The sequence below is a fragment of the Mesorhizobium sp. KR9-304 genome (assembly GCF_040049215.1).
Taxonomy (GTDB): domain Bacteria; phylum Pseudomonadota; class Alphaproteobacteria; order Rhizobiales; family Rhizobiaceae; genus Mesorhizobium_K.
The window spans coordinates 114126-169105 of sequence record NZ_JBDZDN010000003.1 but is presented as its reverse complement, the minus strand read 5'-3'; the positions used below and the strand labels follow the sequence as shown (position 1 = coordinate 169105).

Here is a 54980-nt window from a genome sequence, read left to right as displayed (position 1 = left end):
TTCGTCGCGGTGCTCATTCCAATGGCGCTTGGCGGCGACCAGGGTGAAAGGACGCTCCCGATCGCTGTCGGCCTGGTGTCCAATGCGGTGATCCTTGCGGTCGTTCTAGCTGCCAAAGCCGCTTTAGGCCGACTGCCGCGGCCAAAGCCATAAAACCCAGCGACCGGCCGAACACTCCGCCCTTGCCCTCGGCTCCAACCCGTGGAACGATGCGGGCCGGGCAGGTGGCAGAAGACCCCGCCCCGCGACGGCCGAAGGCCGGCCGCCGCTTCTTGGGAAACGTCTGCGACGGCCGAAGGCCGGCCGCCGCTCATGGAAACGCCAGAGTGGAGGCCAGCATCATGGGAAGTCGCGCCGGAGGAAGACGCACGGGACCGAAATGCATCGCCATTGTCGGTCCCTTCGCCAGTGGAAAAACCACCCTTCTTGAAGCAATTCTGGCCCGAACGGGCGCCATACCCCGACAAAATCCAGTCTCTTCCGGCAACACCGTTTCCGACCATTCGCCCGAGGCCAGAGCCCACGCCATGAGCGTCGAGGCTTCCGTCGCCACGATCGACTTCATGGGCGAGAGCCTGACCTTCGTCGACTGCCCCGGCTCCGTCGAATTCGCCTTCGAGGCCGATGCCGTGCTTGCCGCATCCGATATCGCGGTGGTGGTCGCCGAGGCCGACGAGAAGAAGATCCCCGCCCTCCAGCTCATCATGCGCAAGCTCGACGATCTCGGCGTGCCGCGCATCCTGTTCCTCAACAAGATCGACAAGACGGCAGCCGGCGTGCGCGACACGCTGAAGATGTTGCAGCCGGCGAGCTCGGCGCCGCTGCTGCTGCGCCAGATCCCGCTGCGCAAGGACGGCGCGGTCATCGGTTCGATCGACCTGGCGCTGGAGCGCGCCTACATCTGGCGCGAATTCGCCGAGAGCGAAATCGCCGAGATTCCTGGAGACGAGAAGGCGCGCGAGATCGAGGCGCGCTTCTCGATGCTCGAAACGCTGGCCGACCATGACGATTTGTTGATGGAGCAATTGCTGGAGGAAAAGGAGCCGCCGCGCGACGAGGTGTTCGACGATCTTTCGGCCGACCTGCGCGACGGTTCGGTGACCCCCGTGCTGATCGGCACCGCGGAAAAAGGCAACGGGGTGATGCGGCTGCTCAAGACAATCCGCCACGATGCGCCTGATGTCGAGGCCACCCGCAAACGCCTCGGCGCACCCGACACCAGCGCCGCGGTCGTCCAGGTGATGAAGACGATCCACACCGCCCATGGCGGCAAGCTGTCGGTCTCGCGCATCCTTTCCGGCACGGTCGCCGACGGCTCCGAGCTTTGGCTGTCGGCAAGCGAGACGGCCAAGGTGTCGGGCATCTACCGGATGCTCGGCAAGGATCAGGCGAAACTCACGACGGCGAAGGCCGGCGACACGGTCGCGCTGGGCAAGCTCGATGCGGTCAAGACCGGGCAGACGCTGACCTCGGCCAAGGGCGGCATGAAGCCGCTGGTGGCGCTCGAGCCGCCGCAGCCGGTCTACGCCTTCTCGCTGCGGCCCAAGGAGCGCAAGGACGAGGTGAAGATGTCGGCGGCGATCCAGCGCCTTGCGGAGGAAGACCCGTCACTGTCGCTGCGCCACAATCAGGATTCGGGCGAAACGGTATTGTCCGGGCACGGCGAGATGCACCTGCGCGTCACCGTGGAGCGGTTGGAAGGCAAGAACCAGATCCCGATCGAGGTGCACCCGCCGGCAGTCCCCTATCGCGAGACGATCCGCAAGAGCGCAACTCAGCGCGGCCGCCACAAGAAGCAGTCCGGCGGTCACGGCCAGTTCGGCGATGTCGTCATCGACATCAAGCCGCTGCCGCGCGGCTCCGGCTTCAAGTTCACCGATACGATCACCGGCGGCGTGGTGCCCAAGCAATATATCCAGTCGGTCGAGACAGGTGTGCGCGAGTACCTGAAATCCGGCCCGCTCGGCTTCCCGGTCGTCGACATCGCCGTGAACCTGTCGGACGGCTCCTATCATGCCGTCGATTCCTCCGACATGGCGTTCCAGATGGCGGCGCGCGTCGGCATGAAGGAAGGCATGGCTCAGTGCTCGCCGGTGCTGCTCGAACCGATCATGAAGGTGGAGATCGCCACACCTTCGGAAACGACGCCGAAGATCACGGCGCTGGTGCCGCAGCGGCGCGGCCAGATCCTCGGCTTCGACGCCCGCCCCGGCTGGCCCGGATGGGACGTCGTCGAGGCGACCATGCCGCAATCCGAGATCGGCGACCTGATCATAGAGTTGCGCTCGGCGACGGCGGGCGTCGCGAGCTACAAGGCGACGTTCGACCACATGGCCGAACTCACCGGCCGGCTGGCCGACCAGGTGATGAGCGCCAGCGCGGGCAAGGCCGCCTGAAACAAAATCGGCTCGCTGGACGTAACAATCCTGCGGCGGCACGCGAACGTGATGTGAGGCGGGTTGATGCCGCCTCATTCGCATTCGATGTTGCCGCCAAGGAGCAAAACCCATGGTATCTGTTCATCGCCGCCCTTCGTGGGAGATCGCGGAACGGTTCGCCACGCCCGAGCCCGTCTTTCTCAACCGCCGGTCGATCCTCAAGGGTTTCGGCCTCGGCATGTTCGCGGCCGCTTCGCTCGCCGCCACCGCCGGGGCCCCCGCCGCGCAGGAGGCAGACCCGACCGCCGATCTGTACCCGGCGAAAAAGAACGAGGCCTACAAGCTCGACCGTCCCATCACCCCGGAAGAGATCAACGGAAACTACAACAATTTTTACGAGTTCGGGTCGAGCAAGAGCATTGCCGCAAATGCCCAGAACCTCGTCATCCGGCCGTGGGAGATCGCCGTCGACGGCCTCGTCGAAAAGCCCTTCACGATCGCCTTCGACGATCTGGTGCGCAAGTTCCCGCTGGAAACCCGTCTCTATCGCCACCGCTGCGTCGAAGCCTGGTCGATGACCGTTCCGTGGGCCGGCTTTCCGCTGAAGTCGCTGGTCGGCCTAGCAAAGCCGCTGGCGTCGGCCAAGTATGTCCGCTTCGAGACCTTTCTCGACCCCGACATGGCGAGCGGCCAGAACAGCTTCCTGTACCCCTGGCCCTACATCGAAGGCGTGACGATCGCGGAGGCCGCCAACGAACTCGCGTTCATCGTCACCGGCGCCTACGACAAGCCCGTCGCCAAGCAGCACGGCGCGCCGCTCAGGCTGCATCTACCGTGGAAATACGGCTTCAAGTCGATCAAGTCGATCCGCAGGATATCCTTCGTCGAGGAGCGCCCGGTCGGCCTGTGGGAGGCGCTTCTGCCATCGGAATACGGCTTCTGGGCGAATGTGAACCCCGAGGTGTCGCATCCGCGCTGGAGCCAGGCCACGGAGCGCGTGCTCGCCACGGGAGAGATCGTCCCCACCCTGCTTTTCAACGGCTACGGCGATCAGGTGGCGCAACTCTATGCGGGCATGGATCCTTCCACGCTCTACATGTGAGGCTGCTCACAGATTGAGCAGGGCGGCTGCCTGACCTAAATTTGGGCAATCCCTGCCGCAACCACGCGGCGCGGGCCGACAACAAGGAGATCAAGAAACAAAAAAGCCGGATCAAGAAGATCCGGCCAAGTTTGGTTGGAGTTGCCAGTAAAGGCTAAACCTCCAGAGGGGAACACTCCCAGGCGCTAATGGGAGGAGAACGCGCCCGAGAGATGATCGTTATATGTGCTCTCCCTGCCCATTAAACAAGCATGGAAGACGCAAGGCTCCCATGCAAAAAGCACAGGCCTGTGGTCCAGCAGACAAATGTTCAGTAGGACCAGCTACGCGCCTTGGCGATGACGAAGTCGCGGAAAGCGTGCAGTTTTGCCTGTTCCTTCATCGCCTCCGGATAGGCGAAGTAGGTATCGAAGGACGGCACTTCGGTCTCAGGCAGGAGTTGCACCAGCCCGGAATCCTTCTCGATCAGGTAGTCGGGCAGCATGGCGATGCCGACGCCCGTCTGCACGGCCCGGCGAATCGACAGCAGGTCGTTGATCTGCAGCGTCGGCACCCGCTGGCCGCCCTCGAAATCGCCGACCGTCTCCAGCCAGTTGAGTTCGCTCAGATGCGTCGGCACGGGCAGGCCAAAAGTCACGATGCGGTGGTTCTTCAGATCGTTGATGCTTTCCGGCTTGCCGTGCTTCACCAGATAGGACGGCGAGGCGTAGAGGTGGAAATGCACGGTGAACAGCCGCCGCTGGATCAGGTCCGGCTGCTGCGGCTGGCGCAGGCGGATGGCGCAGTCGGCCTGGCGCATGGTGAGGTCAAGCTCCTCGTTGGCAAGGATGAGCTGCAGGCTGATCTCGGGATAGAGTTCGGTGAACTCGTGCAGGCGCTGGGTCAGCCAGCCGGCGCCCAGCCCCACCGTCGTCGTCACCCTGAGCACGCCGGAAGGCCGGTCCTTGGCCTCCGTCAGCCGGGTCTTGATGGCTTCCAGCTTCATCAGCACGTCGTGCGCCGTGCGAAACAGCATCTCGCCCTGCTCGGTCAGGACGAGGCCGCGCGCGTGGCGATGGAAGAGCGGCACGCCGACATCGTGCTCCAGCGCGCTGACCTGGCGTGAAATCGCCGACTGGGACAGGTGCAGAGTCTCGGCGGCATGGGTGAAAGACCCAGCCTCCGCCGCGGCGTGAAACACGCGTAGCTTGTCCCAGTCCAGACTCATCACTTCCCCTCGGTCAGCCGGCTTGCACGCCGGTCTGCATGCTTTTCGTCTTATTCGGCGGCTTCGCGATGGGCTTCGATGCCGGCGAGATATTTTTCGGCCTCGAGCGCCGCCATGCATCCCAGGCCCGCCGCCGTCACCGCCTGCCGGTAGACGTCGTCCGCCACGTCGCCGGCGGCGAACACGCCCGGCACGTCAGCACGGGTGGAGCCCGGCTCTGTCCACAGGTAACCATTGGGCTTCTGCTTCAACTTTCCGGCAAACAGCTCGACCGCGGGCGCATGACCGATGGCGACGAACACGCCGTCGACCGGCAGCCGCGAAACCGCGCCGGTGCGCGTGTTGCGCAGCACCAGCCCGTTGGCCGAAGGCGGCAGCGGCGCCTTGCCCGGGGTGCCGGTGATCTCGTCGACCGCCGTGTCCCAGACGACCTTGACGTTCTCCTTCTTGAACAGCCGTTCCTGAAGGATGCGTTCGGCGCGGAAGGCGTCGCGGCGGTGGATGACCGTCACCGTCCTGGCGATGTTCGACAGATAGAGCGCTTCCTCGACCGCCGAATTGCCGCCGCCGATCACCGCGACGTCCTTGTTGCGGTAGAAGAAGCCGTCGCAGGTGGCGCAGGCCGAGACGCCGAAGCCCTGGTAGATGCGCTCGCTGGGGATGCCCAGCCACTTCGCCTGCGCGCCGGTGGCGATAATCAGCGCGTCGGCCGTGTATTCCGTGCCGGAATCGCCCTTGGCGCGGAACGGGCGGACGTCGAGGTTCACCTCGGTGACGATGTCGTTGACGATCTCGGCGCCGACATGCTCGGCCTGCTTCAGCATCTGCTCCATGAGCCACGGACCCTGGATGGGATCGGCGAAACCGGGATAATTCTCGACGTCGGTGGTGATCATCAGCTGGCCGCCCTGCTGCAGGCCGGCGACGAGCACCGGCTTCAGCATGGCGCGCGCGGCGTAGATCGCCGCCGTATAGCCGGCCGGGCCGGAACCGATGATGAGGACTGGCGCGTGCTTGAAGGTCATCGGACTGCTTTCGGAACGTGCGGAATCGAATGCCCGCACCGTGTTGGCGGGATCGCTGCTAATTTAGGTGCTGCAACCGCGCCCAGCAAGCAGGGGTTGCCCTTCTCCCCGGAAACTATGGGCTCCCCGGAAACTGCGGCCGCACGCTGCGCGAAAAAGGGCTGGCCGTCGGGATAAAGTAGTTTAATTGCAGGACTACGACAGATTCTTGCGCAGAAAGCCGCCATGCCCCTCAAGGCCGATCTCGATTCCATCGACTGGAAGATCCTGCGCGAGCTGCAGCGCGAAGGCCGCATCACCAATGTGGAGCTGTCGAGCCGCGTCGGAATCTCCGCCCCGCCGTGTCTGAGGCGCGTCAGGCGGCTGGAGGAGGCCGGCATCATCCGCGGCTATCGCGCGCTGCTCAACGCCCCTGCCCTTGGCCTCGACGTGGTCGCCTTCTGCCTGATTGGCCTGCACCACCAGTCGGAGGCGGAACTGAAGGCCTTCGCCGACCGCACCCGCAACTGGCCGATCGTGCGCGCCGCCTGGATGGTCTCGGGCGAATCCGACTTTTTGCTGCATTGCGTGGCGAGCGACCTCGCGACGTTCCAGACCTTCGTCATCGAGGAACTGACCTCTTCGCCCAATGTCGACACGGTGCGCACCGCGCTGACCATCCGCCAGGTCAAGGACGAGGGGGTCGTGGCGATCGGGTAAGGCCAGGCGCAATGTGCCTCGCTAGGCACAGGCCATCTCCCGAGTTCGAATATTTAGCAGTTTAAGATCAGGATAGGTATATATGAAGCAATCCGACGTTCTTATATGCGTTTTCTCTTTCAACATGGGAAGTACGTTGGACAACTGCCTAAGTTCTACGGAAGCGCTTTGCGGCGGCATTGATGTCGTCATTATGGATGATAATAGCGTCGAACCCCGCACCGTGAAAGTTATTGAAAAATGGAAGGATCGCTTCAAAGTCTTCGTTAACACCGATCCCAAAGAGGGGCGCAAGCACGGGAATCTCTATCGCAACATCCAAAAGATGTTCGATTACGCTCGAGAGCGAGGCTACCGATACCTCTTCATGGTTCAGGACGACATGCAGTTCGTCCGTCCGCTTACCGGCGAGATTTTGGCGCAGTACGGTAGACTGTTCGATGCTGATCCGAAGCGACTACAGGTCGATCCCCGTTTTCTGAAGCGGGGGCAACGGGTCGAGATCGTGAAGGACGGCTACGTCAAGAACGACCGCGCTTCCTACGTAGATGTGGGGATAGTTCACCTCGATCGACTTACTGAAAGCGGATGGCAAATGGTGGAGGGCGAGCGGCAAAACAAGCGAGCCCTGGCCGCTATGGGCTACATTCGTGTGCTCGCGCGCACGCCGGTCCTTATGCATGTACCATTTCCGCCGCGCTACCGGAATGGAAGCCTTAAGCGCTCCATGCTACTGCGCAGGGGTAGCTACAGCTACTATCCAATGACGGCTTCACAGATCGAGCACATGGATTCACGCGATCCGTCGAGCTTGCCGACCTATCGCCGGTTTCTATCCGTGCGCAACATGACGCCGATTGGTCTGCTTGCTTATTGGTTCCGGAAAGACCTACGCATTTTCGCGTAACCGCTGCTCAAACAATCAACTTTCCGTGGCACTTCCAAAGAGCGGAATGCCGCTCTCGGAAGAAAACAACGGGTCGCTGGTATATATCCGCGCGCCTCGTGCCAAGGCTTCCGCCAGAACCATGTTGTCAGCATCGACGTGGTTTCGAACTCGGCCCTTGTCATTGTAGGCATGGCCGGCTTGCGTCAGCGAAAAGCCAGTCATCACTACAATGGAGCTGCCCATATGAAGGCAGAGCAGCGCCAGGAGTATGCCGTTGGAGGGCCGCTCGGCATGCGTTACTCGGCGACCAACCGCGCTCGAAACTATTTCGATGCGACGAGCCTCGTCCAAGACGCTGATGCGGGAGTATGAATAGCCGAGCATGGCGAGGCGGATTCGCAGGTGGGTTCTGCGGGTCTGCCATATCACCGTGCCCGTGCTCAATCCTCTGAGCACGCTTTGTGCTTCCCGGTTGACGGGCCGCTTCTGCAGCACCGCGTTGCCAAACAGCGTCAGGTCAGGCGATCCGCAGCCCATCGACGACGCGACGACTTGGGAGGCGTTCACGGTTGCAATCGTCCAAGCATCATTGAAGCCGTCAGGGAGTTTCGCTCCCGGGCCGGAGCCAATCACAAGGGCGGGACCTTGCAACGCAGGAAGCTTCGGCTCGGGCCTCAGCAGAAGGGACGATATTGATTTCGCGTTCAGCATGGCAACTAAGCGCTGGCCTTGGACTTCTTGTGCACCTGCCAATCGGATGCGGAGACTTTGAAGTCAGGCGCCAGGAAGTCCACCATTTGCTCTATCGGATCGCGATCGATGCGGAAATGAATAAAGCGAGGGTTGCCGGCAAAGTGACCGAGCACCTTGGCTGTGTGCTCGGCATGCTGGCGGCGCCAGATATCAAGGACACCATCTTTGTCGGTGGCGTGGTAGGCCATGGCCCTTTGAAGGAAAGTGCCCTTGGAATGCTGCACTCGCGACCGTAGCCAGGCTTCCACATCGCGGTCGTTCAAGACGAAATATGCTCGCGGGAATGCTTCATGAAGGGCCGGAAAAAAACTGTTGCCCTCGACGAAGCGCGTCTCTGACGCGGAGATCATATCGCTGAACGCTGTCCACGGGGAAAGGTATTCGCGCAGAGCTTCGAGGTCGCCGAGCCGGGCTTCAATGCCGTCGGTTATGTTTTCCTTCTGAGGGCTCAACCAATGAACGGAGCGTATGCCCGATCCCGTCATCAATTGATGAAAGGAGTTGGTGCCGCATCGGTTGAACCCGATAAAGAATATCTTGACGTCCGGCGATTTGCGCTGCCGCAACTTGTTCGACAGATAGGCGACCAAGCTCCCCAATGCACCCTCCCAATGATCCTGTTCGACGGCTAGCCTACCTGGTGACCAGGGGGAAGTCCTTGCTGTAGCGCAGGTCCTGAAAGTCCTTGGAATAGAGATCGGCCACCATCCTTATCGTCTCAGGCGTGTAAAATTCTCCAAGACGACTATCGGACGACGTCTGCTTGCCGACATCGGACGGGTATAGGCCCTCCAATCTCCCGTCGGGAGGCTGGAGACCAACGCTTTTCAACAATGAAAGCATCTCCGATTTGAAGTTCTCGAACCGCACGACCGTGTCATATTTGTCGAGCGGCAGGAACATCACTTTGGTCTGCAGGTCCCAATGAGCGTCCCTATCCAGCCCGCCATCACTGAGGTAGCTGACAAAGTTCGTGAAGCCGGAGCGTGTCAGGTCGAACGCGCCGTGAAGGTTCCTGTAGTGCTCATCTTTGAATCTGAAAAGAAACGCTGAGAGCACCCGAGAGTAAGGATTTCTGGTGACGACAAAGAAGCGTGTATTCCGAAGGTTCGCGATTTCGGAAGGAGACAGATCGAGAAGTTTGCGGGAATTGCGTTTTGCAAGCGCCCGGCTTTCACCAACACCGGACTCCATCTCTCTCAGGAGCATGACTACGGTCGTGTTGGCGTTCTTCTTTATGCGATTGTAGGCAAGGCCGAGGCTTGGATAGACGGCGATCTTTTTCCAAGCTTTATGATTGACGTGCGTGACTCCGAAACGGCCCCAAAGAACCGATGCGGCAAGCGCGGCTTTTGCGATTCTGGCCGGCTGCATCACACGTCGGGTTTCAAGCAGAGCCACGTTGGCTGTTGCGCATATACGTTCTCCTTAACCTGCGGCTCAATCAGATAAACAGACAACTGATGAGATGCCGAAAAGTCGTTAACAGCCTTCATAACCAAAGGATATTTCGGGGAGTAATCGTCCCCAGAGAAGAGTCCACCCGGCTTAAGCTTTGGCCACCAGTCCTCAAGGGTTTTCCCACCGTCTTGCCCGGTTCCTGCGTAGCCATCGATGTAGACGAAGTCGAAGAAGCTATCCGGGAAAATCGGCAAGGCCTCGTCGAAGCGTAGCCTAATTACCGAGTTTCGCGTGCGGTGCTTGTCCAAACGCTGAATAGCTTCCCGGTATTGTTCGACAGTGTGGCTTCGATCGCCTGCCCACATATCGACTGAATAGAGATAACCCAGGTCAGAATTTTCGAGCAGTGCGCTAGAGAATTCGCCCTTGGCGACACCCAGTTCAACACCTATGCCGCCCGGCCGTATCAATCTTCCGATATCGCTACGGCGTTCAAACTTGCCACCAAAAAACTCCGACGCATTGGGGGGACGCGCGCCTGAGAACTGGACAGGCTGCCACGCTTTTTTCTCCTTACGCAAACCCAGCCGGGTACGAAGCGCACGTAAAAGAGCCATTCCTATTCGTTCTCCCGCGACCCGCCGGACTTCTGTCTTTCCTTCTCTCCATAGCGGCAGATGCAAGGAAGCGGTTCTTCGACGGCAGCATCGATGTCGCGTTCGTCCAGTTGGGCGCGCAGTTCAGTGTTTCGGCTTTGAATCATCGCGGGTCTATAGCGCCTGCACTGCCGCACCACAATCGCGGACCGAGGTCACTGCTTCAACGCGCGCTCGATGCGAGCCGTCAGATCAGTCGTGATGCGCGACTTGGTTGCTGAAATATCAACCAGCTGAGGCAGGTTCGCGACTTTCCCTGCGAATATCTTGTTCCAGAAACTCGGCTTGTTCAGCCGCGGAATCCCGACTTCATCGATTATCCGGGTGCGATAGTTGTCGGGACCGACAAAGGCTGTCGGGATGCCCATCGCCACGCAAGGCATGGCACAATGTATTCTTGAGGTGACAACGTACTTGGCCAAACGTCCATAGGTCTCGACTACGCCCTTCGCGTAGGACAGTCTATTTTCCCAGGGAACGTCGATGAATCGATGGCTTACGTTCTTAATCTTGAGCCCTTTCGAACTCTTGATGTCACCGAACGGGCCTGAATTCGCTTCGACGAAGTAGATCGAATCCGGGTTCCGTTGCGCCGGAGCGTTGAACGTGAGCGTGGCGCAGTAAGACAAGTACGCGTCGACACCGAGCGAGCGAATGAACTCGGTCGTGCCAGGGTCACGGCATCCGATCGGTTCATGACGCTTGAGATACTCGGCATGCCTTGCAACGTTTGCGCGGGCACGCTTTTGCACGTGAAAACCGAAGAATATTGGCTTGATGCGATCGCTTGGTGGCCAGTTCTCGGTCTCGTCGAGAAACCAACCGTTCAAAACCAAAAGCGTCTCTGGACCGTCATAAGTGTTGAGGTGATCGCGGTGGATGAAAACGTCTATCGGTGGCAAATGCTGGATGACGGCGGCGGTCTGGATATCGTCCCCAATGTTGTTACCCGACCAAGACAATGCGCCAATTTTCATGAAGTCCTCATTGCAATTTTTCGATCTCCCAGGAACCGACGCCGGGCAGCCAAGCAAACGCTACACCAAGTTCCATCCGCGCTCTTGGGTGAGAGCCAAGGCGAATTGACGTTCAGCGGACCAATCATGATGCCCCTTCTTATCGCGCTTCCTGTAGAAAGTTGTCGAACTTTTAAAATCGAACCCGAATATGCGCACATCCGTTTGGCCAGCGAACATCGCAACCATATCAAGTGCCATTGCACCGACTGACGGCGGTGCATGCAGAATGTCGGCGAGTTGGCGCCAGCGCCATTCCGGATAGAACAGCTGCTCGGGATCTTCACATAAATCGCGATTCTCGGGGTGCATCCAGATGCGCAGAGCGTTGTGAAACGAGCCGGCATTCCGCCACCTCAACCAGCGCCCCTTCGCACTGCCAAGGTTCATTTGAAGGGCAGGCATCGTACTAAAGCAATGAATGTCGGTCCGGCGCCCCTGGGCCTTGCGATTAATCGGTATGCCGGCGTTCATCCGCAGCACACAACCACTGTCGATCAACGCGCCATGAGTGCTGGCGAGAAGCGAAGTTGCATTGCCCACGATCGACAGCGGCCGACCTGCCACGACGCGACCCAGTTCAAGTCTCAGCCGATCTTCGTCACTCATGAACGCTTCCTTTTCCTCCCCCAACGTAGTCGTGGAGAGGCGATCCGATCACTGGTTGTTGCTTCGGCAGCAGGCGGCTGATGCGCTCAAAGCAGTCGTGTCGCTCAAGCATCTCGTTCGCGAACGCCTGCGTTTTCAGAATCGAACTGGGTGCTATCCAGGAACTGTATCATGGCAAGGTCTTCTGCCTGATCCTTCTCGATACTCTCAAGGGCGATCGTGAGCCTCGTCTTGCGCTTCTCCCAAAGTGTCGGCGAAACCCCGCCGCGCTCGATCTTCCGCGCGAACTCCTCTTCGGAGCGCGTGTAATAGTGGTTGAGCTGGAGATGGCGCGCCGAATAAAAACCGGGCGACTTGCGCTTGTCGAGCGGAACCACCTGCCCCACGTCGTTCGCGGTACGGTCGCCGAACTCCCTGGTGTGAAAGTGATGCACGCTGACCTCCGACACCGCGCAGGGGTCGACGATGCACTTGAAGTTCATCGCGTTCTCCAGGCGGCTCATCGGGTCCGCCGCACGCAAGGTGTAGCTGCGCGTCACCGGGCCGGCCGGACGCGTCTTGTGGCCGCTCGTCCCGAACATGTGCCATGGCAGCGAGATGTTCGGGAAGCCATTGGCCCCGGCCAGCGCCTCCTCGATGGTGCGTCCCGTTTTCGGCAGGATGAATTCGTCCACGTCAATGAAAGACATCCAGCGAAAGTCGGCCCCGAAGTTGAGAATCGCATGAGCGAAGGCGAGCACCTGGCGATTGAGCGGCAGGCCCATCCTGACGTCGCGCATCCCGAACCGCCACGGCAGTATCGTCAGTTCCTCCCTAGGCAACAGATCGCGCAAGATAGCCAGGGTGTGGTCGGTCGATCCGTCGTCGTATATAAAGAAATGGCGCACGCCCACCGCCCGGTGGAACGAGGCCCATTCGGCGATATAGTGCTCCTCGTCGCGCAGAACCGTCGCAATCGCCACGCCGCTTCGATCCGCCCCGGCCTGGGGCGGCTCGATTTCTATGCGTTTCGTGAACGGAGCTTTTCTATTGAATAGTCGCATGAACTCGCTCGCGCTCAGGGCTCCAGCCTTGCCACATACGGGATGCCGATCTCGGCAAGCCGCGAGGCCGGCGAATAGTTCTCCAGCACGATGGCTTGCCGGGCGCACTCATCCCTGAATATGCGCAGCGCCGCAAGTATTCTTGCTCTCGCCGCGCCGAGCCGCGACATCGCCTGGTCCCCGTCCGTTTCGTAGAATCTCGGCTTTCCCGCGTTCGTCAGGTCGATGCCCGCCAGGCCGATGCGCGACGGTCCGAAGGACAGCGCGAGCTGGGCGGCGGTGGCCGCCACGCTGCCCGCAGGCATCAGGCCCTTTTGGGGGGCGAGCGATATCGCGGATTTCCCGTCGTTCGACCAGCGCAGGAACGGCAGCCTGCGCAACTCGGCCGTATCCGGCCTTCGCCTGCCGTACGGCCGGTGCAGGAAGTCGAGATGATGCACCTGTTGCGACGCCAGCCAATCCGGCGCCGTCTCGCAGAGCGAGCGGATCACGCTTGTCGAGAGGTAGCAATGCGTACCCGGCGGCACCGTGGCCGCGAGAAGCCGCCAGTGCCGCCACACGAAGCGCTCGTCCTCGACGACCACGCCGAGCGGTCTCGGCGCGCCCTCTGCGATCAGGTGGATCGCCCCGTTGAGCAGCAGGGCAGATGCGATCGGGATGCGCTCCCTCGCCTGCCTGGCGAGCGACGGCCCCGACCCGACGACGACGATCTCGGCGATCCCGCCCGCCGCCGGATACGGCAATAGCGGCGCGACAAGCCTGCCGCGATGGAGAATGGCGCCGTCGCCGGCGGCGCCCGGCCGCGTCAGCTCGAGGTCCGGCCACCATTCCTCCGCATGGGCGTTGGCCCAGCCGTAGCGCAACAGGCAGTAGAGCCTTGCGAGATAGCGTCGCGGCGGACGGTTGGGCCGCGGGCCGAGCATCACCGCCCCTCCGCGCCGAGCCGCCGGTAGATCGCAATCAGGCTGTCCGCCTCCTGCTGGAGCCGGAACCGCCGCTCGACGTGGTCGCGCGCGGCCTGCCCTTGCTTCTCTGCCAGCGACGGGTCGGCGAGATAGGGCCGTATTGCCTCAATCAGCGCCCTGCCGTCGCCCGCAGGCGCCACGGCGCCGGTCTCGCCCGCCACGACCATCTCGGCATAGGCGCCGGCGTCGCTCGCCACCACCGGCGTCGCGGAGGCCATCGCCTCCAGCGGCGTCAGTCCGAAACCTTCGTTGCGCGACGGCGCGACGTAGAGCGAGAGCCGGCGGAACCACAGCTTTATGTCCGGCACCTCGCCGAGGAAGACGATGCGGTCGGCCAGGCCGGCCTTGGCGATCCTGGCCTTGAGCGCCTGCGCGAAACCGAAATTCTCGGCCGTCACGCGCCCGGCAATGACGGCCGTCCAGTCGGGAAAGCGCGGCAGCAGCTCGATCATGGCGTCGACGAAGAGGTCGGTACCCTTCTGCTGCCTGATCCGGCCGAAGCAGCCGACCGCGAAGCGGCCGGGCAGGCCGGATGCGGCGAACGCGTCGTCGCCGCCGCGCGGCGGGTGGAAGACGTCGAGGTCGATGCCATGCATGACCACCTCGTGCGGCACATCGAGATAGGAGCCCGACCGCGCGCTGGTGGCGATCACCGCATCCATTCGCCGCATCAGCCATCTGGTCAGCGGCTGGTGGTAGCGCTGCGCGGCGGAGGTGAAGAGCAGACGGAGCGGCGCGCCGAAAACCCGCCGCAAGAGCAGTCCGGCGACCATCTCGGTGTTGCGCCTGGCGTGCCAGACGCGCTTGCGCCCCGAGGCCGGCCGGGACAGCAGCGCGGGCAGCTGCCACCAGCGCATCCTGGGCAGGCTGTCGGGCAGGCCCGGTCCGATCGTCGCTATGCCGATGGTGCGCGCCTGCACGGGCACGAGCTGGACGATCGTGCTGGTGACGCCCGAGAGCCTGAACTTCAGGTTCGGCGCGACGACCTCAATCCGGGACATGTCGAGCGTTTGCGACTGTGAGGTTGCCCGGTCTGGTTGCCCCGGAACGGATGCCAACCTTGCCACTCCTCAACAGACCCTAGATATATTTGACCTTGAGGACCTCGTAGCCGCGCGCGCCACCCGGCGCGTTCACTTCGATGGCGTCGCCGACTTCCTTGCCGATCAGCGCGCGTGCGATCGGCGACGAGATCGAGATGCGGCCCGACTTCACGTCGGCTTCCTGGTCGCCGACGATCTGGTAGGTCTTCTTCTCCTCGGTGTCCTCATCGATGAGCACGACGGTCGCGCCAAACTTCACCTTCTCGCCCGACAGCTTCGAGACGTCGATCACCTCGGCGCGCGCGATCAGATCCTCGAGCTCGTTGATGCGGCCCTCGTTCAGGCTCTGCGCCTCCTTGGCGGCGTGATATTCGGCGTTTTCCGACAGGTCGCCATGCGAGCGCGCCTCGGAGATCGCCTCGATGATGCGCGGCCGCTCTCCCTGCTGGCGCCAGCGCAGCTCTTCCTTGAGCGTATCGAAGCCGGGGGCGGTCATCGGGACCTTGTTCATTTCACTCGACCTTTCCTGCCACCGGCCTTCGCGCGATCCTGTTTGAGGCAGGCGGGGCATAAAAATAAAAGCGGCCCGGCAGCGTCGGCTAACGGAACCACTTCAACTCAACGACACGAACTATAGCGATCCCGCGCGGATTTTCACGCAAAAAAAGCGCATCCAGCGTCTTTCAAAAGAGAATTCGCCCGCAAATTCGCCGAAAGGCCTCGCTCAACTGGTTGTGAAGCCTCGTGAAGCGGCTGGATCGCAACCTTGCATTGCCCTTTGCCCGCAAAAGCCTACCTCAATCCCATGAACAGGTTTTCCTCCTTCCTAGCCGCCATCGCGCTGATGCCTTGTCCGGCTCTTGCGCAATCGACCGTGCTCCAGACCGAGGCCGTGCCCATAGAGACCGAGGTTATCGCCGAAGGGCTGCGCAATCCCTGGGGCCTCGACTTCCTGCCGGACGGCGATGCGATCGTCACAGAGCGGCCCGGCCGCATCCGGATCCTGTCTCGCGGGGCGTTGTCGAAGCCTGTCGCCGGCGTGCCTGAAGTGGCTGCTCGCGGCCAGGGCGGCCTGCTCGACATCGTCGCCGCGCCCGACTTCGCCAGTTCGAATCTCGTATTCTTCAGCTTCTCCGAACCCGGGCGCGGCGGCGCGGGCACCGCGGTGGCGCGCGCCAAGCTGGTCCGTGACGGCGCTTCGGCGCGCCTCGAGGACGTGACGGTCATCTTCTCGATGGCGAAGAAGACGACGGTGACGCGCCATTTCGGCTCGCGGCTGGTCTTCGCCCCTGATGGTACGCTGTTCGTCACCACCGGCGACCGCGGCGAGCGAGACCGCGCGCAGGACATGCAGGACCATGCCGGCTCGATCATCCGCATCAATGTCGACGGCTCGATTCCGGCCGACAACCCCTCGCCGGACGGATCGAAACATCTGCCGGAAATCTGGTCCAAGGGTCACCGCAACGCGCAGGGCGCGGCATACGATCCGGTGCTCGGCGGGCTGCTCACCGTCGAACACGGCGACAAGGGCGGCGACGAAGTCAACCAGCCTCAGGCAGGCAAAAACTACGGCTGGCCGGTGATCAGCTATGGCGTGAGCTATGCCGGCAGGAAAATCGGCGTCGGCTCAGAGGCGCCAGGCTACGAGCAGCCGCTGTTCTACTGGGATCCCTCGATCGCGCCGTCGGGCCTCGCCGTCTATCAGGGCGACATGTTCCCCGAATGGAAAGGCGATCTGATCGTCGGCTCGCTGAAATTCGCGCTTGTCTCACGGCTCGACCGCGACGAATCCGGCAAGATCCTGGGCGAGGAGCGCATGCTCCAAGGTGCGTTCGGACGCATCCGCGACATCAACGTCGCGCCGGACGGTTCGATCTGGCTGCTCACCGACGAGCGGGATGGCCGGATCATCCGGCTGAGCCGGGCGGATTGATTGCGGGCGTCCGCCTACAAAGTCGGAACTTTTGCGGCGAAAAGGCATTCCTTCTCCAGTCACCTTTCAGGTGATGTCGGGCTCTGGCCCGCGCAAAGCCCGCCGCGATGTCAGCAGCGGGCTTTCGCTTCAATCGAAAAGGAGAACAGTAATGGATTGGAACCGCGTCGAAGGAAACTGGAAGCAGTTCAAGGGCAAGGTCAAGGAACAGTGGGGCAAGCTCACGGATGACGACCTCGACCGGATCGCCGGCAAGCGCGACCAGCTCGAAGGCAAGATCCAGGAACGCTACGGGATCGCGAAGGACCGCGTTCGCCGCGACGTAGACGACTGGTACGGCCGGCAGAGCTGGTAGTTGATCCGGCGGGGCTGCTCAGCAGCCCCGCCACTTCTTGGCAGCCGAGGACGCCTCAGCCCTTGAGGTAGGCGTCGATCTGCTGGGCGAGCAGCGCATATTCCTGACAGCCCTTGCCGCAGCGCTTCTCGATCTCGGTCAGCTGTTCCTTCGCCGCCTCGACATTGCCCTGCTGCAGGTAGGCTTCGCCCATATATTCGCGCACCAGCGTGTAGTCGGGGTTGTGTCGCAGCGCCTCCTGATAGTAGCCGAGGCCGACGGTGACGCGGCCCGCCTTGCGGTGCGAATAGCCGAGATAGTTGAGGATGCGCGGATCGGTCTTATCGGCGGCGAGGCTGAGGATGGTGATCGCCTCGCCGTAGCGGCCCTGCTCGGCGAGATAGCGGCCAGCAAGGTACAAGCTGTCATCGTCGACAGCGCCACGCTGAGCATCGACGCATTTCTTCGTCTTCTTGTCCCAAACCTGGCCGTTCTTGCACTGGTCCTGGCCGCCGTCACTGCCGCTACTGCCCCCACTATCTCCACCGCCACCGCCGGCCGTCAATGCGGGGGCAGCCAGCAGCGGCAGAACCAGAAACGCTGCCGCGGCAAGTTTCGTCATACGGATTTGCATGGAATGACCTCCTGAAATGCACCTATCATGATACTAACGTATCGAGGCGACGATTTCATCCACATGCCGCTGAGGCTATCTGGTGCAACGAGCGGGTAACCGCGAACGACTACCCTCCAGCCCTTGCCGGGCGGCCCGCAAACATCGACCAGGTGTAGAGCGCGAGAGCGGTCCAGATCAGCGCGAAGGCAATCATTTTCCAGACGCCGAACGGTTCCCTGAAAACGAAAACGGCGATCAGGAACACCATGGTCGGCGCCATGTATTGCATGATGCCGATGGTCGAGAAGCGCAGCAGCTTGGCGCCGAAGCCGTAGAGCATCAGCGGCACGGCGGTCGCCGGTCCGCAGAGCACGAGGAGCAGCATGTTTTCCGGCTGCGAGAAGACGAAGTGCCCCTCCCCGCGCGCGGCGAGCCAGGCGACATAGGCCAGCGAGGGCACGCTAAGGATGATCACTTCAAGGAAGAAGCCCTGGCTCGGACCGATGGGCAGCGTCTTGCGCAGATAGCCGTAGATGGCGAAGGACGTCGCCAGCGCCAGCGATATCCACGGCAGGCCGCCGGCTTCGAACGTCAGGATAGCCACCGCGACCACCGCGAGGGCGACCGCCGCCATCTGCAGGCGGGTCAGCTTCTCACCCAGGAAGACTGCCCCCATCGCCACAGTCATCAGCGGGTTGATGTAGTAGCCGAGCGCGGTCTCGACTGTGCGGTCTACCGCGATCGCCCACACATAGATGCCCCAGTTGAGCGTGATCAGAGAAGCGGTGAGTGCGGCGAGCGCCAGCGTGCGGGGCGAGCGGAGCGCCGCCTTGATGTCGGCGGTGCGCCCCATCGCCAGGAGCACGAGGCCGGCGATCGGCACCGACCAGATGATGCGGTGCGCCACCACCTCGACGGTCGGAATATGCTCGACCAACTTCAGGAAAAGCGGCAGCACGCCCCACAGCGTGTAGGCCGAGAAGGCGAACAGGAAACCGCGCGTCGCCGCCTTGTCGGCGTCGGCCCGGGCGGAGGATGCAGTTTCGGACTCTACGGCCATGGCGCCGATATGGTGCCCGCCGGCCGCGATGACCATCTCAAAATTCTGATGGATCAAACACTTCCGGCTGATGGATCAGTCGGCGATTCAACCTGAAGAACGGTGGACCGGAGCCTATTCGGCGGCGACCAGCCCCGCCATCTCGCGGTTTTTCATCAGCTTGTAGACGATGGAATCCATCAGCGCCTGGAAGGAGGCGTCGATGATGTTGTCCGACACGCCGACCGTCCACCAGCGCGCGCCGGAAGCATCGCGCGACTCGATCAGGACGCGGGTGATGGCCTCGGTGCCGCCGTTGAGGATACGCACCTTGAAGTCCGACAGTTCGAGGTCGCCGATCTCGTTCTGGTATTTGCCGAGATCCTTGCGCAGCGCGATGTCCAGCGCGTTGACCGGACCGTGGCCCTCGGCCACCGACATGCGTTCCTCGCCGTCGATCTCCACCTTCACGATCGCCTCCGACACCGTCTTCAGATTGCCGACCGCGTCGAAGCGGCGCTCGACCATGCAGCGGAAGGAATTGACGCGGAAGAATTCGGGCACGGCGTGGAGGGTCCGGCGCGCAAGCAGTTCGAAGCTCGCGTCGGCGCCTTCATAGGCATAGCCCTGGGCCTCGTGCTCCTTGACGATCGAGATCAGCGTGTCGAGCCGGCTGCCGTCGGCCGGCACCTCGATGCCGCGCCGCTTCAGCTCGGAGATGAAGTTCGCCCTGCCGCCCTGGTCCGACACCATCACCCGGCGGCGGTTGCCGACCGTTTCCGGCGGCACGTGCTCGTAGGTCGCCGGCTCCTTGGCCAGCGCCGAAGCGTGGATGCCGGCCTTGGTGGCGAAGGCCGACTGCCCCACATAGGGCGCCTGCGCTTCCGGTGCGCGGTTCAAGAGCTCGTCGAAATTGCGCGACAGCCGCGATATGCCCGAGAGCGACTCGGCTGTAATGCCGGTCTCGAATTTTTCCGCGAAAGCCGGCTTCAGGAGCAGCGTCGGGATGATCGAGATCAGATTGGCGTTGCCGCAGCGCTCGCCTATGCCGTTCAGCGTGCCCTGGATCTGGCGCACGCCGGCCTCGACCGCCGCCAGCGAATTGGCGACCGCCTGGCCGGTGTCGTCATGCGCGTGGATGCCGAGGCTATCGCCCGGAACGCCCGACGCGATGACGGCCTCGACGATGGCGCGCACCTCCGAAGGCTGAGTGCCGCCATTGGTGTCGCACAGAACCACCCAGCGCGCGCCGGCGTCATGGGCGGCATTGGCGCAGGCCAGCGCGTAGTCGGGGTTGGCCTTGTAGCCGTCGAAGAAGTGCTCGCAGTCGACCATCGCCTCCTTGGCCGAAGCGCGCGCGGCCTCCACCGAGGCGCGGATGGCGTCGAGGTTCTCCTCGTTGGTGCAGCCGAGCGCGACGCGCACGTGATAATCCCAGCTCTTCGCCACGAAGCAGATCGCGTCCGACTTCGCCTGCACGAGCGCGGCCAGCCCCGGATCGTTGGAGGCCGACACGCCGGCGCGCTTGGTCATGCCGAAGGCGACGAATTTCGCGCGGGACGTGCGCTTCTCGGCGAAGAACGCCGTGTCGGTCGGGTTGGCGCCGGGATAGCCGCCCTCGACATAGTCCAGCCCGAACTCATCGAGCATGCGCGCGATCGCGATCTTGTCCTCGACCGAAAAGTCGATGCCCGGCGTCTGCTGACCGTCGCGCAACGTCGTGTCGAAGAGGTAGAGGCGCTCGCGTTTCATTTCTTCCCCGCGAACCTGTCGGTCGCCCGGATGAGCTGGTCGAGGATGCCGGGTTCCGAGAAGGCGTGCCCTGCCCCTTCGATCAGGTGGAACTCCGCCTCCGGCCAGGCCTTGTGCAGCGCCCAGGCGTATTTGGCCGGGCACGGCATGTCGTAGCGGCCGTGCACGATGACTCCAGGAATACCGTGAAGCTTGTGCGCGTCGCGGATGAGCTGCCCCTCCTCCAGCCAGCCGGCATGGACGAAATAGTGGTTCTCGATACGCGCGAAGGCGAGCGCGAACTCGTCCTCGCCGAACTTGCCTGAGGTCTCGGGGTCGGGCAGCAGCGTGATCGTCTCGCCTTCCCAGATGCTCCACGCGCGGGCGGCCTCGATCTGCGCCTTGCGGTCGGTACCGGTGAGCCGCTTGCGATAGGCGGCCATCATGTCGCCGCGCTCGGCTTCAGGAATCGGCGCAACAAACCGCTCCCATTTGTCGGGGAACATCTCCGACACGCCGGCCTGATAGTACCAGTCGAGTTCGCCTTTGGTCAGCGTGTAGATGCCGCGCACGATCAGTTCGCTGACGCGCTCCGGATGCGTTTCCGCATAGGCCAGCGCCAGCGTCGAGCCCCAGGAGCCGCCGAACACCTGCCATTTGTCGAAGCCGCACATCACGCGCAGCCGCTCGATGTCGGCCACCAGATGCCAGGTGGTGTTCGCCTCCAGGCTGGCGTTGGGCGTCGATTTTCCGCAGCCGCGCTGGTCGAACAGGATCACGTCGTAAAGCTTGGGATCGAAGACGCGGCGCTGCTTCGGCGACGTGGCGCCGCCTGGCCCGCCATGCAGGAACACCGCGGGCTTGGCGCCCCTCGTGCCCACGCGCTCCCAATAGATCGTGTGGCCGTCGCCGACATCCAGCATGCCTGTTTCGAACGGCTCGATCTCGGGATACCAGCTTCTCAATTGGCTCATGATTGTCTTTCGGATTTGCTGTCTGGCCCGCTCCCTGCCGGCGGCCATTCCTCGGTGTCGTGGTCGGGATGCTGGTAGGAGACGAGGTCGGCGAGATAGCTCGCCGAGCCGATGTCGGCCATCGTGTCCTCCTGCGGCAAGCCAGGGATTTCGTCGACGTAGGGCAGCTTCGCCTCGACGCCCCACTGGATGGTCGGCGCGATCTCGGCGGGTTCATCGAACGCGCCGATCGCCAGGCCCACGCCGTCGGGCGCGGTGAAGGTCAGCGGCGTCCCGCATTTGTCGCAGAAGCCGCGCTGCACATGGTTGGAGGAGCGGAAATAGCTGGGCTCGCCGCGCGTCCAGGTCAGCTTCGCCTGCCGCACCGAAACCAGCGGCATGTAAAAATTGCCGGACGCCTTCTGGCACATGCGGCAATGGCAGACCGAGGCGTCGCCGAGCGGCCCCTCGACATGGAAACGCACCGCGCCGCACTGGCATCCGCCCGAATATTGAGGCCTGTTGTCGAGGCTCATCATCGCATCCTCTTACCGCGCTGATTCATGTTGCGTGCGCAAGCCATTGGATTCGTTCACTCCGGCCCATGGGCAGGTTTGTGGCAGACGGCTTCGATGTTGTTGCCGTCGGGATCGAGCACGAAGGCGCCGTAATAGTCGGGGTGGTAGTGCGCCCTGATGCCGGGCGCGCCATTGTCCCTGCCGCCGGCAGCCATCGCGGCCTTGTAGAAGGCGTCCACTTCGGCGCGGTTGCGCGCTGTGAAGGCCACATGCCTGCCGGGGCCGGGCTCCCCGCCTTCGCGCAGCCACCAATCAGGTTTCTCGCGGCCGTATCCGCCGACGTTCATGCCGCCGGTGAATTCCTTGGGCACCGTCATGATCAGCCTTGCGCCCAGCGCGCCGAGTGCTGCGTCATAAAACGCCTTCGACTTTGCCCAGTTGGAGACAACGCAGCCCGTGTGGTCGATCATCGCTTCACCTCCCATGTAGTCACGCGTTCGCCCGTCGCGGGGTCCTTGCCGTCCTTGAGCTGGATGCCCTGTGCGAGGAGTTCGTCCCGGATGCGGTCGGCTTCGGCCCAGTTCTTCTGGGCGATGAGGGCAAGGCGTGCGAGGATTTTTTCATTTTGGCTGTTTAACGTGCCGCTATCAAACATTGACCGCCATTCGCCGAAGCTAAGCGGGCCGCTAAGAAATCTAATAGAGGCCTCAGCGACCTCTCGAATTTTCTCGTTTTCTTTAAGCAAAATCCGAATGCCATCCTGAGCGCTGATAAAATTCAATGATGCATTAAGCGCTGTCCTCTTCTGCTCTTCGCTCAAACTTGGATCAATCATTGTCGATATAAATAATATTCTGTTATAATCTTTGATGAGCACACCAAGGCTGGTTAGACACCAGATAAAATTCTTAGCTTTTCGAAAATCTGTAACCGCTTCATTCGATAATTGATTTACGTAAAAAATGGCCTCAACTGTATTAAGGTCATTAGTCAGAATATGCAGAAATTGCGAATCTGGCTCAAGTTTAAATCCTTGAGCGCCTGATATTGTTTTTGCGACGCTTGTCCAATGTTTTATCCGAGCTTCTGCCTCCTCCAACCGCGCAAGGCTAAAATCGATGGGCTGCCGATAATGCGTCATCAGCATCGCCAGCCTGAGCACCTCGCCCGGCCATTTGCGCCCCCCGAACTTCTCCGTATTCAACAACTCATTGATCGTGACGAAATTCCCCTCGCTCTTCGACATCTTCCTGCCTTCGACTTGGAGAAAACCGTTGTGCATCCAGATGTTGGCCATGCGCTCGGTGCCGAAGGCGCAGCAGGATTGCGCGATCTCGTTCTCGTGGTGCGGGAAGACGAGATCGATGCCGCCGGCGTGGATGTCGAAGACGTTCTTCTGCGGGTCGTCGCATTTCAGCCCGCCGCCGAACGGCTCCAAAAGCTTCGCCATCGACATGGCCGAGCATTCGATGTGCCAGCCGGGACGGCCGAGCCCGTCGATTCCTGACGGAGACGGCCAGCCCGGCTCGCCCGGCTTGGACGGTTTCCACAGCACGAAATCCATCTCGTCCTCCTTGTAGGAGGCGACGTCGACGCGGGCGCCGGCGAGCATCTCGTCGAGCGAGCGGCGCGCCAGCGCGCCGTAGCGCGGCGACTTCACGCGCGCCGCCATGCGCTTGGGCGAAAAAAGCACATGGCCTTCGGCGACATAGGCGACGTCGAGGTCGATCAACCGCTCGATCATCGCCTTCATGGCGTCGATATGTTCGGTGGCGCGCGGCTGGAATGTCGGCTCCAGGCAGCCCAGCGCCTTCACGTCGGCCTGAAACTGCGCGTTGGTCTCCTCGGTGACCTTGCGGATCGCCTCGTTAAGCGGCAGGCCGGGATAGTTGCGCGCGGCGCGCGCGTTGATCTTGTCGTCCACGTCGGTGATGTTGCGGACATAGGTGACGTGATCCGCGCCGTAGAGGTGCCTCAAGAGCCTGAACAGCACATCGAAGACGATGACGGGCCGCGCATTGCCGATATGGGCGAAGTCGTAGACCGTCGGACCGCAGACATACAAACGCACGTTCTCGCGATCGATGGGGACAAAATCCTCCTTCGTCCGCGTCAGCGTGTTGTAGAGCCGCAGTTTCGCGTCGGACATATGTAACCCCTGCCTGCCGGCCTGGGCGTTTTTTCATCTCTCATGAAGAAGGCGAAAACGTCCGGACCAGCGCGTGCGCTAGCCAATAATGCAAATGCCGCAAATGGCAAAAGACGTTTTCATGGGCGGCTTTATGGCCTTCCCCTGCCGCCGACGTCAAGTCCGGCCTCCCGGCAAGCCTTCCAAATTGTAACCGCAAGGCAACACCGGCGGCAAATCACGGATACATGCCGCTCTTACGGATTGTTGCAGTCGGGACTCAGTTTATGACCGAAACCGCTAGGGCGTTGGAATCGTAAGATTCTATTAAACATGTCGGGACATCAACTGGGGGGAGAAGGCGGGAAATCCGGTACGCGTCACGATTTGGTCCCATTGGATGACCATGTCCGGACCTCGCCACAGACGACCATGACCAAAGGGAAGAAAGAAATGTCACCGAAGAAGAGCGAAGCCGAACGCACGACCGCCAAGGCGGCCCCGGCTCTCGCCAAGCACTACCGCGCCATCGGCCCGGCGGCCATCGTCGCGGCGCTGATCTGCGCGCCGAAGAAGAAGCAGGCGACAGTGGCCAACAAGGCTGCCTGAAAGTCCCGGCGCGAGACCGCGGAAGACAGCCGCGACGCGCCTGAAGACCGATCGGCTGGAATCCTAGAATAGCGTCAGTTGCCCGGCATCGCCGGGCATTTGCCTTTCAGGCGCGGCCGTAAGTTCCGGCGCGGGTTCGACGCGCTCCTGCAGATCCGGACCGGTGTTCGCGACCTTGTTGACCTTATCGGATACGGGGATCGCCTCGAAAAGCCCCTCTTCCGGCGGGCGCATCAAGTCGGCCACGTCGCGTGGCTCCTGAGTCCGGCAATCGAGCCAGCGCGAGAAATGCTCGGGCTTGATCACCACCGGCATGCGGTCATGGATATGGGCGATGTCGGGGCTCGCGCCCGTGGTCAGGATCGCGGCGGTATCGATCTCCGATCCGCCCGGCTCGGCATAGGTCTCCATCAGCCCGCCGAAGGCGACGATGCCGCCGCTCCTCGGCCGCACCCAATAGGCCTGCGGGCGCCGGCCGACGCGCCGCCATTCGTAGAAGCCGGAGGCCGGGATCAGCACGCGGCGGTGGCGCATGGCGGCCTTGAACGACGCCTTTTCGGCCGCCGTCTCCGAGCGCGCATTTATGTTCAGCGGCATGTCGGCCGGGTTTTTGGCCCAGGCCGGGATCAGCCCCCAGCGCGCCAGCATGGCGCGCCGGTCGGGAAGGTTGGAGCCCGGCTCGCGCCGGTTGCCGGCGATGACCAGCAGGATAGGCTGCGTCGGCGCGATGTTGTAGCGCGGCGGAAAATCCTCGACATCGATCAGCCCGAGCACCGCCAGCAATTCCTCCAGGCTGGCCGTGAAGGCGAAGCGTCCGCACATTTGCTTTGATGCCTTTCGAATCGTCAGGCACAAGGTGGGGCCTCGAACCCGCGCCGGCAAGGATGCCGGTGGAAAACCGGCCGGCACGGACATGACTGGAAGACAGATCCTCGCCGCAGTCTCCGTTGCCCTGCAGCACGACAACCGTCTGTTGCTGGTGCTGCGCGGACGTGCGCCCTCGCTCGGCTACTACGCCTTTCCTGGCGGACGCGTCGAACCCGGCGAGACGCTTGAGGAAGCCGCGCGGCGCGAGCTCGCCGAGGAAACCGGGCTCTCGGCCGGCCCGCTCTCCCCGCTGGTGCGCGTTGCCGTCGGGGGCGACGAGGTCGACTACGACCTCCAGGTCTTCTTCGGCCGCTATGCCGGCGGCGAGCCCGTGGCAGCCGACGACGCCGCCGAGGCGACCTTCTTCACGCTGGTGGAGATGGAGGCGCTGCCGGTGCTGGACTCCGTGCTGGAGGTGGGACGCGGGCTGCTGGGGAAGTAGGCGATAGGTGTGTCTGCGGATCTCGGAGAAGATCGACGCGGATAGACATATTCGCCAACCCGTTGATTTCGCTCGATCCCGAAAAATAATCGGGCCTGTTCATTCACACCGATCGAACCTCCCGCATACTTTGGCCATCGCCCTCGCGGGAACCTGGTGCGCACCGGGTATCAGGGAGGGCGGCGGCGCCGGATCGGTCGCGCTAACGGTGGCGCGGCTGGGTGATGAACCCCCAGGTCCGGGCCCCGACGGAGACCAGCGGCAACGGCCGTGTCCTCCGCCGGGGCAAGAACGCCGGCGGGGCGCGGGAGACCGTGCCACGTACTAACAAATTGAGAGGCTCGGCCCCGTGCCCCGCTTCCCGACTTCTCCTCCCGACGGCGAGGAGCGTTCTTTGAAGAGGCCAGACGCTTCGGCGGGCGTGGCAACGGTGAAGCTTGCCTTTCCCTCCTCCCCCGAGGGAGGTAGCGCATCGGAGCAGAATCCGCCTTGCGGCGGCCAAATTGTTTCGCCACAAGGGCGGCATGCGGCGGCTTACCACAATCATGGCGGCTCTGGTTCTGATCGCCCCCCTGGCGCTGTCGCGTCCGGCGGCGGCGCTCGACGCGCCCTACGAGGCCGGTCTCCTGCGCATCGCCGAGGTGATGGGCTCGCTGCATTTCCTGCGCAATCTCTGCGGCGACAAGGGCAACCAGTGGCGCAGCACGATGGAGCGGCTGCTCGCCGCCGAAAATCCGGTGCCGGAGCGGCGCGCACGCTTCATCGCGAGCTTCAATCGCGGCTACCGTTCCTTCGAGAGCACCTACACCAAGTGCACCGCCTCGGCGACGGAAGCGATAAGCCGATACACGATCGAGGGCGAGAACCTTGCCCGCGACCTCGCCGCCCGCTACGGAAATTAAGAGGCGGTTAACTTTTCGCCCATGCCGGGGCGTACATGGCCGCCCGGCTGTGTTAGAAGCTTAATGGGACATTAAAGGGACAGGTCAAGTTGAACCAAACGTGCTCGGTTCAACGCCTGAAAGGTGGAATTCCGCATGGAACATGGCGTCACCGACCTCGACGCGCTGGTCAGGGAGGAAAAGCGGCTTAGCGCTGCTGAAAATCACAGCGAAGCCTGGGCCGAGGGACTGTCGGCCGGTATCGAACCCGAGATCATCGCCGAGGCGGCGCTCACCACCGCGCTTGCGGAACTGCTGCGCGCCAGCGGCGAGCCCGCGGCGCTGACGATGATCGAGCGCATGCGCGACCGGGTGATCGCGGGGGAATTCGCGCCGGATCAATCGCGGCATTGACTGGACCCGTCCGGCCGTTCCCTGATCGAACGGGAGCGGACCGGGTGAGAAGCGACGCCGGAGAAAGACGATGCATTTCGTGACCGCGTGGCAGAAACGGAAGGCCTGTGGCAGGCTGGCGTTCGTCTGGCTCGCGGCGTCGTCCCTCGCCGGACCGGCGCTGTTGTCCGCCGGCCCCGCCGCCGCGCTCAGCGAGATCGGGCGCGAAGAGTTGCCGCCGCCCTCCGCGGCGCCGGGCGAGGACCCGGCTTTGCCGGGCATCCTGATCCCCGGCGATACAGTGCCGCCGCCGGATCCGCTCCAGCAGTCGTCCCCCGACGCGAACGACCCAGAAGATCTCGGCGGCGGGCAGAACGCGATCGCGCGGCCGGAGATCGACGAGAACGGGCCCCTGCCCGAGATCGTCTACAATCTCGACCGCCTGCCCGAACCCGTCCGGCGCATGCACGACCTGATCGTCGAAGCCGCCAAGAGCGGCGAGATCGAAAAGCTTCGCCCGCTGATCGGCCTCGGGGCCGCCACGACCCAGCTTTCCTTCGGCGACATCGAAGGCGATCCCATCGATTTCCTGAAGGGCTTGTCCGGGGATCCCGAAGGCCGGGAAATCCTCGCCATCATGGAGGAGGTGCTGAATGCCGGTTTTGTCCACCTCGAGGCCGGCACGCCCAACGAGATCTATGTCTGGCCCTATTTTTTCGGCATCCCGCTCGACAAGCTCGATTCGAGGCAGAAGGTGGAACTCTTCAAGATCGTCACCGCCGGCGACCTCGAGGACATGAAGCAGTTCGGGACCTACATCTTCTACCGCGTCGGCATCACGCCGGATGGTCACTGGGCGTTCTTCGTCGCGGGAGAGTAAGCGCGCCCGACTATTTCCGCAGCGCTTCGGAAAACTCGACCGGGCGTCCCTGCCCTTTCGCCACGATCTCGCCCTCCCACATGACGCGGTTTCCCCGCACCACCGTGCCGACCGGCCAGCCGGTGACCCGCTTGCCGTCATAGGGCGTCCAGCCGGCCCTCGAGCCCGCCTGAGCGTTGGTGATGGTCTCGGCCCGCTTCATGTCCGCAATCGTGAAATCGGCGTCGTAGCCGGCGGCAATGCGGCCCTTGCGGGCGATGCCGAAGATGCGGTTCGGTCCGTGGCTCGACAAGTCGACGAAACGCTCCAGCGTCAGGCGGCCGGCATTCACATGGTCGAGCATGATCGGCACCAGCGTCTGCACGCCGGTCATCCCGGAAGGCGACGCTGGATACGGCTTCGCCTTCTCCTCCAGCGTATGGGGCGCATGATCCGAGCCGAGCACGTCGACGATGCCTTGCGAAACACCGCGCCAGATGCCGTCGCGGTGGCGCGCGTGCCGAACGGGCGGGTTCATCTGCAGCAGTGTGCCCAGGCGCGCGTAGTCGTCCGCCGACATGGTCAGGTGGTGCGGCGTCGCCTCGCAGGTCGCAACGTCCTTGTGCGCTTCGAGGAAGCCGATCTCCTCGGCGGTGGAGATGTGCAGCACATGGATGCGCGCCCGCGTCTCGCGGGCGATGCGCACGAGCCGCTCGGTCGAGCGGAGTGCTGCGATCTCGTCGCGCCAGACCGGGTGCGAGGATGCGTCACCCGGCACGCGTTCGCCGAGACGTTCGCGCAGCCTGAACTCGTCCTCCGAATGAAATGCCGCGCGGCGCCGCGTATTCCTCAGGATAGAGGCGACGCCCTCGTCGTCCTCGACCAGGAGGTCGCCGGTCGAAGAACCCATGAACACCTTGATGCCGGCCGCGCCAGGCAGGCGCTCCAGCTCGCCGACGTCCTTGGCGTTCTCGCGCGTGCCGCCGACCCAGAAGGCGAAGTCGCAATGCATGCGGCCCGTCGCGCGCCTGACCTTGTCGGCGAGCGCCGCTTCGCTTGATGTCAGCGGGCTGGTGTTCGGCATCTCGAACACGGCGGTGACGCCGCCAAGCACCGCTGCGCGCGAACCCGTTTCCAGGTCCTCCTTGTGCTCCAGCCCTGGTTCGCGGAAATGCACCTGGCTGTCGATGACGCCGGGCAGAATATGCAGCCCGCGGCAGTCGACCCGTTCGCGGGACGAGGCAAGTGAAAGGTCGCCGATCGCGGCTATGCGGCCGTTGCTCACGCCGATGTCGCGTGCACCCTGCCCGTCGTGATTGACGACCGTGCCGCCTGTCAGGATGAGGTCGTAGGTCGCTGCCATGCCGTCCGGTTGCCCTTGCCGCCCCGCCCGCTGCGGCTTACGTAAAGGCCGCGCCATTTGCAAGATCAGGTTCCCGTCCGCCCATGCCGACTGCCCGCCTCGACGACCGCGCAATCGTCTCCGTTTCCGGCCCGGACGCGGAGCACTTCCTGCAGAACATCGTCACGGCCGACCTCGACGCGCTCAACCCCGGCGAAGCAAAACCCTCCGCGTTGCTGACCCCACAGGGCAAGATCCTGTTCGACTTCCTCATCTCACGCAATGGCGCCGACCGCTTCCGTCTCGAATGCCGCGCCGACATCGCCGACGATTTCGTGCGCAGGCTGGCCCTCTACAAGCTGCGCGCCAAAGTCGAGATTTCCAAGCAGGATGAATCGCTTGTGGCGGTTTCGTGGGGCGCCGATTCAACCGCTTCAGAAAATGATTCAGGCTGGCTGCGCGATACGCGCTTCCCGCCGTCGTCACCGGTCTGGCGGTCCTATGTTGATTGCGCGGCCGACGGCGACGTCGCCGGATGGCACGCATTGCGCGTCGCCAACGGGATCGCCGAGAGCGGCACGGATTACGCACTGGGCGACTCGTTTGCCCACGACGTCCTGCTCGACCAGATGGACGGCATCGGCTTCCGCAAGGGGTGCTATGTCGGGCAGGAGGTCGTATCGCGCATGCAGCATCGGGGCACTGCCCGCCGCCGCGTGCTGATCGTCACGGGCGATCGATTGCCTTTGCCGGGGACCGAGATCGTCGCCAACGGACGGTCAGTCGGCACCTTCGGATCGGCGGCCGACGGCAAGGGGTTGGCGATCCTGCGAATCGACCGGGTCAAGGACGCGCTCGACGCAGGCGTACCGATCGAGGCAGACGGCGTCCCGATATCGGTCGCCATACCGGCCTGGGCAACGTTCACCTATCCCGAGCAGGCGTCGGGCGAGGAGGCGTGATGGCCGACAGGATCGGCGCTCCGCCGCGCGCATGGCAACGCATGTTGTCGGGGCGCCGGCTCGATCTGCTCGATCCCTCGCCTCTCGATGTCGAGATCGCCGACATCGCGCACGGTCTTGCCCGCGTGGCACGCTGGAACGGCCAGACGGCCGGCGACCATGCCTTTTCCGTGGCGCAGCATTCGCTGCTGGTCGAGGACATCTTTTGCTCCCTGGTGCCCGGCCCCTCGCCCGACGCGCGGCTTGCGGCGCTGCTGCACGACGCGCCGGAATATGTCATCGGCGACATGATCTCGCCGTTCAAGGCGGCGGTGGGCGGCGGTTACAAGGCGGTCGAGCAGCGGCTGCAGCGCGCGATCCACATCCGCTTCGGTCTGCCCGCGGAACCTTCCGAGAAACTCAGGCACGACATCAAGCGGGCCGATCAGGTCGCCGCCTATTTCGAGGCGACCGGGCTTGCAGGGTTTTCGCTTGCCGAAGCGGCGCAGTTCTTCGGCAGGCCACGCGGTATTTCCGCCGACCGCTTCGACCTCGCCTGCAAACCGGCCAAGACCGTCCAGGCAGCGTTCTTGAAGCGCTTCGCTGCCATCGAGAAGGAGCGTTCCTGACCCGGGCTACCGCAGCCTAATGCTCACGGGAAGGCGAAGCCGCTTGGTTTCGGCCGGCCCCGCCTGTACGACAATTGTGGTGCGTTCGGTTGGCAGCCGCGCGAGCGGCGTCTTCGTCGCAACTCCGTCGGCCACCGTCAGCAAGCTGTCGTAGAACTCGGCGCCCGTCGCCGACCTCGGCGGAATCGCCTCGTGCATCACGCTGATCACGGTGACGCGCGGGCAATTGTCCTTGATCGCTTGATGGAATGCGATCCTGGCGTCCGGGTCGAGCGCGCCGGTCGCCTCGTCGAGGAAAAGCAGCCCGGGCTGCTGGAGCAGGATGCGGGCGGCGACAAGCTTCTGCTTCTGGCCGCCCGACAGAAGCTGGTCCCAGATGACGCCGTCGCGGCTTTCGCTGCCAAGCTGGTCGGCGAGATCGCCAAGTCCGGCCTTGACGAGAACCGCTGCAACATCGGCGCCCGAGTGCCGTGAAGCGGGATCGGGCAGGCAGACGAGTTCCTTGAGCGTCAGTTGCGGCAGCTTCACATCCTGCGCGGCGTAGAACGTCTTGACGCTTTCGGGAAACACGATATCGCCGCGACCGTAAGGCCACAGGCCGTTGATCGCCTTGATCAGCGAGGTCTTGCCGCTGCCGGACTCGCCCTTCATGTAGGTCCACTCGCCGCGCCGGAAGCGCACATTGCGGACGGTGAGGAACGGCGACGCCTGCGCGCCCTGGTGCATGAGGTCTAGATTGCGGATGGTGAGCCCGAACACCGGGTTCTGCGAGCCGTAGCGCAGTTCGCGGTTGCCGGTGCGCCTGTAAAAATCGTCGGGGTCCTGCACGTCTTCGATCGCACAGGCCAGATCGGTAATGCGACGGGCATTGGCTTTGAGCGTGGCAATTGCCGGCATGACGTCGATGAACCAGGAGCACTGGGCGATCAGCGAGTTGACCAGCTCGGCGCCGGTGACATAGCTCTTCAGGCTGATGTTGTTGCTGACATAAGGCAGCAGACCGGGCAGATAGGCGATGATGCGCGCAGCAAAGAAATTGTAGATGCGCTCGAACGACTGATAGGCAGTGTTGACCCAGTTGAGCTTCGCCCAGGTGCGGTCTATGTCGGTGTACAGGCGGGCGTGCATCTTTTTCTGTACATCCTCGCCGCGCGTAGCCGAAACGTGGAAGCTGCGCCTGAGAAGCATCGTCAGTTCCGCGCGATAGCTTCCCTCGGCGCGCTGCATGGCGATGGTCAGGCGTTCCATCAGCCCGCCCATCTTGAGCGCAAACCAGGTATTGAGCGGTACATAGATGCCGACCGCCGCGAAGGCCAGAACCGCAGCGGCGTAGGTACCGAGGAACTCAAGCCCGTCGATCGCCGTCGACTGCTCGATCAGCTTCTGACCGACGAAATAGAGCGATGTGATGACGCCCATCACGCCCATGGCGAGGCCGATCGCCCCGCCGGTCATGCCCTTGATCGATTCCTGTACACGCTGGTCGATGTTGTCGGGCGGGTCCACGCGCGCCCCGTCGGCATTCTGGCTGCCGTGCTGAAGGTGGAAGTGCGTGTGGTTTGGATCGAGCAGGGCGTCGTTGAAGCAGCTATCCAGCCAGCTGCGCCATTTGCGATGCAGGGTTGTCGAAACCAAATGGCGGCAGCCGATGATCAGGACATCCTTGAGCACGACCAGAAGGACAAGGATGACGGCGCTGCTCAAGAGATAGGGGAGCGGTTCGACGTTGGTTATGTCGTGGAAACGGGCGATCGAATTGACGAGGTCGCCGGAGGCTTCGGCCATCCATACGCTTGTCTTGCTGGCGGCGGCCGTGAACAGCGCGATCACGAAGGTCAGCGCCCACGCTTCCTTCCAGCGATCCGAGAACCAGTAGGCTCTCATCAGGCCCCAGAAACTGCGCATCGACGAAACCGGAGTCCGTGGCGGTGGCGCCTGAGCCTTGCCGTCGCGTCCCGATCCCCTCACAGGCAGCCGAGGTCTCACGACACTCGTCCGGTTTTCATTCCCACCCTTTGCCCCTTTTTTACCATGAAGATACCATGATTCGGGCATCTTCAAACCAATTGTCAGACAAGTGGCGGATTACCCTGGGTTATGCCAGCGGCGCTGACCTACCTTTCACGGGTCCTAATGATCTGTTCTGTAAGGGTTTTTCGTGATGCTTCTGCAAAAAGCTGCGATCCAGGTGCCGCCCTGTTACCGTCCAGGCCGGTCCAACCGGTCGAGAAACCACTGGGTGAGTCGGATCCAGACCTCGTCCTTTTCGCCAGAATCCTCCCAGCCGTGGTCCAGGTTCGGATTGTCGTTCACCTCTATGATGAACACGCCGTCCTTCGTCTCCTTCAGATCGACGCCGTAGAGCCCGTCGCCTATGCAGCGGGCAGCCTTGACCGCCGTCTCCACGACAAGCGGCGGCGTCTCCTTCAGGGTGAACGTCTTGATGCCGCCCTGAAGCGGCTTGCCGGCACGGTCGTGGTTAACGATCTGCCAGTGCTTTTTCGCCATCAGATAGTGCACCGCGAAGAGCGGCTGGCCGCCCAACACGCCGACCCGCCAGTCATAGTCGGTCGGCAGGTATTTCTGTGCGATCAAGAGGTCGGAATCCTCGAGCCACGTCGTCGCCAGCCGCTTCAACTCGTCCAGGGAAGAGACCTTCTTGACGCCGCGCGAGAACGAGCTGTCGGGAATCTTGAGCACCAGCGGGAAACCCAGCTTGTCCGCCGCCACCTCAAAGTCAGCCGAACTCGCGATCATCACAGTCGGCGGAACGGGCACCTTGTTGTAGGCCATCAACTCGTTGAGATAGACCTTGTTGGTGCAGCGGATCATCGACAGCGGATCGTCGATGACCGGCATGCCCTCCTGCTGAGCGCGGCGGGCGAAGCGATAGGTGTGGTTGGAGATCGACGTCGTCTCGCGAATGAACAGCGCATCGTAATTGGCGAGCTTGGCCAGATCCTTCTTTGTGATCGGCTCGACTTCGACGCCCATCTTTTCCGCGATCTTCGCCCAGTAGCGCAGCGATGAAATTTCCGACGGCGCAAGCGCCTCGTTCGGATCGACCAGCGTTGCGAAAGTGTAGCGCGACGGCGTGCGCGCCTTACTGTCGCGCCACTCGCGACTGGTGTAGGCGTCGAGGCTGGCAAGGAAACGCGTCTTCTCCTCGCCCTCCAACCGGATCACGGGCAGGAAGCCGATCTTGCGAATGGAGGCCCATTCCATGCTGTCGCGTATCGACACCTCCAGCGTCGGCGCGCGAAACCAGTCGAACAGTAACTTGGCGAACCGGTCCCAGGCCTTGGAGGGACCAATGCCGAAAAAGAAGGACACCTTGGCGGGAAACGTGCCGCCAAGCTCCTTGCGGCACTTGTTGAGCGCGAGTTCGAGTTCGGGCAGCGCCGCCTCGTAGAGCTTCGGCTCAGAGAGGTCGATGATCGTCTCGACTGTCGGGATGACCCTGTGCCCGCGCGAACTCGCGAGCAGCGACGCGTAGTAGCCGCGGCTCTGATAGCCGTAGCTGTTCGACAGGTTGATGACCTTCGGGCGCTGACCGCGGAACAACGAAGGATGTGCGAGATAGTCTCGATTGGTGATGATCTTGTGCGGCGTCGCCACCTGGTCGAGGTCGCTCTGCCTGCCGGTCAGGATAACCCAGGTCATCGGGACGCGCGCCTCGAAGTCTGCTCAGCCAGCCTGGACAACGATCCACTCGTGGCGAAAGTTGCGTTGCCATTTCCAATTCGGGCCGCGGACCCGCTCGCGATCAGCGGCTTTTCCATGCGAAGCGCGGTCATGCCGTCCTGATAGTAGTCGGACTTGCTGCCTATCCGCCGAAAACCGGCGCGTTCATAGATCGACACGGCGCGCGTATTGTCTTGGCGGACTTCAAGCCGCAAGAAACGCTTTCCCTCCGCGACGGCGGCTGCTTCGGCGGCCTGCACCAGCGCACGCCCGATGCCCTGCCCCGCCATGTCCGGAGCAGTCGAAACGGAGTAGAGGCGAGCGGTCGCACTGCCCGCCCGAAGCAGCACGATGCAATAACCGGCGACCTCGCCGCCGATGTCGGCGACGAGCACGGTCGCAGAGGGCCGGCCGATCAGGCGGCGAAGGGATTGGCGCGACAGCCGGTCGGTCTGGAAAACTGCATTCTCGATCGCCAGCAAAGCGTCGACATCACTTGCGCGAGCCCGGCGGATGTCGGCAACCATGCGGAAAACGGAAGCCTCGTGATTGAGGGAGAAAGGGTCTGGTGGAACTGACGCTGCCCGGGCCTGTCACGCAGGGGCAATCATCGCGCTATCGCTCTTTGATTTGGGCTGAATTGTGGCGCGGCGCAAGATGATCAACAGGGCTTTCCTCCGGAGACTTTCCGCGAGGCGGCGCACTTTCCGACGGCACCGCGTCAGGCTGCTGCCCGCCGCCGGGAAGACGTCTCACGCCATGCCTGCGCCAGCCAGCATTTGGCGGTAGGCTTTCCGTCCGACATCGAGCAGTTGTTCCTGCGGCAGCGTGCCTACCACGGCGCAGCCCCAGCCTTTGTCCAGCCAATAGACGGCGCTCGCGTCGCCGGTTTCGAGCTTGTAGATTCCCTTCGCCTTCTCTTCCCCTTCGGCGGTCACATATATCGAAATACGGTTGCCCTTCGCGTCTTCATAGAGCAGCAGCGCTGCCGCCTTCTGGCCTGCTGGCAACAGCCGCCCGCCGACCAGTTCGAAGCCCTCGGCCGTCAGGTCGGGCGCGATCAGCGTCAGGCCAAGCCGCTTCGACAGCCAGCCGAGCAGATGCTCCTTGTCGTTGGCGCCAACCTCGACGGCGTGGCGCTGTTCCGCTGCGTAGATCGTGTGGGCGGCGATCGCCTCTTCAGCGAGTTCATCCTCGGCCTGCGCTTCGAGGCCGACGCCGCCCATGCCGGCAAAGTAACCTCCGCCTGCGCCGATCGCGAGAAGCAGTGCAGCTGCGGTCGCCATCCGCCAGCGCGGCGCACCGGCCGTCGGTCTCCTCGCCTCCCCGGTGACAAGATTCGTCAGGCGGTCGGGCGCACGTTCATCAAGGACATCGGCGAAGACGTCCCGCAGGCGCGCCCGGTCCGATTCGAAACGAACGCTCCTCGCCTTCATTTCCGGATATTCATCAAGCCACGCCTCGTAGTCGGCGCGTTCCTCCTGGGGCAGTTCGCCGTCGAGCGCCATGTGGATGTCGCGTTCGCTGAAATCGCGCCGGGTCATCGCTCGACCACCCTGATGGCGCGACGGCGGGCGACGTCGTCTAACAATCCACGCAACTCCTCGCGGCCGCGCGCGACCCGGGACATCAGCGTGCCCGCCGGAATGCCGAGCATCGTCGCGGCTTCCGCATAAGAGAACCCTTCGATGCCGACGACCACGAGCGCCGCGCGGCGCTCGGGGCTGATCGCCTGCAGGGCGTCCATGATCTCGCGCGAAGCGATGCTTTCGACCTGCTCCGCCGGCGACGACATGGCCTCGGAATCGTCGAGCGTCAGCATGATGACCTCGGCACGGCGCTTCGTCTTGCGCGCCTGATCGACGAAGAGATGGTGCATGATCGTGAAAAGCCAGCGCCGCGGGTTGTCGCCGGTGCGCCAATTGTCCATGCGCGCAAGCGCGCGCTCAAGACAATCCTGCACGAGGTCGTCGGCCGAATCCGGGTCACGCAACAGGGCGCGTGCGTAGCGCCTGAGACGGGGTATCTCCGCAAGGATCGCCGCCTTTCTTTCGTCCATGCCGGCCTGTCTCTGCCACAAATCGTCTTGATTGAACCCCTGTTCGCCACGTTGCACAAGCCGGGCGTCAGCCACGGTCCTCCCGCATCACTAACGACAGCACGCATCGGTTTCTTCCAGCCTTGCATCAATGAGATTGAAGCAATCCATGCGACCTATTCATTTTGCGCGGTCAGGCCGATGGAGTAGAAAACGTTTCTTGCGGAGAATTTAAATGACCGCCTCGACACAAACCCAAGCCCCTGCCGCAGCAAGATCGGGCGCAGCAAGATCGGTCCCGTGGCTGATCATCATCTGCGGCTGCCTGATCGCAGCGCTGACTTTCGGGCCGCGCTCGGCCATGGGCTTCTTCCAACTACCCATGCTCGCGGATAAGGGCTGGGACCGCACAACATTCGGTCTCGCCATGGCGCTGCAGAACCTGTTCTGGGGGCTCGGCCTGCCGTTTTTCGGCGCCATCGCCGACCGCTACGGAACCTGGCGCGTGCTCACGCTAGGGGGTCTGATCTACGCCACCGGCCTCTATCTCATGGCCATCGCGGACAGCCCGACAATGCTGCACGTGGGCGGCGGCGTGCTCGTGGGCCTGGGCGTCGCCGCAGGTTCCTTCTCAATCGTGCTCGCGGCCTTCGCCCGGCATACGCCGCCAGAGAAGCGCTCCATCGTGTTTGGCATCGGCACCGCGGCCGGGTCGGCCGGCATGTTTCTCTTCGCGCCGATCAGCCAGGGCCTGATCGACACCTATGGCTGGTCGGACAGTCTGATCATCATGGCGGTGATGATGCTCGCTATTCCCGTTCTCGCCATGCCGTTGCGTGGCAGTTCGCACAATGCGGCGGCAAGCCAGGCCATGCAGCAGACGATCGGCGGCGCGCTCAGCGAAGCCTTCGCCCATCGCAGCTACACGCTGCTCGTCTCGGGATTTTTCGTCTGCGGCTTCCAGGTCGCGTTCATCACCGCGCACTTCCCCGCCTATATCGGCGACCTCGGCATCGATGCGCGCTATGCGGTGATTGCGCTCGCGCTGATCGGCTTCTTCAACATCATCGGCTCCCTCTCGGCAGGCGTCATAGGGCAGCGCTATTCGAAGCCGAAGTTCCTCGCCGGGATCTATATCGGACGTTCGATCGCGGTCACGGCCTTCCTGCTCCTGCCGCAGACGCCAACCAGCGTCATCGTCTTCGCCATCGTCATGGGCCTGCTGTGGCTGTCGACCGTGCCGCCGACAAACGCGCTGGTCGCCATCATGTTCGGCACGCGCCACCTCGGCATGCTCGGCGGCGTCGTGTTCCTGTCGCACCAGATCGGCTCGTTCCTTGGCGTCTGGCTCGGCGGCTACCTCTACGACCGATTCGGGAGCTACGATCCGGTCTGGTGGCTCGGCGTGGCGCTCGGCATATTCGCCGCGATCGTCCACTGGCCGATCCAGGAAAAGCCCGTCGAGCGGCTGCAACTGGCGCCGGCGGAGTAGGCTCGGCGCTACGATGCAGGGGCGGCGGTCGACCCCGCCGCCCTGGTCAGCAGCTTCTGGTAAAACAGCCCGATGCCGATCAGAACGGCGCCGAGACCGATGAAGGAGAGCGCGCGCAGCACGCCTTCAAGTTCGGACATGTCGAAGATGAAGACCTTGGCCACGGCGACAGCGATCAGCACCGCCGAGGCAATGCGCAGCACCTGCGACTTCTGCCACACGCCAGCGACCAGCAGCGCCACGCCCATGGCGAGCCACAGTGCGGAATAGGCGTAAGTTTCGAGCTGGCCCATGCCGGCCCAGTAGCCGATGTGCTCGCCCTGGAACAGCCGCCTCACCGACAGCGTCGCATAAACGAAGAGCAGCGCCGAGGCGAGCAGCCCAAGCATTGCGGAATACCATTTCGGGCGCCTGCCGCGCGCATAGAGCGCGAGCGCCCCGGCCGCGATCGCCGGCAGCAGATAGGCGAGGAAGAGCAGGTTGAAGAACGGGATCTTGCCGGTCGACTCGTCGGTGACGACCGGATTGAGCACAATGAAGTGCTGCGACGCGACCAGCGCCACCGACACCACGCCTGCGGCAAGGGAGCCGATCCGGAGCACCGAGCTTGGCGAGCGCAGGTCGAGCGCGACCAGGATCGCACCGGCGCCGATGGCGATCAGCGTGTAGATCGCCTGTTCGGCAAGCGTCGGCGCGTTCGTGTTGATGACGCCGCCGTTCATGGCGTGGCGCACGATCATCGCGAGCGTCAGCAATGTGAACAGCGCCGCGGCGGCCTCCATGACCAGACGTGGCCTGCCGGCGGTCGTGCGCGCAAGCTGCCAGGCGGCGAAGCCGAAGGCGAGCGCCGGCACGCCGTAGCCGGGCAGCAGCGCGTTGAACACCGGCGTCCTGCTGAGCATCGCGCCGACGATCGTGGGGTCGAAGGCGGCACGGCCGAGAACGACGATGACTGCGCCGACCGAGAGCCATCCGAGCACCGGGTAGGTCCGCATCCGCGTTGCCAAGGCCGGCACGACCGCGAGCAGGCCGGCGAGCATCGTCGTCCACAGCGGACCGAAAGCCATGTGCAGCATCAGCATCGCGGCAACTCCGGCACCGAGCAGTGCGAAGGAAACGGCGAGCCCTCCCGTGAGCGGTGGGGCTTCGCGGCGTGCGATTGCTTCGCCGCCGGCGACAAGGACGGCCGTCAGGACGAGGGCCGCCGCCGCATAGCCGAGGTCGCGGTCGAGATCGCCGAAGGCGACCCACAGCGACACGAGCACGACCAGCGGCACCAGCGTTCCCCAGCCGGCCCAGGCCGCCGCCCGTGCCTGGTCGGAACCAGCGCTGCGCCATGCGCTCCAGAACCCGTCGACGAGGAAGATGATCGCAAGCACGATGCCTGCCGGACGAAGCGCCGAAACGTAGGGCGACGCCGCGAATCCTTCGAGTAACACCTCCCCACCGGAGAACTGGAAGGCGAACGATCCGGTCAAGGCCGCCTGCGCATGCACGAGCACGGTGGCGATGCCGGCAGCATGCAGCAGCGGCAGGCCGGTCGGACGGTAGAACGCGACGACCAGCATTGCGAAGATCAGGACGGCGCCGTAGGGGATGCCGCCGAGCGCCTGATATTCGGGCCCGGCCAGGAGCAGAGCCGCCGTCAGCGCCAGGAAAAACGCCGGCACGATGGTCGGCCAGTCAAAGGTATTCGAAGCGCCACCGTCCATAGGCCTCAGCCAGATGAAAAAGAGCGTCGCGAGCGTAACCAGGCTGACGAACATCAGCACGATGAAATCGGGGATCGGCGCCTCGCCGAGATAGACGATCGTCCACAGACCGATGCCGACGAAACCCGCCGAGGCGAGGAATTTCCAGTCGCGCATCCGAGCGATCGCGGTGTTGGCGACGAGCACGATCGCCAGATAGCCGAACAGCGCCCAGACGTTCGGCGATTGCGACGAGACCAGCGCGGGGGTCGCCATGGAGCCCAGGAGGCCAAGGCCGGCCAAGGCCTGGCCGTGCACCAGCGCGGCCGCGATCGAGCCGACGCCGATGACGCCGAGCAGAAGGAAGGCGAATGTCGGGCCGATGAAGCCGTAGATGCCATGTGCGGCGTAGACCGTCCCAAACAGCGTGAAGGCGCCAGCCGCGGTCAGTATGCCCGGCACATAGGCGCCAGCGGCGCCCTCGACCGGAACCTTGAAGCCAGTGCGCCGGACGAACTCGCCGCCGCCGACCAGAACCAGCCCGAGCAGCCCGGCCATGGCGAGGCGCACGCCGGGGCCGAAAATACCGGCCTCGATCGAATAGCGAACGAGGAACAGTCCGCCGAGCGCCAGCGCGAGGCCGCCGACCCACACCGCCCAGCGCGTGCCGAGCGCCGTCTCGATGTCGGGGCTTTTGGGGGCGGTATCCGACCCGGCCGCCATCGCCGGCTCCGCCTGCACGGGCTCGGAAGTCACCGACGCATCCGAGGCGGATGCGGCAACAGCCCTCGCCCATGGGCCTGGCTCTGACGACGTCTCCGCGGTCACGGATTGCGAGGTGTGCAAAAGATCGGTTGTCGACGTTTCCACGACGGAAGCTTCGGCACCCACATCGGCTTGCGCGGCCTTTGGCTGTTCGACCGCCGGCGGGTTGGCCAGAATGGAAGCGCGCAGCGCTCCGAACTCGCGCTCGAGCCGGCGGATGCGGCCGTTCTGGCGCGCGACGACGACGATCAGCGCAACGATGGCGATGGTGCCGATCAGACTGTCGAACATGTGCTCCTCATGCCGCGCTTTCCCCGCTGCCCCCCGACGGCCCGGCATGGCGCCGGCGCAGCGCACCGATAAACGCCGCACGGGCTTCGGGTTCGCCGAAGCCGCGCGGCTCGTAGAGATGGCGGGAGAAGAAAAAGCCTGTCAGCCGGAACGCGTCTTCAATGGCGCCGGCGTCGGCGCGCAGCCCCGCATGAAGCAGGAAATCCGGCAGCGCCAGCATCCGGTCGCGCCACGGTTCGCCGGCGCTGCGCGACACCGCTCGCCCGGACTTCGGCGACACATAGGCCAAGTCGCTGCGCACGCCCGTCGCGGCGCATTCGGAAAGGTCGAGGCCGAAACCCAGTTCGTCGAGCATCATGATCTCGAAGCGCACGACGAGTTCCCCCGCGGCCCGCGGATCGTCGAGATGCTCGATGACCAGCCCAAGCGTTTCGTAGAGCCGCTCATGCGGGTCGCGCTCGGGCAGCAGCCTCAGATGCCCGGCGAGGGTCTGCAGGCCGTAGATCGCGGCCGCGCTGTCGAACAAACGTGCCGCATTGAGGTCCAGCGCCTCGGTCTGGAACGTGCCGAGGTGTTCGTCGAGCCGCGCGCGCCACAGGAGATCAACACGGTTTCCGGCCTGCAGCACGGGCTGCTGCTTGCGCGAGCGGCCGCCGCGCACGAGGCCGAGATGCCGCCCATGGCGACGTGTCATCACCTCGAGAATGGCGCTGGTCTCGCCATGTCTGCGGGTGCCGAGAATGATTCCCTCGTCGCGCCATTCCATGGATACAGCCTTCCACCGCTTGCACAACGAAATCAAGGATGTCCCCAGGGTTCAAGATTTATGAGACCGGTGCTCAAGCCAAGCTCCACCGTCGCCACGCGGGGTCCTTTCGCTCACGGGCCGCAACGCTGCCTGCGGCAGCTGGCCCTCCGCCCCTTCGACAAGCTCAAGAGGCGCCGGATGACCGGCGACCCGCGGTCGCGGGCTCGGCCTTCGGCCGGAGGGCGTGCTTCACCGTTGCCACGCCCGGCAATCGCCGTCTGGCCTTTGTCAAAGAACACTGCTCGCCACGGGAGCAGTAGTCGGGAAGCGGGGCACGGGGCCGAGCCTCTCAATTATAGTTACGTGGCCGGTTTCCCGCGCCCCGCCGGCGTTCTTGCCCTACCTGGAGGGGACGCAGCGAATTTTATCACCGCGCGACCTCGGTCAGGGCCCGGACCTCAGGGCTCATCACCCAGCCGCGCCACCGTTAGCGCGACCGATCCGGCGCCGCCGCCCTCCCCTGATCCCCGGGTGCGCACCAGGGTTCCCGCGTGGGCGATGGCGTAAGTATCGCGCAGGCGGAACAGGCGTGAATGAACAGGCGCGATTATTTTTCGATATCGAAGGAAATCAACGGGTTGGCCGGAGAGGCTCTCCACGCCGCAGGCCCGCAACCTTTCCCAGAGATCACTGCCCACGACTGATTTGTCCGCCCCAGGACGCCTGCCTGTCTTGGCAAATCGCAACTATCTGACTAAAGTCAGATAAATGGACAGGCCATTCATAGAACAGGTCCGCAGCTTCAATCGTGCGGTCACGCTCCATACCGGCGCGCTCGACGACAGCTATCTCGGACGCGGCCGGCCGCTCGGTCAGGCGCGGCTGCTGTTCGAGATCGGCCCGGAGGGAAGCGACATACGGTCGCTGCGCGAGCGGCTCGGCCTGGATTCGGGCTATGCCAGCCGGCTGCTGAAATCGCTCGAAGCCGAGGGTCTGGTCGCGGTGGACAGTGACCGCAGCGACAAGCGGCGGCGGCTGGTGACGCTTACGGCGAAAGGCCGGCTGGAACATGCCGCCTACGACTCGCTGTCGGACGATCTTGCCCGATCGTTGCTCGACGGCTTGAGCACAGGCCAGCGCGACCGGCTCGTCGCCGCCATGGCGGAAGTCGAAGCGCTGATGAATGCGGCGGCTGTCACGATCGATGCCGAGCCCGAGAGTAGCGCCGATGCGCAGCGATGTGTCGGGGCATATTACAGGGAACTCGACGATCGTTTCGACGGCGGCTTCGACCCGGGCAATGGCGGCTATGCCGGCAAACCCGCGGCGGCCGATGCGTCCGGCGTTTTCCTGGTCGCGCGGCTGAGGGGAGACGCGATCGGATGCGGCGCGCTGAAGCCGATCGACGCGCATACCGGCGAGATCAAGCGCATGTGGATTGCCCCCGAGGCGCGCGGGCTCGGCCTGGCGCGCCGTCTTCTCGAAGCGCTGGAACACGAGGCGCGGCAGTCCGGACTGACGCGCATGGTGCTCGACACGAACAGGTCGCTGCTTGAGGCTCAGGCGCTTTATCGCAAGGCCGGCTACCACGAGACCAGACGCTACAACGACAACCCCTACGCCGACTTCTGGTTCGAAAAGGAACTCGGACCGGAGGCGCACGCTCCATGAAACGGAACTGCTCTTTGCCCTCTTCGCGACGGCACGATGACGTTGCTGATCGGTACTGCCCGATTCAGTGAAGGTTAAGCAGCCAGAGAGCAGGGTCTGGCCCGCAGTCCAACGCTGGAGAGTGTCGATGCCGATAGCCGTTCGGGCGCTTGCTTTTGTCGTCCTCGTGCTGGGCATGGCCGGAATGACGCCGCCTGCCGTTGCGCAGGACAAGGGCGCGGTTCGCGTCACCTCCGACGTCCAGTACGAATATCTCGACCGCTGGGACGTCGAACGGCTGAACACGATTGTCACCGTCGATACCCCGAAATTCGCCGGCATTCCCGTCACCTACAGCGCGGCGCGCAACGCGGTGAAGCTCTACCGCGTGACCTATTCGTCGGTGGTGCCCGAGCGCGGCAACAAACCGATCGTGGCAACCGGCCTGATCGCCATCCCCGATGCCGCCGGCGCGACGTTTCCGATGGTGTCGTATCAGCACGGCACCGTTTACGGCAAACAGGAGGTGCCGTCTTTCCCCGAGCAGTCGCCCGAGACGCAACTGATGATCGCGCAGTTCGCCGGTCAGGGCTACCTCGTCATCGGCGCCGACTATTTCGGCATGGGGTCTTCGAAAGAGCCTGAAGGCTACATGGTGAAGGCGAGCCACCAGCAGGCGACCTATGACATGCTGATGGCGAGCGGGGCCGTCTTGGATCACATGAAGCTTGCGAGCGGCAAGCTGTTCATCAGCGGATGGTCGCAGGGCGGATTCGTGACGATGGCCTTTCTCGAAAAACTCGAGAGCGCCGGCGTGAAGGTCGAAGGCGCGGCGACGGCGAGCGCGCCCGTCGACATTTTCGTCGCGCTCAACGGCTTTCTCAATTTTCCCCGCAAGATCGATGCGGTCTGGGTGAATTCGCTGTTCATCCTGTCGTCGTTCGCGTTCGAGAACTATTACGGCGTGCCGGGGCTGGCGCGGTCGCTGTTCACCTACGAGTCCTATGACATCGCCCGCAAGGTCTATGAACGCGAACCGTTCGATCCGGCCGATGTGCCGTCCGACCTGCACAAGCTCATCCGTGCCGATTATTTCGACGCGCAGTATTTCGCAGCGTCGGCCTATGGCAAGCTCGTCGCCCAGACGACGGCCTATCGCTGGATCGTCAAATCGCCGGTGCGCAACTATTACGGCGAGACCGACGAGGTGATTACGCCCGGTCTCGGCCGCCTGGCGATGACTTATCAGAGCGCCATCGGAAACGGCAATCCAGCGGTCGAGGCGGTTTCAACAGGCGACACGACGCATCGCGGCACCTTTGCCAGCGCCGTGCCGCAATGGAAGGCCTGGTTCGACGGGCTGTAAAGCGGCGCCGGCAGCGGACCGCTGACGCCTTACCTCGGAAAGTCCAGGCCCATCTCGCGGTAGCGCTCGGGATCGTCGCCCCAATTCTCGCGCACCTTCACGAACAGGAAGAGGTGCACCTTCTGGTCGAGTATGTCGCCGATCTCCTTGCGCGCGGCCTGGCCGATCGCGCGGATCGTCTCGCCCTTGTGGCCGAGCACGATCTTCTTCTGGCTGTCGCGCTCGACATAGATGACCTGCTCGATGCGCACGGAGCCGTTCTGCTTTTCCTCCCATTTCTCCGTCTCGACATGGGAGGAATAGGGCAATTCCTGGTGCAGCCGAAGGTAGAGCTTCTCCCGCGTGATCTCGGCGGCAAGCTGACGCATTGGCAGGTCGGAGATCTGGTCCTCGGGATAATACCACGGACCTTCCGGCAAGGCCTGCGCGAGATAGTCGAGAAGGTCCTTGCAACCCGAGCCGGTCAGCGCGGAAACCATGAAGGTGCGCTGGAATTCCACCCTGTCGTTGGCAGCCTTGGCGAGGTCGAGCAGCGTCTCCGGCTTGACCCGATCGACCTTGTTGAGGATCAGCACTTTCGGCTGCATCGCGGTCGCGACCTTGTCGAGCAGCGTGTCGGCGTCGCCCTTGATGCCCCGCTCCGCATCGATCAGGACGAGGACGATATCGGCATCCTTGGCGCCGCCCCAGGCGGTCGTCACCATCGCCGTGTCGAGCCGGCGACGCGGCTTGAAAATACCCGGCGTGTCGACAAAGACGATCTGGGCATCGCCATGGGTGGCGATGCCGCGCACGATCGCGCGCGTCGTCTGCACCTTGTGCGTGACGATCGACACCTTGGCGCCGACCAGCTGGTTCACCAGCGTCGACTTGCCGGCATTCGGCGCGCCGATCAGCGCGACGAAGCCCGAACGCGTCCTGGGGCTCTCCTCGGTCATCACACTGGAACCTTCTCGGCCGTCCACACGCCCTCGCGCAAAAGAAAGGCGGCGGCTGCCGCCTCCTCGGCCGCACGACGGGAACTGCCGCTTCCGGTCATGGGGCTGTAGCCGTTCACCTGCACGGAAACGGTGAATACGGGCTGGTGGTCGGGACCTTCCCGGCTCTCGATGACATAGACCGGGCGCCCGTCGCTCGACTTGGCGATCCACTCCTGCAGCTCACCTTTCGGATTGACCGGCTTGTCGACCGCCCTCAGCGAAAGCGGCTCCCAGTAGCGCAGGACGAAGGCGCGGGCTGAGTCGATCCCGCCATCCACATAGATCGCGGCGATCAGAGCCTCGACGGCGTCGGCGAGATAGTTCCCCCCGGCCCGGCGTGCGCCCGACGTCAGCGCCGAATCGGCGCGCATGTATTTGCCGAGTTCCATTTCGGTCCCGATCATGGAGCAGGTGCGCGCGTCGACCAGGGCGTTGAAACGAGGAGCAATCTCCCCTTCCCTGGCGTCTGGAAACTGCTTCAGCAGCATGTCCGCGACAACGAGCCCAAGGACACGGTCGCCGAGGAACTCCAGGCGCTCATTGTTGCTTGCCGCCTTGACGGCGCTGGAATGGGTCAAAGCCGTTTCCAGAAGGCGCAGATCCTTGAATACGTAACCGGTCCTGGCCGCGATTTCCTTGGCCAGTGCTTCGCCTGTCGGACGTTTCAAGGGCATGCAGCCTGCCCTCTCAATGCACCCAGTTGAACAGCCGCGACGGACGCATCAACGACGGCCACTTCCAGATCTCGAGCGGGCTGGCGCCGCCGGCAATCGAGAAGAAGATGATGTTGGCGCGGCCGACCAGGTTCTCCTCAGGCACGAAGCCGACGGTGAAGCGGCTGTCGGTGGAATTGTCGCGGTTGTCGCCCATCATGAAATAATGGCCCGGCGGCACGACGAACTCGCGCGTCTCGTCGCCAAGCCCGTTCTGCGTCAGGTCGAGCGTGTCGTAGGATACCCCGTTGGGAAGCGTCTCGCGGTAGACATCCACCGGACGGTCGACCTCGGTAATGTCGGGATTGTCGATCTCGCCGACTTTCACGCGCGGCACCGCCTGATCGTTGATGTAAAGAATGCCGCCGCGCATCTGAATGCGGTCGCCTGGAAGGCCGATCACCCGCTTGATGTAGTCGAGCGAGGGATTGGGCGGGAACTTGAACACGGCCACATCGCCGCGTTCGGGCGGCGTATCCCAAATCCGGCCGGAAAAGAGGTTGGGGCCGAAAGGCAGCGAATAGCGCGAATAGCCGTAAGCCCATTTGGTGACGAAGAGATAGTCGCCTTCGAGCAGCGTCGGCCGCATCGAGCCGGACGGGATCGAAAAGGGCTGGAAGAACAGGGTGCGGATAACCAGGGCAAGCAGCAGAGCCTGCACGATGACGCTGACGGTCTCGCCAAGCCCGCCTGATTTCTTCTCGGTTTTGCCTGCCACGCTCATGTCGTCCTCGATTGTGCGCCGATGGGTATAAGGGGTGAAGCGGGATGGGGCAATCACAATGCCGACAGAGGCCCCCCGAGACGGGACCGAGACGGCGGGCGCCCGCCGGCGACCTACCGATACGGAACCGCTTCTATGACAACGAACGCCTGCGCCATCGGAAATTCGTCCGTTATCGTGAGGTGGATGACCGCGCGGTGATCGGGAGGCACAAGCCGTTCGAGCTTTGCCGCCGCGCCGCCGGTCAGATGCATGGTCGGCCGGCCGCTCGGCAGGTTGACCACGCCCATGTCACGCCAGAACACGCCTTCGGAAATGCCGCTGCCGAGCGCCTTGGAACAAGCCTCCTTGGCGGCGAAACGCTTTGCGTAAGAGGCGGCGCGCTGCGCCCGGCCTTCCGCACGCGCCTTCTCGACATCGGTGAAAATGCGCGCGACGAAGCGCTCGCCATGCCGCTCCAGCGATTTCTCGATACGCCGGATGTCTATCAGGTCGCTGCCGATGCCGAGGATCATTATAGGCCGCTCAGATGTTCCGGCTGCCCGGCTTCACTGCCGGAATTTTCGCGAGTTCCGGCGGAAGCCGATCGGCCGGATAGGCCGGCACCTCGTATTCGGCGAGCGCGACCAGCGGCACGCCTACATCGGTCTTGCCCGCCGAGCGATCGATGATGCAGGCAGCCGCAAGCACCTCGGCGCCGAGATCGCGCAGGCACCGGATCGTTTCGCGGATGGAAAGCCCGGTGGTGACGATGTCTTCAACGATGACCACCCGTGCGCCCTTCTCGATCTCGAAGCGCCGCAGCCTGAATTCGCCGCCCTCGCGCTCGACCCAGATCGCGGGCACGCCGAGATGGCGGGAGGTCTCATAGGCCGGGATCAGGCCGCCGATCGCCGGCCCGACCACATAGTCGATCCGGCCGGGCACCTCGGCACGGATCTTGGCGGCCAGCGCCTTGCACAGCTTCTCGGTCTTGTCGGCATGCATGAAAACCCTGGCCTTCTGCAGGAAGATCGGGCTTCGCAATCCCGAAGTGAGGATGAAATGGCCCTCCAGCACCGCGCCCGCCTCACGGAAAATCCCTATCACTTCGCCGGTGTCCATCGCCGCCCCAATTCAGCCGTTCACGCGCAGCGCATTGCTGACGCTGGTGTTGTCCTTGAGCTGCGTCAGCAGCCGGTTCAGATGCTTCAGATCCCAGACTTCGAGGTCGATCAGCATTTCGGTGAAATCGGGCGCGGTGCGGATCATAGACAGCGAGTGGATGTTCGCATCGTTGACCGCAATCACCTGGGCGATCTCCGCAAGCGAACCGGGCGCATTGATGGCGGTCACCGAAATGCGCGCCGGAAACCGCTCCTTGTTGCTCTCGTCGATGTCCCAGCGCACATCGATCCAGCGCTCGGGCTGGTCGTCGAATGCCTGCAGCGAGGGTGACTGGATCGGATAGATGGTTATGCCCGAACCCGGCTGGAGAATGCCGACGATGCGGTCGCCCGGCACGGCGCCTTCCTCGGCGAACCGCACCGGCAGGTCGCCACCGACGCCGCGGATCGGCACCGCGCCGTCCTTCGCCTCCGGCTCCGCCTTGTCCTTGCCCTTGCGGCCGCGGGCCGGAAGCTGGAACAGCATGCCCGCGGCATTGCGCAGGTTGAACCAGCCCTCCTCGCGCTGCGGCTTCGGCTGGTGCGGCTGCGTGACGCGCTCGTCCTTGAAGTCGGGGAAAACCGCCCGCATGACATCGCTCGAGGCAAGCTCGCCGCGCCCGACGGCAGCCAGGACATCCTCCACATCCTTGCGCGCCAGCCTGTGCAGGACGGACTTCAGGCTTTCCTTGCCAAAAGTCTTGCCGGCGCGCTCGAAGGAGCGTTCCAGGATGCGCACGCCGAGCCCCGAGAACTGCTTGCGGATGGCGATCTTGGTGGCGCGGCGGATCGCAGCGCGCGCCTTGCCGGTCACCACCATCGATTCCCAGGCGGCGGGCGGCACCTGCGCCTTGGAGCGGATGATCTCGACCTCGTCGCCATTCTTCAGCTCGGTCATCAGCGGCATGATGCGGCCGTTGACCTTGGCGCCGACACAGCTGTCGCCGACATCGGTGTGGACGGCATAGGCGAAATCGATCGGGATCGCACCGCGCGGCAGCGCGATCAGCATGCCCTTTGGTGTGAAGCAGAAGACCTGATCCTGGAACAGCTCCAGCCGCGTGTTTTCGAGGAAATCCTCCGGATTGTCGCCTTCCGCCAGCTGCTCGATGGTGCGCCGCAGCCAGGCGTAGGCATTGGTTTCGCTGGAGATTTTTTGCCCGGCGCCATTGGTCTTGCCGATGCCGTCCTTGTAGAGTGCGTGGGCGGCGACGCCATATTCGGCAATGTCGTTCATCTCCCGAGTACGGATCTGCAATTCGATACGCTGGCGCGACGGACCGACGATGGTCGTGTGGATCGATCGGTAATCGTTCTGCTTGGGCGTCGAGATATAATCCTTGAAGCGCCCCGGGACCATCGACCAGGCCGTATGGATGGCGCCGAGCGCGCGGTAACAGTCGTCGACCGAGCCGACCAGCACCCTGAAGCCGAAAATGTCGGAAAGCTGCTCGAAGGACAGCGCCTTCGCCTCCATCTTGCGAAAGACCGACCACGGTTTCTTCTGGCGGCTTTTCACCTCGGCATCGATGCCGTGCTTCTCGAACAGCCCGGCGAGCGAGCGCTCGATTTCACCGACGACGCCCTTGTTGCGCTCGAATACGCTCGCCAGCCTCTCGGTCACGGTCCGGTAGGCTTCGGGATTGATGTAACGGAAGCCGAGCTCCTCCAGCTCCTCGCGCATGCCCTGCATGCCCATGCGCCCGGCGAGCGGCGCGTAGATCTCCATCGTCTCCTCGGCGATGCGCAGACGCTTGTTATCCGGCACGTGGTCGAGCGTGCGCATATTGTGCAGCCGGTCTGCAAGCTTGACGAGCAGCACCCGCACGTCCTCGGAGATCGCCAGCAGGAGCTTGCGCAGGTTCTCCGCCTGCTCGGCCTTCTTGGAGACGAGGTCGAGCTTCTTCAGCTTGGTCAGGCCTTCGACGAGCCTGCCGATGTCGGGACCGAACAGTTCGTCGATCTCGGCCCTCGTCGCCGTAGTGTCCTCGATGGTGTCGTGCAGAAGCGCGACCGCAATCGTCGACTCGTCGAGATGCATATCCGTCAAGATCGCGGCGACTTCGAGCGGATGGGAAAAATACGGATCGCCCGAGGCGCGCTTCTGATGGCCATGCTTCTGCATGGCATAGACATAGGCCCGGTTGAGCAGCGCCTCGTTCACGTCAGGCTTGTAGCGCTGAACGCGCTCGACAAGCTCATATTGACGCATCATGGGCGAAGTTCCGCAGCCAGAAATAGATCATGCGCCGCAAAGGTTTACGGCGCATGTCATAGATAGCTACCAAACGGCCGTCACGAAAGTGGCGGCGGTTGTTCCAATCGGCGAAGTCTAGAAATCGTCGCTCTTTTCCGGCGGCACCAGTCCTTCGATGCCGGCGAGCAGTTCCTCTTCGCTCATGCGGTCGAACACGATCGTCTCTTCCGGCTCATCGGCATCGGCGGACGCGCCGGCGGTCGACTGGTCGGTCAGTTCCTGGCCGTCGCTCTCGGGCTCGTCGACTTCGACATGCTTCTGCAGGGAATGGATGAGGTCTTCCTTCAGATCGTCCGGCGAAAGCGTTTCGTCGGCGATTTCGCGCAGCGCCACGACCGGGTTTTTGTCGTTGTCGCGCGGGACGGTGATCTGCGCGCCCTGGCTGATCTGCCGCGCCCGGTGGCCGGCCAGAAGGACCAGTTCGAAGCGGTTGTCGACCTTGTCGATGCAATCTTCAACGGTTACGCGGGCCATTCATGTGCCCCTTTCATGTCTTGGATGTATTGGAAAACAGGCGCGGTCCATAACGCGAAAGGCCGTGGATTACAAGCATCAAGACCCGTGGCCGGCCGCAACCGGCGGTATCTATTCCTGCCGGGTCATCCAATCTGGCACACGACGGCATCACATTTTCTTGTAAAGCGGCGGAATTCCTTGGAAATGACGGTTTTGCGCCGATAGGTTGGAACCAAGATATCCGAATTCGATTTCTCGGATACCGGACACATATCGAGAACATATTGGTCTAGATCGTTTTTAGAAGGGTCCCGGGCATGTTTGATCCCCGCGAGAAGATTGCACTGTTCATCGATGGCGCCAACCTTTACGCGACCTCCCGCGCACTGGGCTTCGACATCGATTACCGCAAGCTGCTGTCGAGCTTCCAGAAACGCGGATATCTGGTCCGGGCCTACTATTACACTGCGCTCGTCGAGGACCAGGAATACTCGTCCATTCGCCCCCTCATCGATTGGCTCGACTACAACGGCTTCAAAGTCGTCACCAAGCCGGCCAAGGAATTCACAGACGCGACCACCGGCCGCCGAAAGATCAAGGGCAACATGGATATCGAGCTGACTGTCGATGCCCTGGAACTTGTCAAGCACGTCGATCACTACGTCATCTTTTCCGGCGACGGCGATTTCCGCACCCTGGTCGAGGCGCTGCAGCGGCATGGCCGAAAGGTCAGCATCGTCTCGACGATGGCCTCGCAGCCGCCGATGATCTCGGACGATCTGCGCCGTCAGGCCGATAATTTCATCGACCTGATGTCCCTGAAGGGCGAACTGGGCCGGGAACCAATTGAGCGGCCGGCACGCCGGCCCGAGCCTGCTGAAATCGAAGACAACGATATCTGAACCGCGATCATGACGATCGCACCGGTCGAGCCGTCGCGCGACTGCCCGCTCTGTCCGCGCCTCGCCAATTTCCGCGACCTATGGCGCGAGCGCGCGCCGGGTTGGTTCAATGCGCCGGTGCCTACTTTCCTGCCTCCCGAAGGCCCTGAAGCCGTTCGCCTCCTCATTGTGGGGCTTGCGCCCGGCCTGCGCGGGGCAAACCGGACGGGGCGCCCCTTCACCGGCGATTACGCCGGCGACCTGCTCTATTCGACGCTCATCCGTTTCGGGCTGGCGCGCGGCCAGTTCCTGGCGCGGCCCGACGACGGGCTGGAATTGGTCGGCACGGCGATCGCCAACGCCGTGCGCTGCGTGCCGCCCGAGAACAAACCGACGCCCGCCGAGATCACCACATGCCGCCAGTTCCTGACCCCGATGCTCGTCGACCTGCCGAATCTGCGCGTGGTGCTTGCGCTTGGCGCGATTGCGCATCAGTCGACGGTCAGGGCACTGGGACAGCGCATCGCAGCGATGCCGTTCAAACATGGGGGCCGCTACGAGGCCGGCGGCGTCTCGCTGTTTTCGAGTTATCACTGCTCGCGATACAACACGAATACCGGCGTGCTGACGGAAGAGATGTTCGTGAGCGTTTTCAGAGATATAGCAGGGTTTTTGGCGGAATAAATTCAGGGCCTCTTCAAGCACTGTCGACGCCCTCGCGTCCTCAGCCCCGCTCCTTGAGCAGACGGCCCTTTTCCCGCGACCAGTCGCGCTGCTTTTCGGTCTCGCGCTTGTCGTGCAGCTTCTTGCCCCGTGCGACCGCCAGAAGCAGCTTCGCCCGGCCTTGATCGTTGAAATAGATCTTGAGCGGCACCATGGTCATGCCCTCGCGCTCGACGCTCTGGCCGAGCTTCGCCATCTCGCGCTTGTTCAACAGCAGCTTCCGCCGCCGCCGCGGCTCATGGTTGAAGCGGTTGGCCTGAAGATATTCGGGCAGGTAGGAATTGATCAGCCAGATCTCGCCGCCTTCGAGCGAGGCGTAGGAATCCTGGATATTCGCCTGTCCCTGCCGCAGCGATTTCACCTCGGTGCCCGTCAGCACGAGCCCGGCCTCGACGGTGTCCAGCACCTCGTAGGAGAAACGCGCCTTGCGATTCTCAGCCACGGTCTTGTTGTTCGGGTCGGCTTTCCTGATCTGGTTCATGCGGGCTTAGGTGGACGCGCCACGTCAGTTTATCAAGCCGGCGAACTTCATCGCAGCGTCGATCTTTTCGGCCGTCGATTCCTCTACCGTGGTCAGCGGCGAGCGCACGACGTTCTCGACCTTGCCCAGACGCGACAGCGCGTATTTCGCGCCCGCAAGGCCGGGCTCGATGAAGATCGCCTTGTGCAGAGGCATCAGGCGATCCTGCAATTCGAGCGACTTCTCCTTGTCGTTGTCGAGCGTCGCAGCCTGGAATTCGGCGCAAAGCCGCGGCGCGACGTTGGACGTCACCGAAATGCAGCCGACGCCGCCATGCGCGTTGAAGCCAAGGGCGGAGGCATCCTCGCCGGAGAGCTGGATGAAATCCTTGCCGCAGGTCATGCGCTGTTCCGAGACGCGCTCCACCTTGCCGGTGGCGTCCTTGACGCCGGCGATGTTCTTGAAGTCGTTCGCGAGCCTGCCCATCGTCTCCGGCGTCATGTCGATCACCGAGCGCGGCGGAATGTTGTAGATGATGACGGGCAGGCTCGTCGCCTTGGCGACCGCCGAGAAATGGGCAATGAGCCCTCGCTGGGTCGGCTTGTTGTAGTATGGCGTAACGACCAGCACCGCGTCGGCGCCGGCCTCCTCAGCGAACTTCACCAGCCCGACCGCCTCTTCGGTATTGTTCGAGCCGGCGCCGGCGACGACCGGCACCCTGCCCCTGGCCGCATCGATGCAGGCCTTGACCACCTGGCGGTGCTCGTCATGCGACAGCGTCGGCGATTCGCCTGTCGTGCCGACGGGAACCAGCCCGCTGGTGCCCTCGGCGATCTGCCAGTCGATGAACGCGCGAAAGGCTTTCTCATCGAAGCGCCCGCTCTTGTCGAACGGCGTCACGAGCGCGGTGAGCGAGCCTCTCAGCATGATGCGGTACTCCAATCGAACTTAGGTGCTATGTTCGGGTTTCCCCAACTCCCGCGCGGCTTCTAGCCGAAAGCGGCGCGCGGCGCCATAGCCGGGCACCCTGTCGTTTGGCCGGATTGCCCCGAACGCCTCCGCCGGGGCCGGTACGTTCGTTTACGGGCCCTTCACCACCAAGGAGTAGCGTCCGGCTACCCGTTCGTCCCCGTATCGTGTAAGGACAGGGCATGATCCGTTCCCGGCGCACCATGCGCAAGAATCGTTTTGCGATCATCGCGGCTTCGCTGGTGCTGGCTCCCGCGGCGGCTGCGAACGAACTCAATGTCGCCAGCACGGCTGCCATAGCGCTGTCCGACAGGAGCGACGATCGCATACCCGATCGCAGCCTCGCCCACATCACCAAGCTGAAAATCGGGCTGGAGGCATTGTCGCGCGGAGAAGTTCCGGCTGCGCGGGGCATCCGCGACAGCTTTCCCGTCACCAGCCTCGAATACCGCATCCTCATGTGGGCGATCGCAATCCGTGGCGGTCGCGATGTGCCTGGCTCCGAGATTGCGGCGGCATCGGCCATGTTCAGGAATTGGCCAGGCCATATCAGCTTGCGCCGCAACAGCGAGCGAGCCTTCGTGCGCGAGAAGCCCGAGCCGCTGGCGGCCATCGCCGCATTCCGCGAAACCGCGCCCGAAACGCTCGAAGGCATCATCCTTGTCACGCGGTCGCATGCCACACTCGGACAAATCGAGGCAGCCCGCGCCGTCATTGCCCCGCTGTGGCGCACCGAGACGCTCGAACTGGCTGACGAGTTGCGCATCCTCAAGGAATTCGGCGCGATCATTCCGGCAGCCGACCATAGGGCACGGATGGAACGCATGCTCTACGCGGAGCGCATCACCGCGGCCGAGCGCGTCGCCGGCCTCGCCGGGGCCGAACCGCTCGCCAAGGCGTGGGCCGCCGTCATCCGCGGCGAAAAGAAGGCGACCGCCCTTTT

At 63.4% G+C, this 54980-nt stretch carries 58 protein-coding genes (2 of these 58 cut by a window edge); 20 read left to right on the top strand and 38 right to left on the bottom strand.

Annotated features, from left to right (window positions below; all coding sequences use genetic code 11):
* The 3 genes from ABLE71_RS17025 to msrP all read left to right on the top strand — a co-directional run.
* On the top strand, positions 1-153 hold the 3' portion of the coding sequence (locus tag ABLE71_RS17025; RefSeq protein ID WP_348784661.1) for a hypothetical protein. 144 nt of this gene lie to the left of the window's left edge; the window shows 153 of its 297 coding nt (coding positions 145-297); the start codon falls outside the window, past its left edge; the stop codon is at positions 151-153.
* Between the two features lie 188 nt (positions 154-341).
* Positions 342-2396 (top strand): elongation factor G, encoded by a 2055-nt coding sequence (locus ABLE71_RS17020; protein ID WP_348784660.1) that lies wholly within the window; start codon positions 342-344, stop codon positions 2394-2396.
* Between the two features lie 112 nt (positions 2397-2508).
* Positions 2509-3480, top strand: a complete 972-nt coding sequence (gene msrP, locus ABLE71_RS17015; RefSeq protein ID WP_348784659.1) for a protein-methionine-sulfoxide reductase catalytic subunit MsrP — start codon at positions 2509-2511, stop codon at positions 3478-3480.
* Between the two features lie 310 nt (positions 3481-3790).
* Here msrP and ABLE71_RS17010 read toward each other — a convergent pair whose 3' ends face one another.
* Both ABLE71_RS17010 and trxB read right to left on the bottom strand, forming a co-directional pair.
* A complete protein-coding gene (locus tag ABLE71_RS17010; protein ID WP_348784658.1) occupies positions 3791-4687 on the bottom strand; it encodes a LysR family transcriptional regulator in 897 nt (298 codons plus the stop codon).
* Between the two features lie 50 nt (positions 4688-4737).
* Positions 4738-5712 carry a thioredoxin-disulfide reductase gene (gene trxB, locus ABLE71_RS17005; RefSeq protein ID WP_348784657.1) on the bottom strand — a complete coding sequence of 325 codons (975 nt, stop codon included), beginning with the start codon at positions 5710-5712 and terminating at the stop codon, positions 4738-4740.
* A gap of 225 nt (positions 5713-5937) precedes the next feature.
* Here trxB and ABLE71_RS17000 point away from each other — a divergent pair, with 225 nt between their 5' ends.
* On the top strand, positions 5938-6411 hold the full coding sequence (locus tag ABLE71_RS17000) for an Lrp/AsnC family transcriptional regulator (protein ID WP_348784656.1): 474 nt from the start codon (positions 5938-5940) through the stop codon (positions 6409-6411).
* 82 nt (positions 6412-6493) lie between these two features.
* Positions 6494-7318, top strand: a complete 825-nt coding sequence (locus ABLE71_RS16995; protein ID WP_348784655.1) for a glycosyltransferase — start codon at positions 6494-6496, stop codon at positions 7316-7318.
* A 15-nt stretch (positions 7319-7333) separates the two neighbouring features.
* On the opposite strand, the gene ABLE71_RS16990 is transcribed toward ABLE71_RS16995, so the two are convergent.
* From ABLE71_RS16990 to greA, 10 genes are all read right to left on the bottom strand, one after another.
* Complete coding sequence (locus ABLE71_RS16990; RefSeq protein WP_348784654.1) at positions 7334-8011, bottom strand: hypothetical protein; 678 nt, start codon at positions 8009-8011, stop codon at positions 7334-7336.
* Between the two features lie 5 nt (positions 8012-8016).
* Positions 8017-8643: a sulfotransferase gene (locus ABLE71_RS16985; protein WP_348784653.1), complete on the bottom strand. Its 627-nt coding sequence runs from the start codon at positions 8641-8643 to the stop codon at positions 8017-8019.
* Positions 8644-8686: 43 nt separating this feature from the next.
* A complete protein-coding gene (locus ABLE71_RS16980; RefSeq protein ID WP_348784652.1) occupies positions 8687-9454 on the bottom strand; it encodes a sulfotransferase family 2 domain-containing protein in 768 nt (255 codons plus the stop codon).
* Positions 9427-10071: a class I SAM-dependent methyltransferase gene (locus ABLE71_RS16975; protein WP_348784651.1), complete on the bottom strand. Its 645-nt coding sequence runs from the start codon at positions 10069-10071 to the stop codon at positions 9427-9429. The genes ABLE71_RS16980 and ABLE71_RS16975 overlap by 28 nt, the downstream gene beginning before the upstream one ends.
* Before the next feature lie 194 nt (positions 10072-10265).
* Positions 10266-11087, bottom strand: a complete 822-nt coding sequence (locus tag ABLE71_RS16970; RefSeq protein ID WP_348784650.1) for a polysaccharide pyruvyl transferase family protein — start codon at positions 11085-11087, stop codon at positions 10266-10268.
* Positions 11088-11147: 60 nt separating this feature from the next.
* A complete protein-coding gene (locus ABLE71_RS16965; protein WP_348784649.1) occupies positions 11148-11735 on the bottom strand; it encodes a hypothetical protein in 588 nt (195 codons plus the stop codon).
* A gap of 104 nt (positions 11736-11839) precedes the next feature.
* The gene (locus ABLE71_RS16960) at positions 11840-12778 is read right to left on the bottom strand and encodes a glycosyltransferase family 92 protein (protein WP_348785141.1); all 939 of its coding nucleotides are present in this window, start codon (positions 12776-12778) and stop codon (positions 11840-11842) included.
* Between the two features lie 14 nt (positions 12779-12792).
* A complete protein-coding gene (locus tag ABLE71_RS16955; protein WP_348784648.1) occupies positions 12793-13701 on the bottom strand; it encodes a glycosyl transferase in 909 nt (302 codons plus the stop codon).
* On the bottom strand, positions 13701-14744 hold the full coding sequence (locus tag ABLE71_RS16950) for a glycosyltransferase family 4 protein (protein WP_348784647.1): 1044 nt from the start codon (positions 14742-14744) through the stop codon (positions 13701-13703). Before ABLE71_RS16950 ends, ABLE71_RS16955 begins: the two co-directional genes overlap by 1 nt.
* A gap of 79 nt (positions 14745-14823) precedes the next feature.
* Complete coding sequence (greA, locus tag ABLE71_RS16945) at positions 14824-15297, bottom strand: transcription elongation factor GreA (RefSeq protein WP_348784646.1); 474 nt, start codon at positions 15295-15297, stop codon at positions 14824-14826.
* Between the two features lie 294 nt (positions 15298-15591).
* Here greA and ABLE71_RS16940 point away from each other — a divergent pair, with 294 nt between their 5' ends.
* Together ABLE71_RS16940 and ABLE71_RS16935 are read left to right on the top strand one after the other, a co-directional pair.
* Positions 15592-16722 (top strand): PQQ-dependent sugar dehydrogenase, encoded by a 1131-nt coding sequence (locus ABLE71_RS16940; RefSeq protein ID WP_348784645.1) that lies wholly within the window; start codon positions 15592-15594, stop codon positions 16720-16722.
* A 151-nt stretch (positions 16723-16873) separates the two neighbouring features.
* A complete protein-coding gene (locus ABLE71_RS16935; RefSeq protein WP_348784644.1) occupies positions 16874-17077 on the top strand; it encodes a CsbD family protein in 204 nt (67 codons plus the stop codon).
* 55 nt (positions 17078-17132) lie between these two features.
* Here the strand turns inward: ABLE71_RS16935 and ABLE71_RS16930 are convergent, their stop codons facing one another.
* The 7 genes from ABLE71_RS16930 to cysS all read right to left on the bottom strand — a co-directional run bounded on the left by ABLE71_RS16930 (position 17133) and on the right by cysS (position 24062).
* Positions 17133-17690, bottom strand: a complete 558-nt coding sequence (locus ABLE71_RS16930) for a tetratricopeptide repeat protein (RefSeq protein ID WP_348784643.1) — start codon at positions 17688-17690, stop codon at positions 17133-17135.
* Between the two features lie 109 nt (positions 17691-17799).
* Positions 17800-18732, bottom strand: a complete 933-nt coding sequence (gene rarD, locus ABLE71_RS16925) for an EamA family transporter RarD (protein ID WP_348785140.1) — start codon at positions 18730-18732, stop codon at positions 17800-17802.
* Positions 18733-18846: 114 nt separating this feature from the next.
* The gene (gene cimA / locus ABLE71_RS16920; protein ID WP_348784642.1) at positions 18847-20463 is read right to left on the bottom strand and encodes a citramalate synthase; all 1617 of its coding nucleotides are present in this window, start codon (positions 20461-20463) and stop codon (positions 18847-18849) included.
* Positions 20460-21419: a prolyl aminopeptidase gene (pip, locus tag ABLE71_RS16915; protein ID WP_348785139.1), complete on the bottom strand. Its 960-nt coding sequence runs from the start codon at positions 21417-21419 to the stop codon at positions 20460-20462. The genes cimA and pip overlap by 4 nt, the downstream gene beginning before the upstream one ends.
* Entirely contained in the window at positions 21413-21931 is a 519-nt protein-coding gene (locus tag ABLE71_RS16910; protein ID WP_348784641.1) for a GFA family protein, read from the bottom strand. Before ABLE71_RS16910 ends, pip begins: the two co-directional genes overlap by 7 nt.
* Positions 21932-21987: 56 nt before the next feature.
* Positions 21988-22383, bottom strand: a complete 396-nt coding sequence (locus ABLE71_RS16905) for a VOC family protein (protein WP_348784640.1) — start codon at positions 22381-22383, stop codon at positions 21988-21990.
* A complete protein-coding gene (cysS, locus tag ABLE71_RS16900) occupies positions 22380-24062 on the bottom strand; it encodes a cysteine--tRNA ligase (protein ID WP_348784639.1) in 1683 nt (560 codons plus the stop codon). The genes ABLE71_RS16905 and cysS overlap by 4 nt, the downstream gene beginning before the upstream one ends.
* A 432-nt stretch (positions 24063-24494) precedes the next feature.
* On the opposite strand from cysS, the gene ABLE71_RS16895 reads away from it, so the two are divergent.
* Positions 24495-24650 (top strand): transcriptional regulator, encoded by a 156-nt coding sequence (locus tag ABLE71_RS16895; RefSeq protein WP_348784638.1) that lies wholly within the window; start codon positions 24495-24497, stop codon positions 24648-24650.
* A 63-nt stretch (positions 24651-24713) separates the two neighbouring features.
* Here ABLE71_RS16895 and ABLE71_RS16890 read toward each other — a convergent pair whose 3' ends face one another.
* Positions 24714-25472: an SOS response-associated peptidase gene (locus tag ABLE71_RS16890; RefSeq protein ID WP_348784637.1), complete on the bottom strand. Its 759-nt coding sequence runs from the start codon at positions 25470-25472 to the stop codon at positions 24714-24716.
* Between the two features lie 91 nt (positions 25473-25563).
* Between ABLE71_RS16890 and ABLE71_RS16885 the strand changes: the two genes are divergently transcribed.
* The 4 genes from ABLE71_RS16885 to ABLE71_RS16870 all read left to right on the top strand — a co-directional run bounded on the left by ABLE71_RS16885 (position 25564) and on the right by ABLE71_RS16870 (position 28113).
* Complete coding sequence (locus ABLE71_RS16885; RefSeq protein ID WP_348784636.1) at positions 25564-25959, top strand: NUDIX domain-containing protein; 396 nt, start codon at positions 25564-25566, stop codon at positions 25957-25959.
* Positions 25960-26483: 524 nt separating this feature from the next.
* Positions 26484-26861: a TIGR02301 family protein gene (locus ABLE71_RS16880; protein WP_348785138.1), complete on the top strand. Its 378-nt coding sequence runs from the start codon at positions 26484-26486 to the stop codon at positions 26859-26861.
* Positions 26862-26996: 135 nt separating this feature from the next.
* Positions 26997-27254 carry a hypothetical protein gene (locus ABLE71_RS16875; protein ID WP_348784635.1) on the top strand — a complete coding sequence of 86 codons (258 nt, stop codon included), beginning with the start codon at positions 26997-26999 and terminating at the stop codon, positions 27252-27254.
* A 70-nt stretch (positions 27255-27324) separates the two neighbouring features.
* A complete protein-coding gene (locus ABLE71_RS16870; protein ID WP_348784634.1) occupies positions 27325-28113 on the top strand; it encodes a hypothetical protein in 789 nt (262 codons plus the stop codon).
* Between the two features lie 10 nt (positions 28114-28123).
* Here the strand turns inward: ABLE71_RS16870 and ABLE71_RS16865 are convergent, their stop codons facing one another.
* On the bottom strand, positions 28124-29455 hold the full coding sequence (locus ABLE71_RS16865) for a dihydroorotase (protein WP_348784633.1): 1332 nt from the start codon (positions 29453-29455) through the stop codon (positions 28124-28126).
* An 83-nt stretch (positions 29456-29538) separates the two neighbouring features.
* On the opposite strand from ABLE71_RS16865, the gene ABLE71_RS16860 reads away from it, so the two are divergent.
* Positions 29539-30396, top strand: coding sequence for a folate-binding protein YgfZ (locus tag ABLE71_RS16860; RefSeq protein WP_348784632.1), 858 nt, complete (start codon positions 29539-29541; stop codon positions 30394-30396).
* A complete protein-coding gene (locus ABLE71_RS16855; RefSeq protein ID WP_348784631.1) occupies positions 30393-31004 on the top strand; it encodes an HD family hydrolase in 612 nt (203 codons plus the stop codon). The genes ABLE71_RS16860 and ABLE71_RS16855 overlap by 4 nt, the downstream gene beginning before the upstream one ends.
* Positions 31005-31010: 6 nt before the next feature.
* Here ABLE71_RS16855 and ABLE71_RS16850 read toward each other — a convergent pair whose 3' ends face one another.
* The 5 genes from ABLE71_RS16850 to ABLE71_RS16830 form a co-directional block, all read right to left on the bottom strand.
* A complete protein-coding gene (locus ABLE71_RS16850) occupies positions 31011-32909 on the bottom strand; it encodes an ABC transporter ATP-binding protein/permease (protein WP_348784630.1) in 1899 nt (632 codons plus the stop codon).
* Between the two features lie 294 nt (positions 32910-33203).
* Positions 33204-34667, bottom strand: a complete 1464-nt coding sequence (locus tag ABLE71_RS16845) for a RimK family protein (protein ID WP_348784629.1) — start codon at positions 34665-34667, stop codon at positions 33204-33206.
* Positions 34664-35215 (bottom strand): GNAT family N-acetyltransferase, encoded by a 552-nt coding sequence (locus tag ABLE71_RS16840; protein WP_348784628.1) that lies wholly within the window; start codon positions 35213-35215, stop codon positions 34664-34666. Before ABLE71_RS16840 ends, ABLE71_RS16845 begins: the two co-directional genes overlap by 4 nt.
* 225 nt (positions 35216-35440) lie before the next feature.
* Positions 35441-36232: an anti-sigma factor gene (locus ABLE71_RS16835; protein WP_348784627.1), complete on the bottom strand. Its 792-nt coding sequence runs from the start codon at positions 36230-36232 to the stop codon at positions 35441-35443.
* Entirely contained in the window at positions 36229-36747 is a 519-nt protein-coding gene (locus tag ABLE71_RS16830) for an RNA polymerase sigma factor (RefSeq protein ID WP_348784626.1), read from the bottom strand. Before ABLE71_RS16830 ends, ABLE71_RS16835 begins: the two co-directional genes overlap by 4 nt.
* Before the next feature lie 214 nt (positions 36748-36961).
* Between ABLE71_RS16830 and ABLE71_RS16825 the strand changes: the two genes are divergently transcribed.
* Positions 36962-38218: an MFS transporter gene (locus tag ABLE71_RS16825; protein ID WP_348784625.1), complete on the top strand. Its 1257-nt coding sequence runs from the start codon at positions 36962-36964 to the stop codon at positions 38216-38218.
* A gap of 8 nt (positions 38219-38226) precedes the next feature.
* On the opposite strand, the gene ABLE71_RS16820 is transcribed toward ABLE71_RS16825, so the two are convergent.
* The 3 genes from ABLE71_RS16820 to ABLE71_RS16810 form a co-directional block, all read right to left on the bottom strand.
* Positions 38227-40965 (bottom strand): DUF2339 domain-containing protein, encoded by a 2739-nt coding sequence (locus ABLE71_RS16820; protein ID WP_348784624.1) that lies wholly within the window; start codon positions 40963-40965, stop codon positions 38227-38229.
* A gap of 7 nt (positions 40966-40972) precedes the next feature.
* Entirely contained in the window at positions 40973-41731 is a 759-nt protein-coding gene (recO, locus tag ABLE71_RS16815) for a DNA repair protein RecO (RefSeq protein WP_348784623.1), read from the bottom strand.
* Positions 41732-42171: 440 nt separating this feature from the next.
* Entirely contained in the window at positions 42172-42411 is a 240-nt protein-coding gene (locus ABLE71_RS16810) for a hypothetical protein (RefSeq protein WP_348784622.1), read from the bottom strand.
* Between the two features lie 70 nt (positions 42412-42481).
* On the opposite strand from ABLE71_RS16810, the gene ABLE71_RS16805 reads away from it, so the two are divergent.
* Together ABLE71_RS16805 and ABLE71_RS16800 are read left to right on the top strand one after the other, a co-directional pair.
* Positions 42482-43384: a helix-turn-helix domain-containing GNAT family N-acetyltransferase gene (locus tag ABLE71_RS16805; protein ID WP_348784621.1), complete on the top strand. Its 903-nt coding sequence runs from the start codon at positions 42482-42484 to the stop codon at positions 43382-43384.
* A gap of 184 nt (positions 43385-43568) precedes the next feature.
* Complete coding sequence (locus ABLE71_RS16800; protein ID WP_348785137.1) at positions 43569-44729, top strand: alpha/beta hydrolase; 1161 nt, start codon at positions 43569-43571, stop codon at positions 44727-44729.
* A gap of 29 nt (positions 44730-44758) precedes the next feature.
* On the opposite strand, the gene era is transcribed toward ABLE71_RS16800, so the two are convergent.
* From era to rpoZ, 7 genes are all read right to left on the bottom strand, one after another.
* Entirely contained in the window at positions 44759-45667 is a 909-nt protein-coding gene (gene era, locus ABLE71_RS16795; protein ID WP_348784620.1) for a GTPase Era, read from the bottom strand.
* Positions 45667-46383 carry a ribonuclease III gene (gene rnc / locus ABLE71_RS16790; RefSeq protein ID WP_348784619.1) on the bottom strand — a complete coding sequence of 239 codons (717 nt, stop codon included), beginning with the start codon at positions 46381-46383 and terminating at the stop codon, positions 45667-45669. The genes era and rnc overlap by 1 nt, the downstream gene beginning before the upstream one ends.
* 13 nt (positions 46384-46396) lie before the next feature.
* Complete coding sequence (gene lepB, locus ABLE71_RS16785; protein ID WP_348784618.1) at positions 46397-47146, bottom strand: signal peptidase I; 750 nt, start codon at positions 47144-47146, stop codon at positions 46397-46399.
* Between the two features lie 113 nt (positions 47147-47259).
* A complete protein-coding gene (acpS, locus tag ABLE71_RS16780) occupies positions 47260-47661 on the bottom strand; it encodes a holo-ACP synthase (protein WP_348784617.1) in 402 nt (133 codons plus the stop codon).
* Between the two features lie 10 nt (positions 47662-47671).
* Positions 47672-48250 (bottom strand): orotate phosphoribosyltransferase, encoded by a 579-nt coding sequence (pyrE, locus tag ABLE71_RS16775; protein WP_348784616.1) that lies wholly within the window; start codon positions 48248-48250, stop codon positions 47672-47674.
* A 12-nt stretch (positions 48251-48262) separates the two neighbouring features.
* A complete protein-coding gene (locus tag ABLE71_RS16770; RefSeq protein ID WP_348784615.1) occupies positions 48263-50506 on the bottom strand; it encodes a bifunctional (p)ppGpp synthetase/guanosine-3',5'-bis(diphosphate) 3'-pyrophosphohydrolase in 2244 nt (747 codons plus the stop codon).
* A gap of 117 nt (positions 50507-50623) precedes the next feature.
* Positions 50624-51022: a DNA-directed RNA polymerase subunit omega gene (rpoZ, locus tag ABLE71_RS16765; RefSeq protein WP_348784614.1), complete on the bottom strand. Its 399-nt coding sequence runs from the start codon at positions 51020-51022 to the stop codon at positions 50624-50626.
* A gap of 299 nt (positions 51023-51321) precedes the next feature.
* Here rpoZ and ABLE71_RS16760 point away from each other — a divergent pair, with 299 nt between their 5' ends.
* Together ABLE71_RS16760 and ABLE71_RS16755 are read left to right on the top strand one after the other, a co-directional pair.
* Complete coding sequence (locus ABLE71_RS16760) at positions 51322-51906, top strand: NYN domain-containing protein (protein WP_348784613.1); 585 nt, start codon at positions 51322-51324, stop codon at positions 51904-51906.
* 9 nt (positions 51907-51915) lie between these two features.
* Positions 51916-52569 carry a uracil-DNA glycosylase gene (locus ABLE71_RS16755; RefSeq protein ID WP_348784612.1) on the top strand — a complete coding sequence of 218 codons (654 nt, stop codon included), beginning with the start codon at positions 51916-51918 and terminating at the stop codon, positions 52567-52569.
* Positions 52570-52609: 40 nt separating this feature from the next.
* Here the strand turns inward: ABLE71_RS16755 and smpB are convergent, their stop codons facing one another.
* Both smpB and dapA read right to left on the bottom strand, forming a co-directional pair.
* Positions 52610-53089, bottom strand: a complete 480-nt coding sequence (gene smpB, locus ABLE71_RS16750; protein ID WP_348784611.1) for an SsrA-binding protein SmpB — start codon at positions 53087-53089, stop codon at positions 52610-52612.
* 24 nt (positions 53090-53113) lie between these two features.
* A complete protein-coding gene (dapA, locus tag ABLE71_RS16745) occupies positions 53114-53995 on the bottom strand; it encodes a 4-hydroxy-tetrahydrodipicolinate synthase (RefSeq protein ID WP_348784610.1) in 882 nt (293 codons plus the stop codon).
* Between the two features lie 224 nt (positions 53996-54219).
* Here dapA and ABLE71_RS16740 point away from each other — a divergent pair, with 224 nt between their 5' ends.
* Positions 54220-54980, top strand: the beginning of a protein-coding gene (locus tag ABLE71_RS16740; RefSeq protein ID WP_348784609.1) for a lytic transglycosylase domain-containing protein. The gene runs 1279 nt beyond the window's last position; 761 of the gene's 2040 nt are visible here — the first part of the coding sequence; the start codon lies at positions 54220-54222; its stop codon lies beyond the right edge, outside the window.

Bases quoted from the DNA above. Each gene is read 5' to 3' on its own strand.
- ABLE71_RS17020 (WP_348784660.1), top strand. From the start codon at position 342: ATGGGAAGTCGCGCCGGAGGAAGACGCACGGGACCGAAATGCATCGCC.
- msrP (WP_348784659.1), top strand. From the start codon at position 2,509: ATGGTATCTGTTCATCGCCGCCCTTCGTGGGAGATCGCGGAACGGTTC.
- ABLE71_RS17010 (WP_348784658.1), bottom strand. From the start codon at position 4,687: ATGAGTCTGGACTGGGACAAGCTACGCGTGTTTCACGCCGCGGCGGAG.
- trxB (WP_348784657.1), bottom strand. From the start codon at position 5,712: ATGACCTTCAAGCACGCGCCAGTCCTCATCATCGGTTCCGGCCCGGCC.
- ABLE71_RS17000 (WP_348784656.1), top strand. From the start codon at position 5,938: ATGCCCCTCAAGGCCGATCTCGATTCCATCGACTGGAAGATCCTGCGC.
- ABLE71_RS16995 (WP_348784655.1), top strand. From the start codon at position 6,494: ATGAAGCAATCCGACGTTCTTATATGCGTTTTCTCTTTCAACATGGGA.
- ABLE71_RS16990 (WP_348784654.1), bottom strand. From the start codon at position 8,011: ATGCTGAACGCGAAATCAATATCGTCCCTTCTGCTGAGGCCCGAGCCG.
- ABLE71_RS16975 (WP_348784651.1), bottom strand. From the start codon at position 10,071: ATGGCTCTTTTACGTGCGCTTCGTACCCGGCTGGGTTTGCGTAAGGAG.
- ABLE71_RS16970 (WP_348784650.1), bottom strand. From the start codon at position 11,087: ATGAAAATTGGCGCATTGTCTTGGTCGGGTAACAACATTGGGGACGAT.
- ABLE71_RS16965 (WP_348784649.1), bottom strand. From the start codon at position 11,735: ATGAGTGACGAAGATCGGCTGAGACTTGAACTGGGTCGCGTCGTGGCA.
- ABLE71_RS16960 (WP_348785141.1), bottom strand. From the start codon at position 12,778: ATGCGACTATTCAATAGAAAAGCTCCGTTCACGAAACGCATAGAAATC.
- ABLE71_RS16955 (WP_348784648.1), bottom strand. From the start codon at position 13,701: ATGCTCGGCCCGCGGCCCAACCGTCCGCCGCGACGCTATCTCGCAAGG.
- ABLE71_RS16950 (WP_348784647.1), bottom strand. From the start codon at position 14,744: ATGTCCCGGATTGAGGTCGTCGCGCCGAACCTGAAGTTCAGGCTCTCG.
- greA (WP_348784646.1), bottom strand. From the start codon at position 15,297: ATGAACAAGGTCCCGATGACCGCCCCCGGCTTCGATACGCTCAAGGAA.
- ABLE71_RS16940 (WP_348784645.1), top strand. From the start codon at position 15,592: ATGAACAGGTTTTCCTCCTTCCTAGCCGCCATCGCGCTGATGCCTTGT.
- ABLE71_RS16935 (WP_348784644.1), top strand. From the start codon at position 16,874: ATGGATTGGAACCGCGTCGAAGGAAACTGGAAGCAGTTCAAGGGCAAG.
- ABLE71_RS16930 (WP_348784643.1), bottom strand. From the start codon at position 17,690: ATGCAAATCCGTATGACGAAACTTGCCGCGGCAGCGTTTCTGGTTCTG.
- rarD (WP_348785140.1), bottom strand. From the start codon at position 18,732: ATGGCCGTAGAGTCCGAAACTGCATCCTCCGCCCGGGCCGACGCCGAC.
- cimA (WP_348784642.1), bottom strand. From the start codon at position 20,463: ATGAAACGCGAGCGCCTCTACCTCTTCGACACGACGTTGCGCGACGGT.
- ABLE71_RS16910 (WP_348784641.1), bottom strand. From the start codon at position 21,931: ATGAGCCTCGACAACAGGCCTCAATATTCGGGCGGATGCCAGTGCGGC.
- ABLE71_RS16905 (WP_348784640.1), bottom strand. From the start codon at position 22,383: ATGATCGACCACACGGGCTGCGTTGTCTCCAACTGGGCAAAGTCGAAG.
- cysS (WP_348784639.1), bottom strand. From the start codon at position 24,062: ATGTCCGACGCGAAACTGCGGCTCTACAACACGCTGACGCGGACGAAG.
- ABLE71_RS16895 (WP_348784638.1), top strand. From the start codon at position 24,495: ATGTCACCGAAGAAGAGCGAAGCCGAACGCACGACCGCCAAGGCGGCC.
- ABLE71_RS16890 (WP_348784637.1), bottom strand. From the start codon at position 25,472: ATGTGCGGACGCTTCGCCTTCACGGCCAGCCTGGAGGAATTGCTGGCG.
- ABLE71_RS16885 (WP_348784636.1), top strand. From the start codon at position 25,564: ATGACTGGAAGACAGATCCTCGCCGCAGTCTCCGTTGCCCTGCAGCAC.
- ABLE71_RS16880 (WP_348785138.1), top strand. From the start codon at position 26,484: ATGCGGCGGCTTACCACAATCATGGCGGCTCTGGTTCTGATCGCCCCC.
- ABLE71_RS16875 (WP_348784635.1), top strand. From the start codon at position 26,997: ATGGAACATGGCGTCACCGACCTCGACGCGCTGGTCAGGGAGGAAAAG.
- ABLE71_RS16870 (WP_348784634.1), top strand. From the start codon at position 27,325: ATGCATTTCGTGACCGCGTGGCAGAAACGGAAGGCCTGTGGCAGGCTG.
- ABLE71_RS16865 (WP_348784633.1), bottom strand. From the start codon at position 29,455: ATGGCAGCGACCTACGACCTCATCCTGACAGGCGGCACGGTCGTCAAT.
- ABLE71_RS16860 (WP_348784632.1), top strand. From the start codon at position 29,539: ATGCCGACTGCCCGCCTCGACGACCGCGCAATCGTCTCCGTTTCCGGC.
- ABLE71_RS16850 (WP_348784630.1), bottom strand. From the start codon at position 32,909: ATGCGCAGTTTCTGGGGCCTGATGAGAGCCTACTGGTTCTCGGATCGC.
- ABLE71_RS16845 (WP_348784629.1), bottom strand. From the start codon at position 34,667: ATGACCTGGGTTATCCTGACCGGCAGGCAGAGCGACCTCGACCAGGTG.
- ABLE71_RS16840 (WP_348784628.1), bottom strand. From the start codon at position 35,215: ATGGTTGCCGACATCCGCCGGGCTCGCGCAAGTGATGTCGACGCTTTG.
- ABLE71_RS16835 (WP_348784627.1), bottom strand. From the start codon at position 36,232: ATGACCCGGCGCGATTTCAGCGAACGCGACATCCACATGGCGCTCGAC.
- ABLE71_RS16830 (WP_348784626.1), bottom strand. From the start codon at position 36,747: ATGGACGAAAGAAAGGCGGCGATCCTTGCGGAGATACCCCGTCTCAGG.
- ABLE71_RS16825 (WP_348784625.1), top strand. From the start codon at position 36,962: ATGACCGCCTCGACACAAACCCAAGCCCCTGCCGCAGCAAGATCGGGC.
- ABLE71_RS16820 (WP_348784624.1), bottom strand. From the start codon at position 40,965: ATGTTCGACAGTCTGATCGGCACCATCGCCATCGTTGCGCTGATCGTC.
- recO (WP_348784623.1), bottom strand. From the start codon at position 41,731: ATGGAATGGCGCGACGAGGGAATCATTCTCGGCACCCGCAGACATGGC.
- ABLE71_RS16805 (WP_348784621.1), top strand. From the start codon at position 42,482: ATGGACAGGCCATTCATAGAACAGGTCCGCAGCTTCAATCGTGCGGTC.
- ABLE71_RS16800 (WP_348785137.1), top strand. From the start codon at position 43,569: ATGACGCCGCCTGCCGTTGCGCAGGACAAGGGCGCGGTTCGCGTCACC.
- era (WP_348784620.1), bottom strand. From the start codon at position 45,667: ATGACCGAGGAGAGCCCCAGGACGCGTTCGGGCTTCGTCGCGCTGATC.
- rnc (WP_348784619.1), bottom strand. From the start codon at position 46,383: ATGCCCTTGAAACGTCCGACAGGCGAAGCACTGGCCAAGGAAATCGCG.
- lepB (WP_348784618.1), bottom strand. From the start codon at position 47,146: ATGAGCGTGGCAGGCAAAACCGAGAAGAAATCAGGCGGGCTTGGCGAG.
- acpS (WP_348784617.1), bottom strand. From the start codon at position 47,661: ATGATCCTCGGCATCGGCAGCGACCTGATAGACATCCGGCGTATCGAG.
- pyrE (WP_348784616.1), bottom strand. From the start codon at position 48,250: ATGGACACCGGCGAAGTGATAGGGATTTTCCGTGAGGCGGGCGCGGTG.
- ABLE71_RS16770 (WP_348784615.1), bottom strand. From the start codon at position 50,506: ATGATGCGTCAATATGAGCTTGTCGAGCGCGTTCAGCGCTACAAGCCT.
- rpoZ (WP_348784614.1), bottom strand. From the start codon at position 51,022: ATGGCCCGCGTAACCGTTGAAGATTGCATCGACAAGGTCGACAACCGC.
- ABLE71_RS16760 (WP_348784613.1), top strand. From the start codon at position 51,322: ATGTTTGATCCCCGCGAGAAGATTGCACTGTTCATCGATGGCGCCAAC.
- ABLE71_RS16755 (WP_348784612.1), top strand. From the start codon at position 51,916: ATGACGATCGCACCGGTCGAGCCGTCGCGCGACTGCCCGCTCTGTCCG.
- smpB (WP_348784611.1), bottom strand. From the start codon at position 53,089: ATGAACCAGATCAGGAAAGCCGACCCGAACAACAAGACCGTGGCTGAG.
- dapA (WP_348784610.1), bottom strand. From the start codon at position 53,995: ATGCTGAGAGGCTCGCTCACCGCGCTCGTGACGCCGTTCGACAAGAGC.